This window comes from Streptomyces sp. NPDC052020 (genome assembly GCF_040680575.1).
Classification (GTDB): domain Bacteria; phylum Actinomycetota; class Actinomycetes; order Streptomycetales; family Streptomycetaceae; genus Streptomyces.
This window is the reverse complement of sequence record NZ_JBFAWY010000018.1, coordinates 1-57,671: the sequence shown is the minus strand read 5'-3', so window position 1 is coordinate 57,671 and position 57,671 is coordinate 1. Positions and strand designations below refer to the sequence as shown.

The following is a 57,671-nucleotide window of genomic DNA, read 5'->3' as shown; positions in this document are numbered from 1 at the left end:
GCTCGCGCTGGTGTGCACCAACGGCAAGCGCGACCGCTGCTGCGCGCTCCTCGGCCGCCCGCTGGCCGCCGAGCTCGCCGCCTCCGGCCTGGAGGGCGTCTGGGAGGTCACCCATCTGGGTGGTCACCGCTTCTCGCCCACGCTGCTGGTACTGCCGTACGGCTACGCGTACGGCCGAGTGGGGGCCCACGCCGTGAAGGAGATCCTGCACGGTGTGCGGGACGGGCGGATCGTCGTGGACGGCTGCCGCGGCAGCTCGGCGTGGGAGCGCCCGGGCCAGGCGGCCGAGCTGGCCGTGCGCGCGATGACGGGCGAACACGCGGCGGACGCGCTGAGCGTCGTACGGACGGACGGCGCCGCCCCGCGCTGGAAGGTGACCGTCGCCCACGCCGACGGGCGGCGCTGGCGGGTCGTCGTGGCGCAGGGCGCCTCCCTGCCGCCCCGCCCGGAGAGCTGCGGAACGCCGGTGCTGGGTTCGCCCGCCCGCATGGAGGTGCTGACGGTTCGCGAGCTGTCGATGGCGGCGGCGCTCGCCGGCTGACCGTGCCGGGGGTGCGCGCGACCCGGACGACCGGGCCCCGGGTGACCGGACCTCGCGGACCGGGTGACCGGGCTTCCCGGGACCGGACGGCCAAGCCCCGCGCAAGCGGACGATCGAACGGCCCGGGACCGGGTGACCGGGGGCCGCGTGGGACCCGGAACCCGAGCCCTCGCGGAGGCGCCCTCGGGCTCGGAGATCCGCGCCACACCCCCTACGGCTCCCCCCGGGCCGCCACGTACCGTCAGGGTATGCGTCCCACTCCCCCCGCACGCCGCCTGCGCCTCGGACTGCCTCGGCGGGTGTTCTCGCAGGTGCTGCTCATGCAGCTGGCGATCGCCGCCGGCGTCGCGGTGCTCGCCACCGGGCTGTTCCTCGCGCCCCTCGGTGACCAGCTGGACGACCAGGCGATGCGCCGGGCGCTCGCGATCGCGCAGACCACGGCACAGCAGCCGCAGATCGCCCGGGATCTGCGCGGCACCCGTCCGTCGCCGGACGGGCCGGTGCAGCGGGAGGCGGAGCGGATCCGGGAGGCCACCGGGGCGGAGTACGTCGTGGTCATGGACGCGCGGGGCGTGCGCTGGTCGCACACCGATCCCCGGCGGGTCGGCGGCGTCGTCTCCACCGACCCGGGCCAGGCCCTGGCCGGGCGGGAGGTCATGGAGATCGACGACGGCACCCTCGGCCGTTCCGCGCGCGGCAAGGTGCCGCTGCGCGACGGCAGCGGTGAGATCGTCGGGGCGGTCTCCGTCGGGATCGCGTACGACAGCGTCCGGGCCCGGCTGGTCCACGCGATCCCGGGGCTGTTCGCCTACGCCGGGGGCGCCCTGGCCGTCGGTGCGCTGGCCGCCTGGCTCATCTCGCGCCGAGTGCAGCGGCAGACCCGTGACCTGGCGTTCTCGGACATCGCGGCACTGCTCGCGGAGCGCGAGGCCATGCTGCACGGCATCCGCGAGGGCGTCGTCGCGCTGGACCGCACCGGCCGTATCCGCCTCCTCAACGACGAGGCGCAGCGCCTGCTCGGCATCGGCGGCGAGGCCGTGGGCCGCTCCCCCGGCGAGGCGCTCGGCGAGGGACGCACGGCCGACGTGCTGGCCGGCCGGGTCACCGGCACCGATCTGCTGACGGTGCGCGGTCAGCGCGTCCTGGTCGCCAACCGGATGCCCACCGGGGACGGCGGCGCCGTCGCCACCCTGCGCGACCGCACCGAACTGGAGCAGCTCGGCCGGGAGCTGGACACCACACGCGGCCTGATCGACGCGCTGCGGGCCCAGGACCACGAGCACGCCAACCGCATGCACACCCTGCTGGGGCTGCTGGAACTGGAGATGTACGACGACGCCGTCGAGTTCGTCGGCGAGGTGGTCGGCGACCACCGGGCCACCGCGGAACAGGTCACCGAGCGGATCCTCGACCCCCTGCTCGCCGCGCTGCTGGTCGGCAAGGCGACCGTGGCGGCGGAGCGCGGCGTCGCCCTGTGGGTCTCGGACCGGACCCGGTTCCCGGACCGCCTGGTCGACGCCAGGGGGCTCGTCACGATCGTGGGCAATCTGGTGGACAACGCGCTCGACGCCGTGGCGGGCGAGCGGCACGCGCGCGTGGAGGTCGAACTGCGCGCGGAGGGACGTACCGCGGTCCTCACGGTGCGCGACACCGGGCCCGGAATCCCGTCGGACCACCGGGAGCTGGTCTTCACGGAGGGGTGGTCCACCAAGGAGCCGCCCGCGCACCGGCAGCGCGGCATCGGGCTGTCCCTGGTGCGCCGGCTGGCCGAACGGCAGGGCGGCAGCGCGGTGGCCGGCGAGGCGCACGGCGGGGGCGCGGAGTTCACGGTCGTCCTGCCGGAAGCCCTGGCCGAGGCGGACCCGGTCCGGGCGCCCGCCCTGACCGCGGCCGCGGGCACCGCCGCCGAGGAGGAGTCACGATGATCGAGGTCCTGGTCGTGGACGACGACACGCGGGTCGCGCGGGTCAACGCCGCCTACGTCGAGAAGGTGCCGGGCTTCCACGTCGCCGGCGAGGCGCACAGCGCGGCGCAGGCGCTGCGCAGCCTGGAGACGCTGCCCCGCCTCGATCTGGTACTCCTGGACCACTACCTGCCCGACCGGACGGGGCTGGCGGTCGTCCAGGAGATGCGCCGGCGGGGCCACCAGGCCGACGTCATCATGGTGACGGCCGCGCGGGACGTGTCGACCGTGCGGGCGGCGATGCGGCACGGCGCGCTGCAATACCTGGTCAAGCCCTTCGCCTTCGCGGGGCTGCGCGCCAAGCTGGAGGCGTACGCGGAGCTGCGCCGCACCCTCGACGGCGGCGGTGAGGCGGAGCAGGCCGAGGTGGACCGGATCTTCGGCGCGCTGTCGGCGCCGTCGGAGCCCGGACTGCCCAAGGGGCACTCCCCCACCACCGCGGAGCTGGTCCGGCAGTCCCTGATGCGGGCCGAGGGCCCCCTGTCGGCCCAGGAGGTCGCCGAGCGGACCGGCGTCAGCCGCCAGACCGCCCAGCGCTACCTGAAGCTTCTGGAACGCACGGGACGGGCCCGGCTGACCCTGAAGTACGGCGAGGCGGGCCGCCCGGAACACCGGTACGTCTGGGCGACGCGCGGCTGAGACCGGGGTCCGCCCCCCTCTCCCCCGGCAGCGTCGCTGCCCGGTCCCGGGGGCCCTACGCGATCGGGGGCAGGGCCCGCCGGACACCACGGGGCGGCGGCGGCAGCCCGGGCCCCACGGCCGGAGCGCGGCCGCCGTGGACCGCCCGGACGGTTCGGGCCGGCCCCGGGACCGTTCCGTCCCGGGGCCGGCCCGAACCGCGCGGTGGGGGCTACGCGTCGATGCGGGAGCGGTCCAGCGTCGCCGCCGAGCTGGAGATGAACTCCTTGCGCGGCGCGACGTCGTTGCCCATGAGCAGGTCGAAGACCTGCTCGGCGGCCTCCAGGTCGGTGAGGTTGATCCGGCGCAGGGTGCGGCGGCGCGGGTCCATGGTCGTCTCGGCCAGCTGGTCGGCGTCCATCTCGCCGAGACCCTTGTACCGCTGGATGGAGTCCTTGTAGCGGACGCCCTTGCTCTGGAACTCCATGAGCTTGTCGCGCAGCTCGCGGTCCGAGTACGTGTAGACGTACTTGTCCTGGCCCTTCTTGGGCTGGACGAGCTCGATGCGGTGCAGCGGCGGCACCGCGGCGAAGACCCGGCCGGCCTCGACCATGGGCCGCATGTAGCGGTGGAACAGGGTCAGGAGCAGGGTGCGGATGTGGGAGCCGTCCACATCGGCGTCGGTCATCATGATGATCTTGCCGTAGCGGGCCGCGTCGATGTCGAAGGTCCGGCCGGACCCGGCTCCTATGACCTGGATGATCGCGCCGCACTCGGCGTTCTTCAGCATGTCCGTGACGGACGACTTCTGGACGTTGAGGATCTTGCCGCGGATCGGCAGCAGCGCCTGGAACTCGGAGTTCCGGGCGAGCTTGGCCGTGCCCAGCGCCGAGTCGCCCTCGACGATGAACAGCTCGCTGCGCTCGACGTCGTCACTGCGGCAGTCGGCGAGCTTGGCCGGCAGCGAGGAGGACTCCAGAGCCGTCTTGCGGCGCTGCGCGTCCTTGTGCTGGCGGGCGGCGATCCGGGTCCGGGCCGCGGCGACGGCCTTCTCCATGACGACGCGGGCCTGCTGGGCGGCGTCCCGCTTGGCGGAGGTCAGGAACGCCTTGAGTTCCTTGGAGACGACGTTGTTCACGATGCGGCGGGCCGCCGAGGTGCCGAGGACCTCCTTGGTCTGGCCCTCGAACTGCGGCTCGGCCAGGCGCACCGTGACGACCGCCGTCAGGCCCTCCAGGGCGTCGTCCTTGACGATGTCGTCCTCGGCGACGCGCAGCAGCTTCTTGGCGCGCAGCACCTCGTTCATCGTCTTGGTGAGGGCCTGCTCGAAACCGGCCACATGGGTGCCGCCCTTGGGGGTGGCGATGATGTTGACGAACGACCTGACCGTGCTGTCGTAGCCGGTCCCCCAGCGCAGCGCCACGTCGACACCGAGCTCACGCGTGACCTCGGTGGGCGTCATCTGGCCGTGGTCGTCCAGGACGGGGACCGTCTCCTTGAACGTGCCCTGCCCGGAGAAGCGGAGGACATCGCAGATCGGCCTGTCACTCGCCAGGAACTCGCAGAACTCGCTGATGCCGCCGTCGAAGCGGAAGGACTCCTCGCCCTTGCTGCCGCCCTCGCCGAGGCCGAACTCGTCGCGGACGACGATGGTGAGGCCGGGCACCAGGAACGCCGTCTGGCGGGCGCGCTGGTGCAGCGTCTCCAGGGAGAGCTTGGCGTCCTTGAGGAAGATCTGGCGGTCGGCCCAGTAGCGCACGCGCGTGCCGGTGCGCGTCTTGGGGATCTTCTTGGCCTTGCGCAGTCCGCTCTTGGCCTCGAACTTCGCGTCGGCCCCGAGGGCGGCGAAGGCGCCGGGGACACCGCGCCGGAAGCTGATGGCGTGGGTGTGGCCGCCGCGGTCCACCTCGACGTCGAGGCGGGCGGACAGGGCGTTGACCACCGAGGCGCCGACGCCGTGCAGACCGCCGGAGGCGGCGTAGGAGCCGCCGCCGAACTTGCCGCCGGCGTGCAGCTTGGTCATGACGACCTCGACGCCGGACAGGCCGGTCTTGGGCTCGACGTCGACCGGGATGCCCCGGCCGTTGTCCCGGACCTCCACCGAGCCGTCGTCGTGCAGGATCACCTCGATGTGGTCGCAGTACCCGCCCAGGGCCTCGTCGACGGAGTTGTCGATGATCTCCCACAGGCAGTGCATCAGACCACGGCTGTCGGTCGAGCCGATGTACATACCGGGGCGCTTGCGCACGGCCTCGAGCCCCTCGAGGACGAGCAGGTGCCGCGCGGTGTAGTTGGAACCGTCCCGGTCTGCTCCTGCCAGCAGCGCTGTGGACGGCACGGACGTCTCGGCGGTCACGCGGTTCGCTCCTCGCTGAATTTCAGATGGGGCCCTTCTGGGTAAGGGCGCGGCGTCAGTCACCGGTGAGAGCGTACCGATGCCTGGTAGAGCCGTTGTAACGCCACCCTCACCGGCAGCTCAGACTAGTCCACGATCGCATGCACGTTCGATCCCTCGTGGGAGTGAAGCACACATCACGTTCCCTTCGAGGCATGAACCATTTAGGCTCCGGGCACGTCCTCATGAACAACCGGCAATCCAGCCGGCGGGACCCGACCCTGACCGACCGCGCGAACCCGTACGACACGACAGACACGCACTACGGCACATTCGCCGCCAACCGGCAGCAGCCAGCCGTCTCGGAAACATTTTTCGAGGAAATGCCACGAGCGGGAACGTTTTGGGGCTGGTTGGATGTTGACCCTGGTACGACAGCTCGTCGAGCTAGAGAAGAGGCGACGTGACTACTGTTCTGACTTCCGCAAGCCCGCTGACGGCCGCTGATCGGTGCGACCGCTGCGGCGCCCAGGCATACCTGCGCGTCGTCCTGCTGAGCGGCGGAGAACTGCTCTTCTGCGCCCACCACGGGCGCAAGTTCGAGCCGGAACTCAAGAAGATCGCCGCTGAGATACAGGACGAGACCGAGCGCCTGACCTCCATCCCGGCATCCGCCTCCGACGAGGAGCGCTGACAACCTCGCGTTAGACGACGAGCCAGCCCGGCACAGGCCGGGGAGACGGGCGGCCGCCTCTGTGCCCCACAGAGGCGGCCGCCCGTGCTCATGGCCCGGCGGACGGGCCGGCTCCCGTCAGGAGCCGCCGCGCCGTCCCGCCGCGGGGGCGTCCCAGCCCAGCGCGCGCAGCACGGCCGACACCCGCGTGTAGACGCCGGGGCTGTCCGAGCGCCCGCATCCGTTCCCCCACGACACGAGCCCGATCAGCTTCCCGCGGGCCACCAGCGGCCCGCCACTGTCCCCCTGGCAGGCGTCCCGGCCACCGGACACCTCCCCGGCGCACATCATGCTGTCGGAACGGTAGGCGCCTTCGGCACTGTCCGGATACGCGCTCCGGCAGGCCGTATCCGGAAGCACGCGCACCTGTGCCGCCCGCAGGCTGTCCGCGTAGTCGCCGGTGCCCGAGGTGTCCCCCCACCCGTAGACGACGGCGTCGGTGCCGGGCTGGTACGCGGCGTCGCCGGCCGGGGCCATCGCCAGGGCCGACCCGGCGGGGAGGGGCTGGGCGAGGGTCAGCACGGCGAAGTCCCCGGCGTTGCTGACGTCGTCGTAGCGGGGATTCACCCACACCTCGCGGACGGCGATCTCGTACCCCCGGGTGGTGCCGAGGTCGGTGCGGCCCGCCACGACCTTCAGGTCCCGCACCTGCGCCACCGACGTCCCCAGGACCTTGCCGCCCAGGCAGTGGGCAGCGGTGAGCACCGTGGTGCGGCCCACGGCCGCTCCCCCGCAGAACTGGCCCGCCCGGGCTCCCCCGAACCGGTCACGGCTGGACAGCGCCACGACCCACGGGCTGTCGGACACATCGACGGGGAAGCCCCCGACGACGACGCCGTCGGCGGCCGCGGAAGCGGCCGATCCCAGCGGCAGGGCGGTCGCTGTGGCGGCCAGGACCAGCGCCCGGGCCAGCGTGCGGGCAACAGGGCGACGCATGCGGTCTCCTCACTCTGGGATAGACATAGAACACCAAGAGTGATCCAATTCGCCGTCTCCCGCATCCGCGGGACGGCCCCGCGCACAGCCCCAGCCTCGCCAGGCCAGCACGAAGGCCCGGTTCCCGCACGGGGAACCGGGCCTCGCCGGTCTCATACGGCGGCCAGGTGACCGCCGAGCGCCAGGTGCCTAGTCGAGGTAGTCGCGCAGCACCTGCGAACGCGACGGGTGACGCAGCTTCGACATGGTCTTGGACTCGATCTGGCGGATGCGCTCACGCGTCACGCCGTACACCTTGCCGATCTCGTCGAGGGTCTTCGGCTGACCGTCGGTGAGACCGAAGCGCATCGAGACGACGCCCGCCTCGCGCTCGGACAGGGTGTCGAGCACCGAGTGCAGCTGCTCCTGGAGCAGGGTGAAGCTGACCGCGTCGGCCGGGACGACCGCCTCGGAGTCCTCGATGAGGTCACCGAACTCGCTGTCACCGTCCTCGCCCAGCGGGGTGTGCAGCGAGATGGGCTCGCGGCCGTACTTCTGGACCTCGATGACCTTCTCCGGGGTCATGTCGAGCTCCTTGGCCAGCTCCTCCGGGGTGGGCTCGCGGCCCAGGTCCTGGAGCATCTGGCGCTGCACGCGCGCGAGCTTGTTGATGACCTCGACCATGTGCACCGGGATACGGATGGTGCGGGCCTGGTCGGCCATCGCGCGGGTGATCGCCTGACGGATCCACCAGGTGGCGTACGTGGAGAACTTGTAGCCCTTGGTGTAGTCGAACTTCTCGACCGCGCGGATCAGACCGAGGTTGCCCTCCTGGATGAGGTCCAGGAAGAGCATGCCGCGGCCGGTGTAGCGCTTGGCCAGCGAGACCACCAGACGGAGGTTGGCCTCCAGGAGGTGGTTCTTGGCACGGCGGCCGTCCTCGGCGATGATCTCCAGCTCGCGCTTGAGCTTCGGCGCCAGCTTGTCGGAGTTGGCCAGCTTGTCCTCGGCGAACAGACCCGCCTCGATGCGCTTGGCGAGCTCGACCTCCTGCTCGGCGTTGAGCAGGGGGACCTTGCCGATCTGCTTGAGGTAGTCCTTGACCGGGTCGGCGGTGGCGCCGGCCGCGGCGACCTGCTGCGCGGGCGCGTCGTCCTCGTCCTCGTCGGACAGGACGAAGCCCGCGTTCTCGGCGCCCTCCGGCTCCTCGGCGACCTTGGTGTCCTCGAGCACCTCGTCGTCGAGCAGCTCGACGTCGTCCTTCTTGGCGGTGGTCTTCTTGGCCACCGCCTTCTTGGCGGCGGTGGTCTTCTTGACCGCGGCCTTCTTGGCGGTGGTCTTCTTGGCTGCCGCCTTCTTCTGCGCCTCCTCACCGGTGGCGGGGTCACCGGCGGGCGCCGCCGGGCTGGCGGTCGCGGTGGCCTTCCGGGTGGTCACCGCCTTGGCCGCCACCGTCTTGGTGGCGGTGCGCTTGGCGGGACTCTTCGCTGCGACGCTCTTGCGGGTGCGCTTGGGCTCTGCGGCACTGACCATCAGCGTCACACCCTCTTCCTCGAGGATCTGATTGAGGCTGCGCAGTACGTTCTTCCACTGAGTGGCCGGAATCTGGTCGGCTTCGAAGGCCCGACGCACGTCATCGCCGGCGATCTGCCCCTCAGCCTTTCCCCGCTCAATGAGCGCCATGACAGAGACGGACTCGGCGATCTCCGGCGGGAGCGTACGGGATGTGCTGGCCGACACGAACAACCTCTCGGAACGTTGGAAAACGGCTTCCGGCCCCGTCCGGGCGGACAGGAGCCGACCGCCGGCCTGGGAATGGGCCGACGGCACGGGCGGGGGCCGGGAGATGCACAGCGCCGTGAACGGCGTCCGTATTCCTCCTCGGCTGTCACCTCTTAGGTCATCGCGTGGGTTCCACGAGCGTTACGCCCATTCCACGTGGCCCGAGTCACACCCCGTAAGCGTTCGAAAGCTGCCAGACACGAACAAATAGGGCATCACAGCGCTGGTCCGCCGCCGGAAACGATCCTCCGCCGCACCAGGCCACCGGGGCCCCGCAGAATCACGGGATTCTGCGGGGCCCAGCGGGCGACGGCGCACCGGCCGGCATCGCCAGAGGAGGGGGCTGGCGTTTCCGGCCGCGCCGCTGCGCGGAACGCGATCAGTGCTCGCGCGGGGCGGGCACCACGCGTTCCACCTCGGGGTGGACCGTGAGCAACTGGCGCATGGCCGCCTCGGCCGCCGCGCCGTCGCCGGCGGCGAGGGCGTCGACGATCCTGCCGTGCTGCGTCACCGACGCCTCGTTCGGCCGGTCACAGCCCGTGACCGGACCGCCGGAGACCTGGAGGGCGGCGGAGACGATTCCGGACAGGTGCTCCAGCATGCGGTTGCCCGCGATCTGGATGAGCAGGGTGTGGAACTCGGCATCGGCGCGGGAGAAGGTGAGCGCGTCACCCTGCCCCATGGCGTGCCCCATGATCCCCACCATGTCGGCCAGGCGCTGCTGGACGTCCTCGCGCCCGTGCCCGGCGGCGAGGCGGGCCGCGAGCGGCTCGATCGTCCAGCGCAGCTCGCTCAGCTCACGGCGCTGGTCGTCGCGCTGCGGCCCGAAGGCCCGCCACTCGATGATGTCCGGGTCGAGCAGATTCCAGTCGCTGACCGGGCGCACACGCGTGCCGACATTCGGGCGGGCGCTGACGAGGCCCTTGGCTTCCAGGACGCGGAGCGACTCACGGACGACGGTGCGGGACACCTCGAAACGCTGGCCGATCTCCTCGGGCACCAGCGGGCGGTCGGCACCCAGATCGCCCGAGACAATCATCTGACCCAGCTGCTGGACCAGTTGCCCGTGCAGTCCGCGCCCGCGGCTGCCCGCGGCGCGCCGGCTCACACGGCCGAGCTCGGGATCCACTCCTTCCCAGGCGGGAGCCCCGACGCGATCGACGGCGGTCGCGTCGGCGTAGGGGTAGCGGTCGAGTTCGCCCGGGCTCGCGAGGCCGGAGTCTGCGGAGCGGGCGGCGGTCATCATGGTGTGCGCAAGGGTACTCACGCATCCTTTGTCGGCGGTGTCTCCAACTCCCTTGAGGTCTTTGGTGAAAAGCACACGAAAGGGTGATCGCTCACCTCGTCGCAATTGACGCCTTATCGGAAAGAAATGGACTTTCCATGGGGAGTTGTGCACAGGGCCGGTTCCCGACGGGTTCGAAAGGCCGTCACCGGGCCCTGCCGCGCAGGGCCGTGAGCAGATAAGCGCAGAGCAGGACGGTCAGTGACAACGTGAGCGCGCCTCCGACGGGTTGGCCGAGCAGGCGCAGCACGGCGGCCAGATAGCGCTCTCCCCCAAAGGGCCACTGACTCAGGAACACCCCGCGCAGCCGCGTCGGGAGACCGGCCGCGGATCGCACGGATGATCCCTCCCAGACCTTTTGTACGAGCGGCAGGACGAGGATGGGCACGGCGACGACCCCGGCCAGTCCGGCCGTGGTGGAGCGGAAGACTCCGGCCGCCAGCACGCCGGCCCAGGCGCAACCGACCACCAGACCGATCCACCCCGCGCCGAGCGGCAGCCAGTCGGCCGGGACCCGGAGGAGTTCCCGTCCGTAGAACAGGTAGAGCAGTTCGGCGTCGCAGCCCACGGTGAGCACGGCCAGCGCCAGCGCGGAGGCCCCGGAGACGGCGAGCTTGGCGGCGAGCAGCCCCAGCCGGCGGGGCACGGTGCCCCGGTCCGCCGCCAGGGCGGGGTGGCGGAATTCGTCTCCGAAGGCCAGCGCGCCGAGCAGCCCCGCGCCGACCGCGGCGGGCGGCAGCGGCAGTTCCCGGGGCCACGCGGCGAGCAGGCGCGGCTGCGGGGTGTGCCCGACGCGGGCCAGGAGCACGGCGGTCACCGCGGACACCGCGAGCGCGGCGGCAGCGGTGAGGAAGCCGGTGCCGACGCCCGCGGCCCGGCGGATCTCGTAGCGGAGGGGGCGCAGGGGGCTGGGGGCGGACCGGACGGAGATGGGAGGAGGGAGCGGGGGCAGGGGGGAGGAGGGAGGGGCGGGGGCGGGCCCGGGTGCGGCGGGCTCGGCGGGCTTCGCGGAGACGGCGCCGGTGGGGGCGGAAGCCGTGCGCGCGGCAGTGGCGTCCGCTGGGGCGGGAGCAGCCCCGGGCTCGGCGTGGGCACGGGCGGGGGCGGGGGCGGAAGCAGCCCCGGGCGCGTCGGTCCCCGCGGGGTCGGATCCGGAAGCCGCTTCGGGTGCGGCGGGCTCGGCGGAGGCGGGTCCAGAAGCGGCCCCGGGCGCGGCGGGCTGCGCGGAGGCGGCGTCGGTGGGGACGGAAGCCGTGCGCGCGGCGGCGTCCGCGGGGACGGGGCCGGTGCCGGGAACTTCGGGTTCCGAGGGCTCGCGGGCCGGGGGCAGGGTGATACCCGGGGAGGCCGCGACCGGGCGCGCGGTGGCGGGCGCGGGATGCGCGGTGGCGGGCCGAGGGGTTCGCGCCGGGCCGGTGCCGGGACGCCGTTCGACTTCGCCGGGGGTGCCCCGCTCCTGGTTCGCCCGGCCGGACGGCGCCTTGGCGGCGTCGGCCGGCGCGGCGTCGGCCGGCGGTCGCCCGTGGGCTCCGTGCCCGGCCCGGATCTCGTCGGCGGGCGGTTCGGCGCGCCGATCCGCCGCGGGGCAGAGCCCCTGGCCGTCGCCAGGGCCGTCGGTCGCGTGGCCGTGGGTCGCGTGGCCGTCGTGAACGGCGGTCACCCGTGCCGGGGGCTCCGCTCCCGCGCCGGGGCCCATGTCGCCGATCTCGTCGGCGAGTTGGTGCACGAGGATGCCGTGCCGGAAGGCTGTCTCGCCGATGTCCGCGCAGGTACTGCCGTACACGGAGAGGCGGTTGCCGCCCTCGCGCACCACCTCGACGGAACGCCTCGCCGTCCGCGCCTCCTTGGCGAGGAGCGCGGCGAGCCGGGCGGCGTGCGGGCTGCGGACGGCGACGCGGGGACGCAGCCGGGTGCGGGCGAAGTCCGCGGCTTCCTGGTCGGCGACGAGCCTGCCCCGTTCCAGCGTGACGACGCGGTCGGCGGTGCGCGCGGCCTCCTTGGGGTCGGACGTGGTGAACAGGACCGTGCCGCCCTGGGCGGCGTAGGTGCGCAGGGCGTCGTGAAGCCAGCGGGCCTCGCGGGTGGAGAGGCCGTCGGCCGGGGCGTCGAGCACGAGGGTGTGCGGATCGGCGAGCAGGGCGCAGCCGAGGCCGAGCCGGCGGTCCATGCCGCGTGAGAGCGTGCCGAGGCGCTCGTCGCGCAGGCTCACGAGACCCACCGCCTCCAGGACTTCGTCGGCGCGCCGCGCGGGAACGCCGGCGGCGGCACACAGCATGCGCAGGTGGCCGCGGACCGTGCGGGCCGGGTGCCCCGGCACATCGCCCAGCAGGACGCCGACTTCGCGCGAGGGGTGGGCGATACGGTGCAGGGGGCGGCCCCTGAAGTACGTGACACCGCGGCCCTGTTGCAGTTCGAGCATGAGTCTGAGCGCCGTCGTCTTGCCGGCGCCCGGTGCTCCGAGCAGCGCGGTCACGCGGCCCGCGGTCGCCTCGAAGGAGACGTCGTCGACGGCGGGCGGAAGCTCTTTGCGGGGGTTGCTGGTCAGTCCGAGGGCCTGGATCACCGCAGCAAGATAGCGCGCTATATCCGATTTTTCGGGCACCCTGGGGCCTGTCTGGCATACAGCGGCCGATCGGGCCGGATCGCCGTCGGCTCCCCCTTCCGTCCCCTCGTCGTCCCCGGGACCCGGGATCACCGGGTGAACCGTGCCGCCGAGGACGGCGTCACGCCTCGGGACGCAGCATCGGAGGGTTGAGGAGGGTGGCTCCCCCGGCGCGGAAGAGCTGGGCCGGCCGGCCGCCCTGGCGTGTGGTCGTACCGCCGGTGGGGACGAGGAAGCCCGGTGTCCCGGTGACCTTGCGATGGAAGTTGCGTGGATCGAGGGCCACGCCCCACACCGCCTCGTAGACCCGGCGCAGCTCGCCGACGGTGAACTCGGGCGGGCAGAACGCCGTGGCGAGCGAGGAGTACTCGATCTTGGAGCGGGCCCGTTCCACCCCGTCGGCCAGGATCTGGGCGTGGTCGAAGGCGAGCGGCGCCACCGGTTCGCCGTCCCGGCCGCGGCCTCCCTGCTCCAGCAGTTCCTCGACCGGCGCCCAGCGCGCGTTGGCGGCGTCGCCGCCCGGTCGCGGTGCGGGAAGGTCGGGGGCGAGGGCGAGGTGGGCGACGCTGACCACGCGCATCCGCGGGTCGCGCTCGGGGTCTCCGTACGAGGCGAGCTGTTCCAGGTGGGCGCCGTTGTCCTCGAGCGGTGCCGCCGGGTCGTGGACGCGCAGTCCGGTCTCCTCGGCCAGCTCGCGCGCCGCCGCCTGGGCCAGGTCCTCGTCGGCCCGTACGAACCCGCCGGGCAGGGCCCAGCGCCCCTGGAACGGCGGCTCGCCCCTGCGCACCGCCAACGCGCACAGGGAATGACGTCGCACGGTCAGTACGACCAGGTCCACAGTGACGGCGAAGGGCGGGAACGCTGACGGGTCGTAGGGCATGCGGCGATCATAGTCGTCTGCCTGACGATAAACACTCCCTTCACCGACCGCTCCCGCGCCCGGCCCGCTCCGCCGCGGCACGCCTGTCACCGTCCGCCCGTCAGACGTGCGTGGTGTCGCGTCATACGAGGTCACGACCTCAGCAGGAGTCCGCCGGCCGCCTCTTCGACCATGGCCAGGCCGAGCCGGCTCACCCGTACGGAGAAGGGCGCGCCCGCGACCCGCAGTCCCGTGAGCCCGATCTCGCCCAGGGGCGCGCCGCGCACGGGGCACAGGGTGACCGTCCCGGCCGGGGCGTCGGGGCGGATGCCCGCGAGCGCGGTCAGCAGCAGTACGGCGGCGGCCGCGGACGTGGCCGCGGGACGGCAGGCCGCGGGATGGGGCAGCGGTGCGCCGCCGTCCGTGCGCTGCTCCCCCGCGTACATCTCCGGCAGCCGGTGGCCGAAGACGTCCGCCGCGGCCAGTACGCCCCGCAGCAGCGCACTCCCCTCTCGCTCATGACCGGCGGCGAACAGGCCCGCGACCGCGACCGCCGTCTCCTGGACGCGGACCGCCCCCGCCCGGTGGCCGAACGGGTTGTGACCCGGTTCCTTCGCGCCGAGGCCGCGCAGTCCCCAGCCCGTGTCCATCGCCGGGCCGCTCAGGAGCCGGGCGAGGCGGCCCGTCCGGGCCTTGTCGAGGAGGCCCGGCGCCTGCTCGCCACCGCCGAGCAGCCCGGTGTCCAGCAGATGGGCGGCTGCCGCGCCCAGGTGCGGCACGAGCCGTCCGTCCGGGGTCCGGGCCGCCGCCGGGCGGCCCCCCGAGGGGTCGTCGGTCCAGAAGTCCCGCCGGAACGCCGTCCGCAGGTGCTGGGCCCACTGCCGCAGCTCCTCCGCCCCGGGTCTGCCGCAGGAGTCGAGGAGATCGGCGCCGAGCAGGGCGGCGCGGTGGGCGTGGGCCTGTGTCTCACAGCGGACGGGGCCGTCGGGGCGCGGATCGGGTACGTACGGGCCGTCGCCCACGGTGGCCCGCAGCCAGTCCAGACAGCGCTCGGCCGCCGGAAGCAATTGCTCCGTCTCCGTCTCGGAGAGCCCCCAGCGCCGGGCCTCCGCGAGGACGACGGGGAAGAGCAGGGTCGCTTCGGTGCCGGAGCAGCCGGGTGGCAGATGCGGGCCGGCGTCCCGCCGAGGTCCGGGGATCACGCCGGACCGGGGCCCCGGAGCCGAGAGCTGGACGCGGGCGAGGATGCGCAGTGTGCCCGCGGCGAGGCGGGTGCCCAGGGGCAGCGTCATCCGGGCCGCGGCGAGCGCCTCCGCGGGGGCCAGTCCGCAGCGCCAGGGCGCCCCGGCCGCGAGGTGCAGGTCGGCCGGGTAGGCGGGATCGCGCAGCAGCAGGGCCTGGAGGTCGTCGAGGCTCGTCCGCAGGAGTGCGGGGACCCGGGCGTCGTCACCCGCCGCGGCGGCGGGTGACGGCCAGCCGGTCGCCGTGCGGCCCACCGCTCGCAGCGGCCCCGCGCCCTCCGGGCGCACGCGCAGTTCCAGGCTCGTGCTCCCGCCGGGGGGCAGTTCCACCTCCCACCGCAGCACTCCCGCGCAGGCCAGCGCGTCGGCCGGCGGCGGATCGGCCGTGACCACCGAGGTGCCGGCGCGGCCGGCCCACCGCAGCCCGGCGGCATGGACGTCGGCGGGCAGCTCGGGTCCCGCACGGCCCGAGGCGATCGCCCCGAGATCGGCCAGATCGGTGCCGAGGGCCACCTCGACCGGCAGGCGCAGCGGACGGGAGGCGCGGCTGTGCAGCGTGATCCGTTCCGTACCGTCCGCGTGCCGGATACGTTCGACCGTCAGGTCGGGGTCGGGCCCGGGCGGGGCCGATATGCGGAGCGTTCCCACGAAACGAGCGCGGTCGGCACCGGCCATCCGGGCCTGTACTTCGAGGGGTTCACGCCCGGCCACCCGGAGGAGGCACCGGGAGAGCAGGCGCCGTCCCCCGCGGTAGTACCCCTCCAGCCCCCGGCCGGTCAGCTGTCCCTGCCCCAGGGAGACGGCGAGGCCCGGCAGGGCGACGCAGACGAGGGCGGTGTGGGTGGGCGGCAGCTCGGCGAGCGGCCCGGGAGCCGGCGGCGTCGGCCCGTCCGGCGTCCGGGCGGGAGCCGGGACACCGCCCGGGGCGGCGGCCGGGCGCGGGCTCCGGCTCCTGCCGCCGGATGTCCCGGGCACCGGGGAGCGGGGCGGTTCCGTCACCGCGGCCGGGGGCGGGGCTCCGCGCCGGTCCGGAGCCCTGGGCGGCGTCGCGCCGATCCTGGGCGCGGACACGGCCGAGCTCTCGTGGGAGGGCGAACCGGGGGCAGGCGGGGAGGCCCGGCCCGAGTCGGGGCCGGCGTCGGTGGCGGAGGGCGGAGTCGGCTGGTGCATGGAGGGCTTCCTCTGCGCTTTGGTACGCCTCGGGTACGGCGCCGTACGGGAGTGGCGAGGTCGGCGGACGGGGCGGCGCGGCCTCATGGCGCGTCCGGGCCTTCCGCCTTTCAGGTGAACGGAACGGGCGTCCCCCGGGTCACGCCCGCGGTCCCGGCGGCGCCGCCGGGCGATCGCCCCGGCCCTCTCACCAAGGCCGAGGGCCGCGCCTCACCCGGCCCCGGGGATCGGCACCGCGCGGGGAAGCGGATCGGGAAGCGGACGCCCTGGCCGGCTTCGGGACGTCCCTCACTCCTTCCGCTCGGTGCCGCTGCCGTCCGCGCCCGCGTCACCCCGGCGCCTGTCCCGGCGCGGCCCTCCCGTCCCTCGCGGGCCTCCCGTCCCGGCCGTACGCGTACGCGCGGTCGTGGTCCGGGCGCCCCCCGGGCGGCGGCCGCCCGACGGGGTACGGGGACGCGCGCCGTCCGCCCCGGTGTCGCGGCCCCGCGCCCTCACCCGCCGCACGGTGCCGTCGGACGCGGCGGCCGAACGCGTACGACGCCGGCGCTCCGGCACTGCCTCCAGGGCGGGCACGGGGACCGTCACCGGCGTGGGGTCGGGGGCGGGGGCGAGGCCAAGGGCATCGGCGCGGTCGGGCCCAGGCGTGGGGTGGGTCACAGGCGTGGGCTCCGAGGCGGTGACGGGGTCGGGCGCGGACGCGAGGTTCGGCGCAGACACGGGTCCGGGCACGGGCGTGTGCTCCGGGGCAGGCGCGGGGTCGAGCACGGAGGCGGGGTCCTCGGGCGCGAGGGCCCCGGGCGCGGGTGCGTGGGCCTGCGCGGGCATGGGCGCGGGCATGGGCGCGGGTGCGAGGACATCGGGCGCGGGCACCCGGTCCGGCCCCGACTCGGGCTTGGGTTCGGGATCGGGACCGGACTCGGCGGCCTGGTGCTCCGCCGGCCTGCCGGTGTCCGCCCGCGATCGCGCGGCGCCGGCGGTGTCGCCGCGGTCGCCGCGCTCCGCGCGCAGGCAGCGCCGCACCGATTCCGGATCGAGGCCCTCGTTGCACGCCTGATGCAGTAGACGTGCGAACAGGTAGTCCGGGTCCGCGCCCAAGGCCATGGCCAACGCCTCCCGGGCCTCGATCTCGTCACCGGTGGACCACGCGACCCAGCCGGCCAGCGTGAGGGGCGCGGCGGCGTGCTCGCCGTACGACCCGACGCAGCGCCGGGCCAGCGCCCGCCACAGCCGGAGGGCGGGTCCCGCCTCGTCGCCCTCCATCCACTCGGCCGCGCGGTCGCGCGTCGTACGGTCTTGCAGGCCGAGGATCAGCCTGGCGGCCTCGTCATGGGCGAGCAGTTCGTCATCGCGGGCGTCCGCCGTGACCGCTCCGGTCACGGCCCGGGCCGCGGCCAGACGGCCCATGACCCGCGCCGCCAGCGCCAGTGTCTCCTCGGCCACGTCCGCGCGGCTCGCCTGGTCGAGCATCCTCGGGACCAGCGTCATGCCGGCCACGTCCAGGGCGGCCTCCTGGTCGAGGGCGGCGGAGTTCTCCCGGGGCAGCAGCCTGCCGCGCAGTTCGCTCAGTGATCCGCGCACCTGGATCCCGGCGTAGGTCGCGGCGGCGGCCAGCACCGACGTGCCCGGCAGGCCCATCGGGGTGCCCTCGACCGGGCAGCAGGCCCCGCCGACGCAGCAGTAGGACCAGAAGCGGCCGTCGGAGATGCACAGCGCCTCGATCACCGGGACGTCGAGGGCGCCGCACTCGACGCGCAGCTTCTGCACCAGTGGCCGCAGGCGTTCCATCACGTCGCGTCCCGACCGGCCCGGGGGCGGTTCCTGGCAGACGTAGGCGACCATCTGCCCCGGCCGGGCCCCTCGGCGTTCGCTGCCGGTGATCAGCCCGTGGACCAGCTGCCGGGCTGCGGACGGCCAGTCGTCCGGGCTCGCGGGAATGCCCAGCCGGGCCCTGCCGCCGAAGCGGCCGCGTCCGTCCCGGTCGTGCAGGGCGACCAGGACGATGCTGTCCTCCGGGCGGTACCCGAGCAGATAGGGCAGGGCATCCGCCAGTTCGGCCGGAGTGCGGAGGGTGACCTCGTGTTCGGCGCCGTGTCCGACGTACGCGGTGCACGCGACCTGATCCGCCCGGTGTGGCCCGGCGATGCCGTCGTTGTCGGAGGGGCCCGTCGTTTCGCTGTGGTTCGTCATGCGCCGACGATCTCGCGGATCGCCGGCTTCCGCTTTGACCTGTGGATAAGTCCGATCAGGGGCATGCCAACGCTGCGTCCGGTAGGACGCGGACGCGGATGCCCGCGGGATGTCACACCCGCCGTTGCCCGCAGGACACGGACGCCCGCCGTTCCCGGCCGCACGACCGCGCCCGGCCGGAGACCGCGCCCGCGGTCTCCGGTTGTCAGTCCCGTCCTGTTGTATGGAACGCATGGAGCACACGAGCAACGCGGACCTCCGGACCGCCGCCGACGCCGTCCTCGCCCGCCTCGTCGGGGACCCCTCGGGCGCGGCCCGACTGCGCGAGGACCAGTGGCGGGCGATCGAGGCGCTGGTCGCCGACCGGCGCCGGGCCCTGGTCGTGCAGCGCACGGGCTGGGGCAAGTCCGCGGTGTACTTCGTGGCGACGGCCCTGCTGCGCGCCCGGGGCGGCGGCCCGACCGTGATCGTCTCCCCGCTGCTCGCGCTGATGCGCAACCAGGTGGAGGCCGCGGCCCGCGCCGGGATCCACGCGCGGACCATCAACTCCTCCAACACCGAGGAGTGGGACACGGTGCAGAGCGAGATCGCGGCGGGCGAGGTCGATGTCCTCCTGGTGAGCCCGGAGCGGCTGAACAACCCGGACTTCCGCGACCAGGTGCTGCCCAAGCTCGCCGCCGCCACCGGACTGCTGGTGGTGGACGAGGCCCACTGCATCTCCGACTGGGGCCACGACTTCCGCCCGGACTACCGGCGGCTGCGGACGATGCTCGCCGACCTCCCGCCGGGCGTGCCGGTGCTCGCGACGACCGCCACCGCCAACGCGCGCGTCACGGCCGACGTGGCGGAGCAGCTCGGCACCGGGGGCACCTCGGACGCCTTGGTGCTGCGCGGCCCGCTGGACCGGGAGAGCCTCAGTCTGAACGTGCTGCGGCTGCCGGACGCCGCGCACCGGCTCGCCTGGCTCGCCGACCACCTCCACGACCTTCCGGGCTCCGGGATCGTCTACACGCTCACCGTGGCCGCCGCCGAGGAGGTCACGGCCTTTCTGCGGCAGCGCGGTCACACCGTGGCCTCCTACACCGGCAAGACGGAGAACGCCGACCGGCAGCAGGCCGAGGACGATCTGCTCGCCAACCGGGTCAAGGCCCTGGTCGCCACCTCCGCGCTCGGCATGGGATTCGACAAGCCCGATCTGGGCTTCGTCGTGCACCTCGGCTCGCCCTCCTCCCCCATCGCCTACTACCAGCAGGTGGGCCGCGCGGGACGCGGTGTCGAGCACGCCGAGGTGCTGCTCCTGCCCGGCCGGGAGGACGAGGCGATCTGGGAGTACTTCGCCTCCCTGGCCTTCCCGCCGGAGGAACTGGTGCGCCGCACGCTGGACGTCCTCGCGCGCGCGGAGGGCCCCATGTCGCTGCCCGCCCTGGAGCCCTTGGTGGAGCTGCGCCGCTCCCGCCTGGAAGCCATGCTCAAGGTGCTCGATGTGGACGGGGCGGTCAAGCGCGTCAGGGGCGGCTGGACCGCGACCGGCCGGCCCTGGACCTACGACGCCGAGCGGTACGACTGGGTCGCGCGGCAGCGGAAGGCGGAACAGCAGGCGATGCGCGAGTACGCGTCCACGACGGGCTGCCGCATGGAGTTCCTGCAACGCCAGCTCGACGACACGGCCGCCAGGCCCTGCGGCCGCTGCGACAACTGCGCCGGCCCGCGGTTCACCGCGGACACGTCCGCCGAGGCGCTGGACGCCGCCCGCGGCGATCTGGGCCGGGCCGGTGTCGAGGTGGAGCCGCGCCGCATGTGGCCGACCGGGCTCCCCGCGGTCGGTGTCGACCTCAAGGGACGTATCCCTGCCGGTGAGCAGGCGGCTCCGGGCCGGGCCCTGGGGCGGCTGTCCGACATCGGCTGGGGCAATCGGCTGCGGCCGATGCTGGCTCCCCAGGCTCCGGACGGGCCGGTGCCCGAGGATGTGGCGAAGGCCGTCGTGCATGTCCTGGCCGACTGGGCCAAGGGACCCGGCGGCTGGGCCTCCGGCGCGGCGGACGCGCCCCCGCGTCCCGTCGGCGTGGTGACCGTGGCCTCGCGCACCCGCCCGCGACTGGTCGGCTCACTCGGAGCGCACATCGCCGAGGTCGGCCGCCTGCCGCTGCTGGGCTGTGTCGAGTACACGGCTGACGCGCCCCGCGTGTCCCGCAGCAACAGCGCCCAGCGTCTCAAGGCCCTCACCGGAGCGCTGACGGTGCCGCCCGCGCTCGCCACCGCGCTCGCCGGCCTGCGGGGGCCGGTCCTCCTCGTGGACGACTTCACCGAGACCGGCTGGACCCTCGCCGTGGCGGCACGGATGCTCCGCCGCGCCGGCGCACCGGGGGTGCTGCCCCTGGTGCTGGCCGTACAGGGGTGAGTCCGCGACGGTCGCGTCCGGGGGCGCCCCCGGACGCGACTCCGTACCCGTACGCGCCCGGAGATCGCGTCCAGCACCCCGTACCACCCGCCGGTGACCCGTGCCCCGGGCAGCGCTCCCTCACCTCGCTCCCCCGCTTCATACATGCTTCGTACAGCGATGACCTGGGTAGGGATATATAACCTGCATCGCCCGATTCCGGTCGACGGTCCTAATTGCTCGTTGCCGCAACCCAGTTCGACAGGAAGAATCGAAGTCCGCTCCCCGCACGGCTCGTCCGTGATCAGGCAGGGCTTCACTGCGGTGCGCGCGCTCCCGAATCCGACCTCGCCCGCAGTGTGGGCGCGTAGCCGAAGGGAGGAACGTGACCTTCGGATTCGCTTCGTCCTCGACGGCATCGTTGTCGCCCCCAGCCGCTTCCGCGAACCGTGTGCTGGAACCCGCGGAGTGGGCTGCCGCCGGAATCCCCCTGTTGCGCAATCCCCGGGAGGTCGTCAGCGGACTGCACGCCCGGCACCACCCGAAGCCGGCCACCGCGATCGTGGCCGTGCTCGACCCGGACGAACGACTGCGCGCCAGCGCCTCGTTCGCCGCCCGCCCGGCCCCGGCCGACGGATGGATGCTGCGCAACGTGCTGCTCTCCCAGCTCCGCCGGGTCATCCCGCACGACTTGCGGCGCCGTACGCCCGTGCGCACCGCCGTACTGCTCTACTGCCGTGAGGGCGAGGGGCGTTGGACGGAGGAGGACGGCGCGTGGATGTGGGGCCTGCGAGACGCGTGCACGCTGCACGGGCTGCGCTGCGGGGCGTACATCACACTGACCGGGGAGGGCTGGCGGGTTCTCAGTGAGGGCCGCGGCGGCCGTCGCCCCAACGCGAGGTCCGCACCGGAGCCGCTCGCCCTGTCGACGGCACCGCCCCCGCCGCCGCGCGCCGGGGGCGCCTCGTCGGAGGTTCTGCGCGCCACCGCCCGCTGAGCCGTTCCGGCCGCGACTCGCCGGCGGGCGCACGGCGTCGGCCCTCGCAGACGAAGGACACGCGAGGCAGGCAAGGCAGGCAAGGCAGGCAAGGCAGGCAAGGCAAGCACGGTACACAAGACGCGCGCGAGACACGCCGGGTACGGCGGCCCGTACCGTCGGCGCCAGGCGTCCGTACCGCGACCGCCGGGAGACCGGCGCCTCGGCCCCGCCCGGAGAACCTCCGGGCGGCCGGGCACGCCCGGCGACGCCGGGCACCGCCCCCTGCGCGGCACGGGCCTGCGCACGCCCCGCCACCGGCCCGGCGCACACCGGGCGAACCCCCCTTCGGGTTCGCCCCGGCGTCACGCCGTACCGTCCTCCCGGACGCGGCGGAGCCGGCTCAGACGCCCGCGCCCAGCGCCGCGTTGATCCGCTGCGGATCACCGCAGACGATCAGCAGGCCGCCGGCCCGGGAGTGGGCCAACGACAGGGCGGTGGCGGCCGCGGCCTCGGAACCGCCGTTGAGCGCGACCACGACCACGGGCCGCGGGGCGGCTCGCTCCGCGACGGCGGCGTCCGCGTAGAAGACGTCGTCGCCGGCGTCGTGCTGCGCCCAGTAGGCGGCCTCGCCGAAGGACAGTTCGTGAGCGGCCCACGGGTGCGGTTCACCGGTGGTGATCACCAGTACGTCACCGGGGGCACGGCCGGACTCCAGGAGCAGATCCACGGCCTCTTCGGCCGCGTCCAGGGCACCCGCGGCCGTGGCCGGGACCAACTGGATCTGCGGGGTGGTGGAGGCGGCGGGTGCGGCCGGACCCGATGGTCCGGGCTTGGCCGCCGCATCGCGCGGCGTACGTTGCACCGGCGGCGTGGGCCGGACGGGCCCGGGACGACCGGGACGCGACGGAGCCGCGGGACGGGGGCCGGGAACGGGGCGGGGGGTCGGCGCGACGCGGCCGCTGGCCGGAGTGGCGCGGGGACCCTGGGCACTCTCGTGAATCTGAGGCTCCTCGGGAATGAGAGGCATAAGCTGATGTTTATCAAACGCTGGTGCGGCTCGCGTCAGCGGGTGGCACATACGTACGAGCGGAATCGTCAGAAATCGAAACCGAGCTGGCCCTCGATTTCCGGAACGTTTCCCTCCGCCCAGCTGCGGGCCTTCTTGAGGTGCCGCCACTGGGGCAGCCCATCAAGATACGCCCACGACAACCGGTGGTACGGGGTGGGTCCCCGCTCCGCCAGTGCGGCCTTGTGCACGGGCGACGGATACCCGGCATTGTCCGCGAAACCGAAGTCTGCATGGTCGGCACCCAGTTCGGCCATCATTTTGTCGCGCTGGACCTTGGCGATCACCGAAGCCGCCGCGACCGCCACACACGACCGGTCGCCCTTGATCACCGTACGGACCTTCCAGGGCGTACCGAGATAGTCGTGCTTGCCGTCGAGGATGACCGCGTCGGGGCGGACGGGCAGCGCCTCCAGGGCACGCACGGCCGCCAGGCGCAGCGCGGCCGTCATCCCCAGATCGTCGATCTCCTCCGGGGAGGCGTGCCCCAGCGCGTACGACGTCACCCACTTCCGCAGCTCCTCGGCGAGCGCGGTGCGCCGCTTGACGGTGAGGAGCTTGGAGTCGGTGAGACCCTCCGGGGGACGGCGCAGTCCGGTGACCGCCGCGCAGACGGTGACGGGACCGGCCCACGCGCCGCGCCCCACCTCGTCGACACCGGCAATGACCTTCGCTCCGGTCGTGGCGCGCAGGGAGCGCTCGACGGTGTGAGTAGGTGGTTCGTACGGCATGGCGCCCCTAGGTTACGCCGCCCTGGTCGCCCTTCGACACCCCGGTTCCCCCAGCGCCTTCGCGGGGCTCCGGCGCGGGGTTCGGACACCGTCGCGCCGCAGCGCCGGAATCATCGGCCGGTCGATCATTCCTTCCGGCCCGACATCCGATCATTCGCAATCGCTAATTTACGATTGGTGCGTAATCACACCGGGAATCGCGTCGCGGACGTTACGGATCAGTCGCGTCCGGCCGGACCTCTCCCCGCCAATTCCGGGAGCAATGGGCTACCGGAGCATCCCGGCCGCCAGCTCCGCCACCCCTTCCAAGATCGCGGCATGGAAGCGCTCCACGTACTCGCTGTCGCGGTCGTGAATGATGGATCGCACGACGAGCGAACCAGGGTCAGGCAGAACATCGCCTCACGCGCCCAGAGTGCCCGACGCGGACGGAGAGCCCCGCAAGGCCGCTGTCAGGCCGAGGCCGCCGCCGGCACCCAGTCCGGGAGTCCCTCCGTCCGCTCCGCCCACGCGGCGGGCGGCGCTGCGGCCTGCGCGGAGGCGAGGATCCCGCCGACGATGGCGCACGTGGTGTCCACGTCCCCGCCTGCCTGCGCGGTCGTCCAGAACGCCCGCTCGTAGTCGCCGAGGGCGCGGGCGGCCGACCACAGGGCGAAGGGGACGGTGTCGTGGGCGGTCGTACGGCGTCCGCAGCCCAGTACGGCCGCGACCGTGGTGGCGTCCCCGTAGTCGAGCATGTCGCGAGCGCGTCTGAGTCCCGCGCCCACCGCGCTCTTCCTCGGCACCAGCGCGATCACGCCGTCCAGGAGCGCCTCGGAGCGGGGCGGGCCGTCGGGCGCGGCGGCCAGCGCGGCGGCCGCGGCGACGGCCATGGCGCCGACCACGGCCTCCCGGTGCTGGTGGGTGGGGTAGGCGGAGATCTCCGCCTGGTGGGTCGCCTGCTCGGGATCGTCCGCGTACCAGGCGCCCAGCGGCGCGACGCGCATCGCGGCACCGTTGCCCCAGGAGCCCTGGCCGTTGAAGAGCGCCGCGGAGAGCCGACGCCAGTCGCCGCCCTCGCGCACCAGCCGGAGCAGGCGGTTGACCGCGCGTCCGTAGCCCCGGTCGAGGTCGTGGTGAGCGGCGAAGGACTGGGCCAGCGCGTCCTGGTCGACGCGGTGGTGGGCGGCCAGCACGGCCACCACCGAGCAGGCCATCTCGGTGTCGTCCGTCCACCGCCAGGGCCCCGGCGGCAGCTCGCGGCGCCGCAGCAGCGGGTAGTTCACCGGCGCGAAGAACTGGGAGCCGAGCGCGTCGCCCACCGACAGCCCGCGCAGGCTCGCCAGGGCGCGCTCCAGGCGCCCGGCGGAGAAGGAGTCAGCGGTCATCGCTCTGCCACTCTATCCGGTGATTCCGTACGGTTCCGGATCCCCGCGCCGCGCGAAGGGCCGGTCGAGGGCGTACTTGCCGTCCTCGCCGAGAACGAGCATCCGGAACTCTCCGTTCCCCGGGTTCACCAGGGACTCGAATTCCGCGACCGTCCAGTGGAACCAGCGCATGCAGAACAGCCGCATGGCCAGCCCGTGCGTCACCAGCAGGACGTTCGGCGGGTGGTCGGGGGCCTCGAAGCTGCGCCACAGGCTTTCCAGGAAGCCACCGACCCGGTCGTACACATCGGCGCCGGACTCGCCCTGGGAGAAGCGGTAGAAGAAGTGGCCGTAGGCGTCCCGGTACGCCTGCTCCAGGCGCACGTCCTCGCGTTTCTGCCAGTTGCCCCAGTCCTGCTCGCGCAGCCTCGGCTCCTCGCGGACCCGTATGAGGGCGGGATCGAGGCGGAAGGCGCGCAGCGTCTCGTGCGTCCGGCGGTAGGGGGAGACGTACACGCTGACCCGCTCCCGGCCGAAGATCCCGCGCAGCGTCCTGCCCGCCTCCTCGGCCTGCCGCCGGCCCCGCTCGGTCAGGGCCAGCGCGTGGTCGGGTTCGCGTTCGTACACGGAGGCGTCGGCGTTGCCCGTCGACTCGCCGTGCCGGACAAGGACGATGCGCCGTGGTCGTGCCATGCGGAAACCCTAGACCGGTCGGGGGACGAACGAGCGGGCGAACGAGCCGGTGCGGCGCGGGTCACTCGGTTGCCGGGTGCGGGGCCCTGCCGCGGGCGGCGGCCCTACCGGGCCCGGCCGCCCGCCGGCGTCAGACCGTCCAGGAGGGCTCCAGCTCCACGATGTCGCCCGTCAGGGCGGCGACGTCGGCCTCCGTCTGCGCCCGCAGCGCGAGCCGCTCCACGCGTTCGGTGCGGTACTTGCCGTGCTCGGCGGCCGACCGCCACATCGACAGCACCAGGTACTCGTTCCCCGGCGCCTCGCCGAACAGGCCCCGGACCATGCCGGGCGAACCGGCCATCGCCGGGTTCCAGACCTTCTCCTGCATCAGCACGAAGTGCTCGGCCCGCGCCTCGTGCACGCGGCACAGCGCCACCCGCAGCAGGTCGGCGTCGGAGAAACGCGGCTGGAAGCCGGTCTTCACGTCGAAACGGTGGTCGAACAGCCTGGTCTGGGCGGCCTTGAAGGTCCCCGACTGCGCCGCCGCCAGCCGGTCGTGGGAGCGCGCCATGAAGGAGTCGTAGAAGGCGCGGCTCTCCCAGAAGGAGAAGATGTGCGCCACGTCGGGACGCCCCCGGCTCCAGCCTCCGCCCTGTCCCCGGAACCCCGGCTCCCCCAGAAGCCCCGCCCACTTCCGCTGCCCCCGCTCGAAACCCCGGCGGTCCACCACGGTGCAGCGAATCCACTTGACCAGCACCGCGCCATGGTAAGGCCCCGGCGGGTGGCACAGGTCACGCTCCGGCGGACCGCTCCCGCGCGGGCCCGGGCGTGGCAGGATGGACGACCGGCCGTGGCTGTCCGGCAGTTGGGGTGGACCGGCAGGGCGGGACCGGGGAAGGGGAAAGGTCTGTGAACGGCCTCAGCAAGGGCATCGGCAAGGTCGAGATCGCGCTGAAGTGGGACCCGAGTCCCGCGGGGCAGCCGCCCGTCGATCTGGACATCGTCGCCGCGACCTACCCGGCGGGCGAGCCGTACGGCGATCCCGCTTATGTGGTGCACTTCGACAGCCGCTCCCCCGACGGCACGATCTACCTCGACCGTGACAGCAGGGACGGCAAGGGCTTCGGCTTCGACGAGGTCATGACGCTGGAGCTGAACCGGCTCGACGCCCGCTACGCGCGCGTGGTGGCCGGCGTCGTCATCCAGCAGCGCCCCGGACGGCGTACGTTCGCCGACGTGCCCCGTCCCGGACTCCGCATCCGTGAGGGCTACACCGAGCTGGCCCAGGACGACTTCGCGGGGGTCCTCGGGGCGACGGCGGCCTCGGTGGCGGAGTTCGTGCGCGACGCCACCGGTGTATGGGAGTTCCGCGGCGGCGTCCACGGTTTCGACGGCGACCCCGCCACGTTCACCGGCACCATGGGCACCGTGCGGCGGTCCTGACGGCGGGCCCGCCCGGGCGTACCGCGACAGCGCGAAGGGCGCCGGTTACCGCCGGCGCCCTTCGTCTTACCGTGCGTCACCCGCCGGTCCGGCCGCCCGGGGCATCCACGCCCCCGGGCGGCCGTCCGGGGTCAGCTGCACCCGCTGGTCGAGCCGCAGCCCTCGCAGATGTAGCAGGAACCGGCCCGCTGCATCTTGGTACCGCAGGAGAAGCACAGCGGGGCGTCGGCCTGGATGCCCAGCTGCATCTCCACCAGTTCCGCGCTGGTGTGGGCCTGCTTCGGCGCGGGCTTGACCACCTCGGACTCGGTCTTCGGCGTGGCGACGGCCTTCAGCTCCTGGGCGCGCGGCGCCGACTGGGCCAGGCCCTCGACGTCCATCTCGTCGTCCGCCGGCTCGTACGAGCCGGTCTCCAGGTGGCGCTGACGCTCCTCGGCGGAGTGGATGCCGAGCGCCGAACGCGTCTCGAACGGCAGGAAGTCCAGCGCCAGGCGGCGGAAGATGTAGTCGACGATCGACTGCGCCATCCGCACGTCCGGGTCGTCCGTCATACCGGCCGGCTCGAAGCGCATGTTGGTGAACTTCGAGACGTACGTCTCCAGCGGCACGCCGTACTGAAGGCCGACGGAGACCGCGATGGAGAAGGCGTCCATCATGCCCGCGAGGGTCGAACCCTGCTTGGACATCTTCAGGAAGACCTCGCCCAGACCGTCGTCCGGGTAGGAGTTGGCGGTCATGTAACCCTCGGCACCGCCGACGGTGAAGGACGTGGTGATGCCGGGACGTCCCTTCGGGAGGCGCTTGCGGACCGGGCGGTACTCGACGACCTTCTCGACCTTGGGCTCGGCGGCCGCGGGCTGCTCGTCGGCCTTCTTCTCCTCCGCGACGTCCTTCTTCTTCGCGGAGAGCGGCTGGCCCACCTTGCAGTTGTCGCGGTAGATGGCGAGCGCCTTGACGCCCAGCTTCCAGGCCTCGAAGTAGATCTCCTCGACCTCCTCGACGGTCGCCGTCTCCGGCATGTTGACCGTCTTGGAGATGGCGCCGGAGATCCACGGCTGGATCGCGGCCATCATGCGGACGTGGCCCATCGGGGAGATGGCGCGCTCGCCCATGGCGCAGTCGAACACCTCGTAGTGCTCCTGCTTGAGGCCGGGGGCGTCGATCACGTTGCCGTGCTCGGCGATGTGGGCGACGATCGCCTCGATCTGCTCCTCCTGGTAGCCCAGGCGGCGCAGGGCCTGCGGGACGGTGCCGTTGACGATCTGCATCGAGCCGCCGCCGACCAGCTTCTTGAACTTGACCAGCGCGAGGTCGGGCTCGACACCGGTGGTGTCGCAGGACATCGCCAGGCCGATGGTGCCGGTCGGGGCGAGCACGGACGCCTGGGAATTGCGGAAGCCGTTCTTCTCGCCCAGGCGCAGCACGTCCTGCCATGCCTCGGTGGCGGCGGCCCACACCGGGGTGTCCAGGTCGTCCATGCGGACGGCCGTGCCGTTGGCGTCGGCGTGCTGCTTCATGACGCGCTGGTGGGCGTCGGCGTTGCGGGCGTAGCCGTCGTACGGGCCGACGACCGCAGCGAGCTCGGCGGAGCGGCGGTAGGCCGTGCCGGTCATCAGGGAGGTGATGGCGCCGGCCAGGGCGCGGCCGCCGTCGGAGTCGTAGGCGTGGCCGGTGGCCATCAGCAGGGCGCCGAGGTTGGCGTAGCCGATGCCGAGCTGGCGGAAGGCGCGGGTGTTCTCGCCGATCTTCTGGGTCGGGAAGTCCGCGAAGCAGATCGAGATGTCCATCGCGGTGATGACCAGCTCGACGACCTTCTGGAAGCGCTCGGTCTCGAAGGACTGGTTGCCCTTGCCGTCGTCCTTCAGGAACTTCATCAGGTTCAGCGAGGCCAGGTTGCAGGACGTGTTGTCCAGGTGCATGTACTCGCTGCACGGGTTCGACGCGGTGATCCGGCCGGACTCGGGGCAGGTGTGCCAGTTGTTGATGGTGTCGTCGTACTGGATGCCCGGGTCGGCGCAGGCCCAGGCGGCCTCCGCGATCTTGCGGAAGAGCTGCTTGGCGTCGACCTCCTCGATGACCTCGCCGGTCATGCGGGCGCGCAGGCCGAACTTGCCGCCCTCCTCGACCGCCTTCATGAACTCGTCGTTCACGCGGACCGAGTTGTTGGCGTTCTGGTACTGGACGGACGTGATGTCGTCGCCGCCCAGGTCCATGTCGAAGCCCGCGTCGCGCAGGACGCGGATCTTCTCCTCTTCCTTGACCTTGGTCTCGATGAAGTCCTCGATGTCCGGGTGGTCCACGTCGAGGACGACCATCTTGGCGGCCCGGCGGGTGGCGCCACCGGACTTGATCGTTCCGGCGGAGGCGTCGGCGCCCCGCATGAAGGACACCGGGCCGGAGGCGTTGCCGCCGGAGGACAGCAGCTCCTTGGAGGAGCGGATCCGGGAGAGGTTCAGGCCGGCACCGGAGCCGCCCTTGAAGATCATGCCCTCTTCCTTGTACCAGTCGAGGATCGACTCCATGGAGTCATCGACGGACAGGATGAAGCAGGCGGAGACCTGCTGGGGCTGCTTGGTGCCCACGTTGAACCAGACGGGGCTGTTGAAGCTGAAGATCTGGTGCAGGAGGGCGTAGGCCAGCTCGTGCTCGAAGATCTCCGCGTCGGCGGGCGAGGCGAAGTACTTGTGGTCCTCACCGGCCTTCCGGTACGTCTTCACGATGCGGTCGATCAGCTGCCGAAGGCTGGTCTCGCGCTGCGGGGTGCCGACGGCGCCCCGGAAGTACTTGCTGGTGACGATGTTGACCGCGTTCACCGACCAGAAGTCGGGGAACTCCACGCCGCGCTGCTCGAAGTTGACCGAGCCGTCGCGCCAGTTGGTCATGACGACGTCACGGCGCTCCCAGGCCACCTCGTCGTAGGGGTGGACCCCAGGGGTGGTGTGGATGCGCTCGATACGCAGTCCCTTGCCCGCCTTGGGGCTCTTGGCTCGGGAACTCCGTGCCGGACCGCTCGCCGTCTCTGTCATGCCGCCTCCCATGTACGGGCGAAAACGCCCTGAAGTGCCCCGTTTGTTCCGTGGCACGGTGTTCTGTCTGGTGCCGCGGGCGTCTCTCGCTCGCCCGCGACAGGTCTTCTTCTCGCCGCCGCCCGGCCGGGCCCGCCTCCTCGTACGGTCCCGGCCCGCCGGTCAGTCGGCGGCGCCTGCGGGCTCGGGGACCTGCCCGGTCCCCGTCGGCCCGCGGCCGTCTTCCTGGCTCCCCGCGCCGGCGTCCTTGCCGTCCCCGCCGGGGCGTTCCGCCCGTTCCCTGAGTTCCGCGATCGCGGCCTCGAAGTCCTCCAGCGAGTCGAACGCCCGGTAGACGGACGCGAACCGCAGATAGGCGACGAGGTCCAGCTCCTTCAGCGGGCCGAGTATGGCCAGGCCCACGTCGTGGGTGGTCAGCTCGGCACTGCCGGTGGCCCGCACCGCCTCCTCGACCCGCTGGCCGAGCAGGGCGAGCGCGTCCTCGGTGACGGGCCGCCCCTGACACGCCTTGCGCACCCCGTTGATGATCTTGGTGCGGCTGAAGGGCTCGGTGACCCCGGACCGCTTGATCACCATGAGCGAGCAGGTCTCCACGGTCGTGAAACGACGGGAGCAGTCAGGGCACTGACGGCGCCTGCGGATCGACGTGCCGTCGTCGGTCGTACGGCTGTCGACGACACGGCTGTCGGGGTGCCTGCAGAAGGGGCAGTGCATGAACTCCCAACCCTCCTCACAGCAGACTCAATAGCCCCGATAGACCTCACGGGCCCCTCGAAGCAGCCCCAAGCATAGGCGATCCTCACCGGCCCGAAGACCGGGGGCACCACAACTTCTGGGCCGCAGCGCAAATCCAACCACTAGATGTGGGGATTGGCTCATACATCCGCGTCGTGCGCGCGTGTCGCGTCGGACCGCGTCCGCGCGGTCACGCAGCGCGGCCCTCCCCGCCCGCGGCGGGCGGCCCCGATCCGGCCGGGCCGCCTCGCGCACCCGCCCGCGCGGGCAGGCGGGCACCCCGCGCAGGCGGTGCCGAACACGTCCGGGCGAGCGCGCGCCCACCCCCGGACGCGACCCACGTCACACCGGACACGACCGCCCCGGACCCGACCGGCGCCGGACAGCGGCGCCACTCACGCCGCGCCACCGGACCGGCACGCGACCGGATCCCGGCGTTCCCCCGCCGACGGCCACGGCGCGTCGCCGCCGACGCGTGCGAAGACGGCGTGGGCGCCGCGGGGAGGGAGCGTAGGACTCCCGCAGAGATGGAGGCCGGTACCCGCCCGACGGGGCTCCGGATGGCAGACTGAGGCACACCGCGAAGTGGTCACCCCGGCGGTGAAGAGTACAGCAATGGGTCCTTTTGCCCGCCGGGCACCCGCGGAAGCCATACACCCAGAAACGTGATCACGTCACGCAATCCGCGAATTTTCACTCGAACGTGTGTTTGGCGCAACCTTTCGAAAGCAACTACCGTTGTGCAGCAGGGAGACCATCGAGAGGGGCCGACGTGACCACCACCGCAGACAGCGCCACCATCACTGCCCAGGACCGCTCCCAGGGCCGACTGGAGCCGGTGCACGCGATGAGCGACGCCACGAATCCCGAGGGGCACAAGCGCTCCCTGCCGGGCCGACCTCCAGGCATCCGGGCGGACAGTTCCGGACTCACCGACCGCCAGCGCCGAGTGATCGAAGTCATCAGGGACTCGGTGCAGCGGCGGGGTTACCCGCCGTCGATGCGGGAAATCGGACAGGCGGTCGGTCTCTCCAGCACCTCCTCGGTGGCACACCAGCTGATGGCCCTCGAACGCAAGGGCTTCCTGCGCCGTGACCCGCACCGCCCGCGCGCCTACGAGGTTCGGGGCTCGGACCAGGCCGCCACCGTGCAGCCCACGGACACCGCGGGCAAGCCCGCCGCGTCGTACGTGCCGCTGGTCGGCCGCATCGCCGCCGGTGGCCCGATCCTCGCGGAGGAGTCGGTCGAGGACGTCTTCCCCCTGCCCCGGCAGCTGGTCGGCGACGGCGAGCTGTTCGTCCTGAAGGTGGTCGGCGACTCGATGATCGAGGCCGCCATCTGCGACGGCGACTGGGTCACGGTCCGCCGCCAGCCGGTCGCCGAGAACGGCGACATCGTCGCCGCGATGCTCGACGGCGAGGCCACCGTCAAGCGCTTCAAGCGCGAGGACGGGCATGTCTGGCTCCTGCCGCACAACTCGGCCTACGAGCCGATCCCCGGCGACGACGCGACGATCCTCGGCAAGGTGGTGGCCGTTCTGCGCCGCGTCTGAGCACCGCCGCGGGCGGGCCGCCCCCTCCCGCCGCCCTGACCGGGCCCCGGAACCTCTGCGCCGGTTCCGGGGCCCTGTGCTGTCCGGCCCCGGCCCATGCCCAGATGGCAGGGGCCTGGAGACTCCCGGACCCCGGGCCCCGGATTCACCAGCCCCAGAAGCTCAGCAGCTCACGAGGTTTCGGCCTGCCGCGCCGCCGCGTCGATCGCGGCCAGCGACTTGCGGACCTGGTTACGGTCGGTCGTGTACCAGAAGTCGGGCAGTGACGCCTTCAGGAAACCTCCGTAGCGGGCCGTCGCCAGCCGCGGGTCCAGTACGGCGACCACGCCGCGGTCCCCCGACGCCCGTACGAGCCGGCCGGCGCCCTGCGCCATCAGCAGGGCCGCGTGCGTGGCGGCGACCGCCATGAAGCCGTTGCCGCCGGCGTCCTCCACCGCCTTCTGGCGGGCGCTCATCAACGGATCGTCCGGACGCGGGAACGGGATCTTATCCATGACGACCAGCTGGCAGCTGGGCCCGGGCACGTCCACGCCCTGCCACAGCGAGAGCGTGCCGAACAGACAGGTCCGCGGATCGGCCGCGAAGTTCTTGATCAGCTCGCCCAGCGTCTCCTCGCCCTGGAGGAGGATCGGGAACTCGGGAACGCGGGAGCGCAGCTCCTCCGCGGCCAGCTGGGCCGCCCGCATGGAGGAGAACAGACCCAGTGTGCGGCCGCCGGCCGCCTGGATCAGCTCCGTGAGCTCGTCCAGCATGTCCGCCCGGTCACCGTCCCGGGCGGGCCGCGCCAGATGCTTCGCGACGTACAGGATGCCCTGCCTGCGGTAGTCGAAGGGCGAGCCGACGTCCACGCCCTTCCACTGCGGAACGTCCTCCCCCTCGGTGCCCTCGGGAGCGAGGCCCAGCGAGGCGCCCACGCCGTTGAAGTCGCCGCCCAGCTTCAGCGTCGCGGAGGTCAGGACGACGGAACGGTCCGCGAAGAGCTTCTCGCGCAGCAGGCCCGAGACGGACATGGGGGCGACGCGCAGCGAGGCGCCGAAGCGGTCGTGCCGCTCGTACCAGACGACGTCCCATTCGGAGCCGTTCACGATCCGCTCCGCCACATCGTGCACGTTCTCCACGGAGGCGAGCGCCTGCTTGCGGACCGCGTCCTCGTCCTGGACGGACTTGTCCCGGGTCGCGCCGATCGCGGAGATCACCGTACGGCAGGCGTCGCGCAGCGCCATCAGGGCGTACCCGAGGTCCTCCGGGATCTCCTCCAGGCGGCCGGGCAGGGCCAGCTCCATCAGCCGTTCGAAGCCCTCGGCGGCGGTCTGGAGCTGGTCGGCCGCCTTCTCGTTGACGAGCTTGGCGGCGCGGCGCACGGCGCGGTTGACCTGGCCGGGGGTGAGCTCGCCGGTGGCGACGCCGGTGACGCGGGAGACCAGCTCGTGCGCCTCGTCGACGATCAGCACCTCGTGCTGCGGGAGGACCGGGGCGCCCTCGATGGCGTCGATCGCGAGCAGCGCGTGGTTGGTCACGACGACCTCGGCGAGTTTGGCGCGCTCGCGGGCCGTCTCGGCGAAGCACTCGGCGCCGTACGCGCACTTCGAGGCGCCCAGGCACTCCCGCGACGACACCGACACCTGGGACCAGGCCCGGTCCGAGACGCCCGGGGTGAGATCGTCGCGGTCGCCGCTCTCCGTCTCGTCCGCCCAGTCGCGCAGCCGCAGCAGGTCCTGGCCCAGCTTGCTGGTGGGGGCGGCGGCCTCGAACTGGTTGAAGAGGCCCTCCTCCTCGTCCTGCGGAACGCCCTCGTGGAGGCGGTGCAGGCACAGGTAGTTGGACCGGCCCTTGAGCATCGCGAACTCCGGGCGGCGGCGCAGCAGCGGGTGCAGGGCCTCCACCGTGCGCGGCAGGTCGCGTTCGACCAGCTGGCGCTGGAGGGCGAGGGTGGCGGTCGCCACCACGACCCGGTCCCCGTGGGCCAGCGCGGGCACGAGGTAGCCCAGCGACTTGCCGGTGCCGGTGCCGGCCTGGACCAGCAGATGGGAGCCGTCGTCGATCGCCGCCGCGACGGCTTCGGCCATGGCCACCTGGCCGGGGCGCTCCGCGCCGCCGACGGCGGCGACGGCGGCGTGCAGGAGTTCGGGGAGGGAGGGCTTCGTCATAGCGCGACCACCCTACGGCCCGGGACTGACAAGCGGGGCGCCGAGGCGGCGGTGCGGGACGGGATCACGATGAGGGCTCCTGGGTGATGGGGGGCCTGGGGCGCGGCCGGCACGGCGCCACCCCCCCTCGCGCCGGCGGGGACCGGACGGCGCGAGCGGTGTGCCGCCGCGGACGGCGCCGTGTTTCCGCGGTTTCCGCGCTACAGCAGACCGCGCAGGTGACGGTCCCGGACCAGCAGCGCGGCACGCTTGGCGGGCAGGTCGACCTCGGCGCAGAGCCGGAAGCCGGCGCTGAGGAAGGCGGCGACGGAAGGGGTGTTGCGCAGGTCGGGTTCGGCGACGACACGCGCACACCGGGGCCGCTGGTCGAGCACGAGGTCGGCGACGGCTCTGAGCAGGACGCCGCCCAGCCCGCGCCCGCGGTCGGCGGCCTCGCCGAGGAGGAGATGGATTCCCGTGTCGTGCGGCCGGGCGGGATAGTGCCGGGCCAGCGGGTCGAGATCGGCCCGGTAGATCTCCCAGTAACTCATCGGTGTGCCCTTCAGCACGCCCACGCACGGAACGCTGCGTCCGTCGCCGTCGAGCTGGGCCCGCAGATGGCCTTCGGTCACGCCGCGCGGTCCGGACAGCTGCCAGAAGGCGGCGACGGCGGGATCGTTCATCCAGCGGGTGATCAGTGGCAGGTCCCGTTCGATCCGGACGGGGACGAGGTGGAACACGCCCGCGGAGGTGACGGCCGGGCCCCAGGCGGCCACCCGGTCGAGCAGGTCGTCCCCCGTCGCCGGCCGCGCGGTGGTGGGGGCCTGCGCGGCCGGCTCCGCGAAGGGTTCCAGGAACGCGTCGGGCAGGCGCAGGTCCAGGGTGTCCTCGTTGTCCGCGCCCCGGCGGGGGCCCGTGCCGGCGCCGGGGCCGCCGTCGGTGGCCGGGACGGTACCCGCGTCGGTGCGCGCGTCGGTGGGAGGCACGGCATCGCTCCTGTCTGGAGACGGGATCGGGAGACGGGACCCGGAGACGGGACCGGGAGACGGGACCGGGCGTGGTTCCCGGAAGCGTCAGCGGTGAAGGGGGTTGGGGACGGTGACGTAGACGGACTGGGTGTCGACCGGGCCGACGAGTTCGTCCAGGCCGTAGGCGCGGGTCAGCAGATTGGCCTTGCAGCGCAGGACGGGTGAGTCCAGCAGCAGGGCGGGCAGCGGGCCGCGCACCGGCCGCGGTCCCGAGACGGCGTCGCGGAGGAACGCGCGGAAGGCGGCGAGCAGCAGCCGCTCGTCGGCCAGGCGCTGGGATCCGAAGGCTCCGATCAGCCCGAACACGTTGTTGATCCCGAGGTAGTACGCGAAGCGCTCGTCGGCGATCTCGTCGGGGACGAAGGTGTCGCTGGCCACGCCGATGCCGGGCAGCCGGGCGTCGAGTTCCGCGCGCCGGGAGGCACGGAAGTAGTAGCCCTGGTTGTCGCGGTAACGGCCGCCCGCGGGCCAGCCGTCGGCGTCCAGCAGGAGCAGCGTGTTCTGCTGGTGCGCCTCCAGGGCGATCCCCGCCTCCCCGTCCAGCCACAGCACGGGCCGTACGACGTGTTCGAGATAGCGCAGGAACCACTCGGCGGCCACGGCGCCCTGCGGGCGGCCGGTCCGCCGGGCGAGCCGGGCCACCACCCGGGCCAGCCGGGACCGGGGTGCGGCGTCGTGTGCCTGCCCGCCGGCCGCCGGGTCGCCCACCCAGGACAGGGGCTGGGGCGCGACCAGGGCGGCGACGCAGGACACGTCGTCCGCGGGGCGGAACGGATTGTGCCGGATCACCACGTCGAGTCCGGGCACGGGCTCCCCCCGCTGGCCGTCGACCCCGATCCAGGCCGGATCGCGGACGATGTCGAAGCCCGGGTGCGCGGCGCGCCAGAGCCGCCCCAGTCCGGTGCGCAGCAGGCGGTGCACTTCGACGCCCCGGTGGAGTTCCTTGCGGAGGTTCTCCCGGCGCGAGTTGGTGATGTCCACCCCCAGCGACAGCTTGAGCATGGCGGGGGCGCCGGTCCGGTGGACGGTCCGCACGGAGGACGTGGGGCACCAGGGGGCGCCCTGGACACCGAGGTCCCGGAGCAGTCCGGCGTCCAGCAGCGCCGCCGGCTCCGGGCGGTCGCGGATCTCGCGGAGCTGCCAGGGATGCACGGGCAGGGCCGCGTACCCCTCGGGGAGCTCCAGGCCGGGTCCGGCGAGACGGGCGGTGAGGTGCGGCGCGGCGACCGGGCGGCCGCGCTCGGTCCAGGCCGAGTCGGCGGCGAGGACGGAGGGCGCGACGGCCAGCCAGTGCAAGGGGAAGGAGCCGCGCGTCTCGGGCGAGTACCGGCCCGCCTCGCTCTCGGAGAACCCCTCGCGGCTTTTCGGGGCCGGGTGCAGCGGGTGCCCGAGGACAAGGGCCTGTTCGGCGGCGAGGAAGCGGTCGGGCGGGTCGGCGGGGCGCTGCCGGCGGTCGCGGATGAAGGCGCTGGTGCGGCGGACCGAGTCGGCGACGCGTGCCACGAGGTCGGCACCCGCGGCGCCGGCCGCGGCGGCCGTGGCGGGGCCCGCGGCGCCGGTTGCGGCCGGCCCGGCGACCTGTCCGGCCAGCAGTGCGGCGACCGTGACCGCGTCGGCGGGCGGGACCGGTCCGGCGGCGTCGGCCGGGTACGGCGGCCCGAAGCGGTGCCAGCCCGTCGGCGACCAGTAGCGCACGGGGACGAGCAGGGCCGTTCCGCCGGCGGGCAGCGGAATGCGGAGGACGCCGTCGCCGGGTGCGGGCAGACCGGCCTCGCGGACCCAGCAGCGGAGAAGGTTCTCGACGGCGGCGGCCTGGGCGGCGACGGCCGGGTCCGGGTGCTCCAGGAGGTCGCCCGCGGCTCCCCCCGGCCGCTCGGCGTCCAGCGCGCCGTCTCGCCGGGGAACCCGCCCGGCCGCGGGCGGGGTCGGCGGCCGTTCACCGGGAACGTCCGCGCTCGGCTGGCCCGTCATCGGGGACGGGCCCGCCTCGGGAGTGGTCGGCGTCTGGGGGGAGATGCGGTGGGCGGGGGGTGCGGTGGTGTTCACGCTGGTCCTCTTGGCGGGCTGTGACGCGCGGGGCGCGTTCGGGGGGTGCGGGCGGAGAGGCCCGCGCGCGGGGGGCGCCGGTCGCGGGGACGCCGGGGGCAGCCGTTGGTGCGGGCCCGGCGAGCGCGGCCGGCTCGGCGGTGCGGGGGCGCGGTGGGCGACAACGGCGGGACCGGGCGTATGGCGGCGGATGCCCGCCGCCGCGGCGCGCCGCCCACCGCGCACGGAAGACGCGGCAGGCCGATCCGCCGGGACTCCCGCGGGCGCGGTCCCGCGGGGCGACGGCTCAGTCCCGCGGGCACGGCGGGAGCCCGGATGCGCGGCCGGTGTGGTGGCGGGCCACGGCGTCCACCGCCTCCACCGCGTCGGCCAGTCGGTCCAGGACCGCCTCCGCCTGTTCCGCGGTGATGGTCAGCGGCGGGAGCAGCCGCAGGACACCCGGGTGCCGGGCGCCGAGGCCCACGATCAGGCCGCGTCGCAGGCACTCGCGCTGGAGGGCGGCGGCGAGTCCGGCCGCGGCGGGGCACGGGCGGCGGGCGCAGCCGTACGGTGCGCCCGCCGGCGCCCCGGACGGGCCGGTGCCGGCCTCCCCGTCCAGGTCCGGGGCCACCGGCTCGACGCCGATCATCAGCCCGCGCCCGCGCACATCGCCGACCCAGGGGAACCGCCCCGCCAGCTCGCGGAGCCGGGTCAGTATCCGCGCCCCCAGGCCGGCCGCGTGCCGGGCGAGCCGGTTCTGGCGGATGTGGGCGAGGGTGGCGGCGCCCGCGGCCATGGCGAGCTGGTTGCCGCGGAAGGTGCTGCGGTCGGCGTCGCGGGGAAGCACGTCCAGGTCGTCGCGGTGGACGACGACGGCCAGGGGCAGGCTGCCGCCGACGGCCTGGGAGAGGACCATCACGTCGGGGGTGACGCCGCTGTGCTCCACCGCCCAGAAGGCGCCGGTCCGCCCGACCCCGGTGTGGCTCTCGTCGGCGATCAGCGGAATAGACCGGTCCGCGGTGGTCCGCCGCACCCGCCGGGCCCAGCCGTCGGGGACGACGACCACCGCTTCCTCGTCCTGCACGGCTTCCAGGACGACCCCGGCGGGCCGCCCCACGCCGGGCACCCGGCCGTCGAGGACGGACTCGGCCCACCGCGCCGCGCCCTCGGCCTCCCGTTCACCGCCGCCGAAGGGGCAGCGGCGGCCCTCCGGACACGGCAGACGGGTGACCGGCGCCGCGTCACCGGGTCCGCCGTGCGGGCAGGGGCCGGCGGGCGTGTCGTGGCAGGCGGCGGTGAACGCCACCACACCGGTGCGTCCGGTCGCGGCGCGCGCGAGCCCGGCGGCCGCCGTCAGCGCCTCCGAGTCGGCCGGTCCGCAGAAGCGCACGCGCGCGCGGCCGGCGAGCCCGGGCGGCAGGGTGCGCAGGAGTTCGGCGACGAACGCGTCCCTGACGGGCGTCGCGAGGTCGAGGACCTGGAGCGGGGCGCCGGAGTCGAGGACCTTGCGGACCGCCTCCAGTACGACCGGATGGTTGTGGCCGAGCGCCAGGGTTCCGCCGCCGGACAGGCAGTCCAGATAGCGGCGGCCGTCCGCGCCCTCGACGGTCAGCCCCCGCGCGCGGACCGGCACGACCGGAAGGGTACGGGCAGGGGTGCGCGCCGCCGGCTCGCAAGCCGTCCGGCGCCTCGGGCGCGCCGCGTCCGCGCCGCCGAGGGCCGCGGCAGGCGACGTTCGCCCGTCGTGGAGCGGCGTCCGCCCGCCCCCGGCCTCCGCGGACGTACGTGCCCCACCGCCTGCCTCGGATACGAACCCCCCATACGCGGATTCCGCCACGGTTCCCTGTCCTCCCGCCGTCCACAGGCGCGCCGGCACGTCGCGTCGCCGTCCGCGCGGGGGACGGCGCCCAGGCATCCGGCCCCCCACCGCTTCAACACCGGGGAGTTCACCGGGTTACGGGTCGCCCCGAGATCGGCGCCGTGACGCAACCGTTGCCGTACCGCCGGAACTCCCCCGCGGCGACCGCCTAATGTGTGGTGCCGTTCCCGGCGCCGTGACGCCGGCGTGGAGCCGCGCGGGCGGCGGCGCCGCGGCCGCGGCGCCGCGTTCTTGTCAGCAGGGGGAGTCGAGGAAACCATGCGATCCATACGGCCGTCGTCCGTCACCCGCCGACGCGGGGCCCGGCCCCGCGGAGCCTTCCCCGTCCCGGCCGCCGTCGCTGTCGCCTCGGCGCTCCTCCTGACCGCCACCGCCTGCGAGCCGGGGGGCGCCGGGGCCGGTGGGGAGCCCGCGGCCTCCGCGTCGGCCGCGGACGACGGCCACGGCGGCATCCGGATCCCGGACCACATCAAGGACAGGCTCGCAGAGCACGGGATCGACGTCGGCAAGTGGCGCGACGGCGCCTGGAGGAACTGGAAGAGGGACGACTGGCTGCGCGAGGCGCAGGACTTCGTCAACCCGATCATCGAGGACCTGTGGAACCCGGGCCGGATGCGGGACGCCGAGGAGCCCGGCCGGGAGGTCGACGCCGGCGACCTCTCCGGCGACCGGGGGGTGAGCGATCCGGAGCCCGCGCCGGTCCGGGCGCGGCCCGTGCCGCCCGCCTACCACGAGAACGCCGCCACGGCCGGCAAGGTGTTCTTCGACTCGCCCGGGGGCTCCAAGGTCTGCTCGGCCACCGTCGTGCGGGACCCGGCCCGTCCCGGCCGGTCCAACCTGGTGTGGACGGCGGGCCACTGCGTGCACGCGGGCAGGAAGGGCGGCTGGTACCGCAACATCGCGTTCGTGCCCTCGTACAACGACGCCGCCCGGCCGGGCGGGGAACTGCGCGGCGCCACCGAGGAGCAGATCGCCCCCTACGGCGTCTGGTGGGGTGACTGGGCGCAGACCTCGGCCCAGTGGATCGAGCAGGGCGGCGCGACGGGCGGGGAGGGTGCCCCGTACGACTTCGCCGTCCTCCACGTGACACCGGAGGAGGGCGCGGGCGGCAGGTCGCTGGAGGAGACGGTCGGCGCCGCACTGCCGGTGGACTTCGCCGCCCCGGCCGTGCGGCGGATGAGGAGCGTGACGGTGACCGGCTACCCGGCGGCGGCGCCGTACGACGGGCAGACGATGTACCGGTGCCAGGGCAGGCCGGGCCGGCTGTCGCTCCGTGCCTCGGATCCGACGATGTACCGCGTCGGCTGCACCATGACCGGCGGTTCCTCGGGCGGCGGATGGGTCGCGACCGGTTCCGGCGGCCGGCCCGCGCTGGTCTCCAACACCTCGATCGGCCCGGAGGCGGCGGGCTGGCTGGCCGGTCCGCGGCTGGGCGAGGAGGCCGAGAGCGTGTACCGGGCGGTCAGCGAGAAGTTCGCCGGGCGGTGAGCCGGCGCCCTGGCCGGGCGGAGGCGCGACGCCCGGTGCGCGCGTGCCCGAGGGCCCGTCCCCTTCCGTAGGGGGACGGGCCCTCGGGCACGGCTCAGGGCATCCGGCCGGCGGTCGCGGCGGTCGCGGCGTCAGGCCGCCGACGTCGGAACGTACGGCGTCAGTTCCGCCGCCAGTTCCTCGTGCACCCGCACCTTGAGCAGGGTGCCCTCCGCGGTGTGTTCCTCGGAGATCACCTCGCCCTCGTCGTGGGCGCGCGCGACCAGCTTGCCGTGCGTGTACGGCACGAGCGCCTCGATCTCGACGGACGGCCGCGGCAGCTCGGTGTCGATCAGCGCGAGCAGTTCGTCGATGTTCTGGCCGGTGCGGGCGGAGACGGCGATGGAGCGCTTCTCGACCCGCAGCAGCCGCTGGAGCACCAGCGGGTCGGCCAGGTCGGCCTTGTTGACCACGACGATCTCCGGTACGCCGGTGGCGCCGACGTCCCTGATCACCTCGCGCACGGCGGCCAGCTGCTCCTCCGGGTTCGGGTGCGAACCGTCCACCACGTGCAGGATCAGGTCGGAGTCGCCGACCTCCTCCATCGTGGAGCGGAACGCCTCGACCAGGTGGTGCGGCAGATGCCGGACGAACCCGACGGTGTCGGCGAGCGTGTACAGCCGCCCGCTCGGGGTCTCGGCCCGGCGCACGGTCGGGTCGAGGGTGGCGAACAGGGCGTTCTCCACCAGCACGCCCGCGCCGGTGAGGCGGTTGAGCAGCGAGGACTTGCCCGCGTTGGTGTAGCCCGCGATGGCGACGGAGGGCACCTTGTGGCGCTTGCGCTCCTGGCGCTTGATATCGCGGCCGGTCTTCATCTCCGCGATCTCCCGGCGCATCTTCGCCATCTTCTCGCGGATCCGCCGCCGGTCCGTCTCGATCTTGGTCTCACCGGGGCCGCGGGTGGCGAGGCCGCCGCCCCCGCCGCCGCCCATCTGCCGGGACAGGGACTGGCCCCAGCCGCGCAGCCTCGGCAGCATGTACTGCATCTGCGCGAGCGCGACCTGTGCCTTGCCCTCCCGGGACTTGGCGTGCTGGGCGAAGATGTCCAGGATCAGGGCCGTACGGTCGATGACCTTGACCTTGACGACGTCCTCGAGGTGGATGAGCTGGCCCGGGCTGAGCTCACCGTCGCAGATGACGGTGTCCGCGCCCGTCTCCAGCACGATCTCCCGCAGCTCGTTGGCCTTGCCGGAGCCGATGTAGGTGGCGGCGTCGGGCTTGTCGCGGCGCTGGACCACGCCGTCGAGTACGAGGGCGCCCGCGGTCTCCGCGAGGGCGGCGAGCTCCGCGAGGGAGTTCTCCGCGTCCTGCACGGTTCCCGAGGTCCAGACTCCGACGAGGACGACCCGCTCCAGACGGAGCTGGCGGTACTCGACCTCGGTGACGTCTTCGAGCTCGGTGGAGAGGCCCGCCACACGGCGCAGAGCCGCGCGCTCGGAGCGGTCGAGCTGGTCGCCGTCCCACTCGGAGTCGATCTCGTGGCTCCAGGCGACGTCCTCTTCCATCAGGGCATCGGCCCGAAGACCCTCGGGGTAGGCGTAGGCGAGGCGCTTGGTGTCCTGGGAAGGGGAAGAAGAGGAGGTCATTGGATCCTTACGTAGCTGGGGAAACCGTCTGCGGCGACGGAACGGGGCCCGGGCGTCGGAGCGGGTCCGTCACCGTGAACAACGCACGAGTACCCCGGGTGATTCCCGTATCCCCCGCGCTCCCGTGCCGCGCCGTCGCCACGATGGTCGCACGGCACGGGGCGTCTCGTCACCGGCTTATTCACCCGCGGATTCCGCGGTGGTCACCCGGTCGGCGGCCGTCGGCTTCCAGTCCGGGTGACCCGGCATGGGCGGGGTCTTCCCGCCGTACAGCCAGGCGCGGAGGAAGCCGTCCAGGTCGCGTCCGGCGATCTCGGAGGCGAGCCGGACGAAGTCCGCGGTCGAGGCCGTGCCGTCCCGGTGCCGCGTCACCCAGGCCCGCTCGAGGCGTTCGAAGGCCGGGCGGCCGATCTCCTGGCGCAGGGCGTAGAGCACGAGCGCGGCGCCCTCGTAGACGTTCTGCCGGAAGATGCCCGTCTTCCCGCCGGTGTCCGGGACCTTCGGCGCGGCCGGCGGGCCCCCCACCGCGCGCCAGCTGTCGGAGGCGGCGTAGGCGTCCTTCATCCGTTCCCGCAGCGACTTGCCCGCCTTCTCCTCGGCGTAGAGGGCCTCGTACCAGGTGGCGTGCCCCTCGTTGAGCCACAGGTCGGACCAGGTGCGCGGGCTGACGCTGTCGCCGAACCACTGGTGGGCCAGCTCGTGCACCATGATCGACTCGACGTACCACTCCTGGTAGGCGGGCTCGGTGAACAGTCCCGTGCCGAAGAGGGAGAGCGTCTGGGTCTCGAGCGCGAAGCCGAGGGGGGCGTCGGCCACGAGCAGCCCGTACGTCTCGAGCGGGTAGCGTCCGATCTTGCTCTCCATCCAGGAGATGTGCGCCGGGGTCCTGGCCGCCCACGGTTCGGCGGCGGCGCGGTGTCTGATGGGCACGACGTCCCGCAGCGGCAGTCCGTGCGGGCCGGTGCGGCGCAGCACCGTGGAACGGCCGATGGAGACCTGGGCGAGCTCGGTGGCCATGGGGTGCCGGGTCCGGTACGTCCAGGTCGCCGACCCGCTCGTCCGCTCCACCCCGGCGGCCAGGCCGTTCGCGACGGCGGTGTGGCCGTCGGGCGCGGTGACCCGGATGGTGAACAGGGCCTTGTCGGAGGGGTGGTCGTTGCACGGGAACACCAGGTGGGCGGCGTCGGCCTGGTTGGCCAGGGCGAGCCCGTCCGCGGTGCGCACCCAGCCGCCCTCCCGTCCCTTCGGGGACGCGGGGTCGCTGGTGTGCCGCACGGTGATCCGCGTCCGCTCGCCCGCGGGCAGCGGCTTCCCGGGTGTGATCACGAGGTCCTCGCCGGCGCTGGTGAACGTCGCGGGCTCGCCGTCGACCTCGACCGCGCCGACCTCGCCGTGCGCGAAGTCGAGGTTGATCCGGTCCAGGCGGGCCGTCGTCCTCGCGTCGATCGTGGTGACGGCCCGCAGCGGCTCGCTGTTCTTGCCGGAGTAGGTGAAGGACAGGTCGTACGACGCCACGTCGTATCCGGGGTTGCCGAGGTGGGGGAAGAGGCGGTCGCCGACGCCCAGCGGGACGGCGGGGGCGCTCGCGGCGACGAGGCTGACCGAGACGGCCGAGGCGAGCAGCGCCGCCGCCCGGCACCGGCGCGGCCCCCTGGCGCGTCTGCGCCCGGCAGGGGTACGGGCGGCGGGGGTGTGGGGGGTGTGCAGCATGCCCCACGGCTATCAGCGCGGGCGCGCGGTCCGGCGGCGGCGCGCGCCCGGCGCACCCGAACGGGTATGGCCATGCCGCGCGCCCGGCGCACACCGAGGCGCGTACCGCGCGGCGTGGTGTTCGCCGGTCAGGCGCCCGGCGGCTGCGGCTGCGCCCGGCTCACGTCGAAGACGCCGGCCACGTCGCGCATCGCGCGCATCAGGGCGGGCAGACGCGCGGCGTCCGGCAGCTGGACGGTGTAAGTGTGGCGGACGCGCTGCCGGTCCGGGGGCTCGACGGTGGCGGAGACGATCTCGGCGCCCTCCACCGCCATGGCCTCGGTCAGGTCCGCCAGGAGATGCGGACGGACGAACGATTCCGCGAGCAGGGTGACCCGGCACTCGGTGGTGTCGCCCCAGCGCACGCCCACCTCCGGGCGCCCCGCGCTCTTCATGCGCGCGGCCCCGGCGCACCCCACGCGGTGCACGGTGACCACTCCGCCGCGGACGGCGAACCCGGTGACCTCGTCGGGCGGCACGGGGGTGCAGCAGCCGGCCAGCCGCACCGAGGCTCCCGGGCGGTCGACGAGGACGTCGGCGGCGCGGCGGGCGGCGCCCGGGCCGGTGGCGGGCGCCTCGGCGCCGGCGGGGCGCGGGACCACCGCGGGCTTCCCGGCGTGCGCCGCCGCCTCGGGGACGCCGTGGTCCGGGTGCGCCGCCAGCCACCGCTGGATGGCGATCCGGGCGGCGGGCGTGTGCGCGTGCTCCAGCCATGCGCTGGAGGGTTCGGAGGCCGGGTCCTGGCCCATGAGCAGCTGGACGGTGTCGCCGTCTCGCAGGACGGTGCTCAGCGTGGCCAGGCGCCCGTTGACGCGGGCGCCGATGCACGCGTGCGCGTCGTCGCCGTACTGGGCGTACGCCGCGTCCACGCAGCTCGCGCCCTCGGGCAGGCTCAGGGCGCCGCCGTCGGGCCGGAAGACGGTGATCTCCCGGTCCTGGGCCAGGTCCTCGCGGAGGGTGGACCAGAAGGTGTCGGGATCGGAGGCGCCGCGCTGCCATTCCAGGAGGCGGGAGAGCCAGCCGGGACGGGTGGGGTCGGCGCGCTCGCCGTCCGCGGGGTCGTCGGACGCCGGGGCGTACGGGTTTCCGAGCGCGACGACCCCGGCCTCGGCGACCTTGTGCATCTGGTGGGTGCGGATGAGGACTTCGACCACCTGGCCGTCGGCGGCGGTGACCGCGGTGTGCAGCGACTGGTACAGGTTGAACTTGGGTACGGCGATGAAGTCCTTGAACTCCGAGACGACCGGCGTCATACAGGTGTGGAGCTCACCGAGGACGGCGTAGCAGTCGGCGTCCTCGTTCACCAGCACGAGCAGGCGGCCGAAGTCGGCGCCGCGCAGCGGGCCGCGTTTGCGCGCCACGCGGTGCACGGAGACGAAGTGGCGGGGCCGGATGAGGACGTCGGCCGGGATGTCGGCCTCGCGCAGGACGGCGCGTACGGCGTCGGCGGTCCCGGCGAGCGGGTCGTCGGCGCGGGCGGCGTTCTCGGCGATCAGCTCGCGCGTGTGCTCGTACTCCGGGGGGTGCAGGACCGCGAAGACGAGGTCTTCCAGCTCCGTCTTCAGGGCCTGGACGCCGAGCCGTTCGGCGAGCGGGATGAGGACGTCCCGGGTCACCTTGGCGATGCGTTCCTGTTTCTCCCGGCGCATGACGCCGAGGGTGCGCATGTTGTGCAGCCGGTCGGCGAGTTTGATCGACATCACGCGGACGTCGTTGCCGGTGGCGACGAGCATCTTGCGGAAGGTCTCCGGTTCGGCGGCGGCGCCGTAGTCGACCTTCTCCAGCTTGGTGACGCCGTCGACGAGGTAGCGGACCTCCTCGCCGAACTCCGCTCCGACCTGGTCGAGGGTCACCTCCGTGTCCTCCACGGTGTCGTGGAGGAGGGAGGCGGTCAAGGTCGTCGTCTCCGCGCCGAGTTCGGCGAGGATCAGCGTCACGGCGAGCGGGTGGGTGATGTAGGGCTCGCCGCTCTTGCGCATCTGGCCGCGGTGCGAGGACTCGGCCAGCAGGTAGGCGCGGCGCAGCGGCTCGATGTCGGCGTCGGGGTGGTGGGCGCGGTGGGCCTCGACGACGTGGCCGATGGCGTCGGGCAGCCGGCCGCGGGCGGCGGGGCCGAGGAGCGCGGCACGGCCGAGACGGCGCAGGTCCAGCCGGGGGCGGGCCTTTCTGCGGGGCACGGTCGCGGCGCCGGTGACCGTGGGCATCACCGGGCCAGGGGTCGCAGGATTCGTGGCCTCCGCGTTCATGGGCACCTCCGGCTGCGTGAACCGGCGGACGGGGCGCCCCAGGGCGGACACGGCTCAGGGGACGGTATCGGTCCCCCGTCCGGGCCGGTGCTTGATGCTATCGAGCCCATCACGTGCGGCCGACCGCCTCTCGCCGAGCGTGAAACGGATCACCCATTCGAGCGACGCTCGGCGGGTTTGCGTTTTCGCGCCGCGGGCGTGGGCCCGGGGCGCGGCGGCCGGGCACCGGGTCAGCCCCTGCGGCGGACGGCTTCGGCCAGCCACTCGGGGGCGATCTCACCCTCCGCGACGATCACCGCGGGGCCGGTCATCTCGATCTCGCCGTCGGGCCGCTCGGTGATCACCAGCGTGCCGCCGGGCACGTCGACGGTGTACGTGGCGGGGGCGCCGGTGACGGACGGGTCGGCGCCGTCCCGGCGGGCGGCGGCCACGGCGACGGCGCACGCGCCCGTGCCGCACGAGCGGGTCTCGCCGGAGCCGCGCTCGTGCACCCGCATCGCCACGTGCCCGGGGCCGCGGTCGACCACGAACTCCACGTTCACCCCGTCCGGGTAGGCGGTGGCCGGCGCGTACGGCGGCGGGGAGAGGAGATCGCCGGCGTGGGCGAGGTCGTCCACGAAGGCGACCGCGTGCGGGTTGCCCATGTTCACGTTGCGGGCGGGCCAGCTGCGCTCGCCCACGCTCACGGTCACGTCTCCCTCGGGCAGGACCGCCCGGCCCATGCCGACGGTGACGTCGCCGTCCTTGGCGATGTGCACGGTCTTCACGCCCCCGCGCGTGGCGACCGCGAGGCCGCCCTCGGCCACGTGTCCGGCGTGCTGGAGGTAGCGGGCGAAGACCCGCACGCCGTTGCCGCACATCTCGGCGACGGAGCCGTCGCCGTTGCGGTAGTCCATGAACCACTCCGCCTCGGCCGCCAGGTGCGCGGCCTCGGGGTGCGCGGCGGACCGCACCACGTGCAGCACCCCGTCACCGCCGATGCCCGCGCGGCGGTCGCACAGGGCGGCGACGGCGGCCGGGGACAGGTCGATGGCGTTCTCCGGGTCCGGAACGATCACGAAGTCGTTCTCGGTGCCGTGCCCCTTGAGGAAGGCGATCCGCGTGCTCATCCCTCGATCGTACGGGGTGGGCACGGCAGTACGGGTACGGCACCGGCCCGGCGGTCCCGGCGCCCGGCGGCGGCGCCGGGGCGGCGGCCGGGCGGCCGGATGCGGTGGTCAGCCGCGCAGCCGGGCCACCCGCCACACGGCCAGCACGACGACGGCGGCGACCACGACGACGTACGCGAGGATCACCCGCCAGTCCGGGCGGCGCCCGGAGCCCCGCTGGGGCAGGCCGGGCCAGGTGTAGCCGACCCGGCGGGCGGCCGTCATGCCCCAGCCGGCCGCGCAGGAGCAGATGAGCAGGCCCAGCATCGCGATCACGGCCCCGCTGTCACCGAAGTCGAACGCCAGCGGGAAGGCGAACATCAGCGAGCCGACCGCACCCAGGCTCACGATGGGCGCGAGCTGCCAGATGCGCAGTTTGCGCTGCGGGCGCAGCTCGACCTCGACCTCTTCCCCGCCCGCGTACATCTCCTCGGGCTCGGGACCGTCGGCCGTGACGCCGCCCTGCGGCTCCTCGGGCCCGTCGGGGCTCAGCGGCGCCCCGGTCGGTTCCGCATCGCCGCGCTCGGCGCTGCCGTCTTCGGTGCTTCGTGCGGTGTCGCGAGGGCCGGCCTCCATCGCCACGCGCCCTCCCAACTCGGACTCCACTTGGTCGATCGAAGCTTGATGATGGCACGGCGCCGGAGGCCGCGCTGACGGCCGGGGCCTCCCGATGCCATGACGTGATCAGGCTGTAACCGGTCGTTCGACCAACGACAGAGCGAGCCGCGGAAGTTCCGCGAGATCCTCCGCGGCCCCGCTCAGCCAGTGCACCCGCGGGTCGCGCCGGAACCAGGAATCCTGACGGCGCGCGAAGCGTTTGGTGGCACGCACGGTCTCGGCGCGTGCCTCGTCGAGCGTGCACGCGCCGGCGAGCGCGGCGAGGATCTGCTGGTAGCCGAGCGCGCGCGACGCCGTACGCCCCTCGCGCAGGCCCCGCGCCTCCAGTGCGCGCACCTCGTCGACGAGGCCCGCCGCCCACATCCGGTCGACGCGGCGCGCGATGCGCTCGTCCAGCTCGGGGCGGGAGACCTCGACGCCGATCTGGAGGGTGTCGTAGACCGAGTCGTGGCCGGGGAGGTTGGCCGTGAAGGGCCGGCCGGTGATCTCGATCACCTCCAGGGCGCGGACGATGCGGCGGCCGTTGCCGGGCAGGATCGCCCGCGCGGCCTCCGGGTCGGCGGCGGCCAGACGGGCGTGCAGCGCGCCGGGGCCGCGCAGCGCGAGTTCCGCCTCCAGCCGGGCCCTGACCTCCGGGTCGGTGCCGGGGAACTCCAGGTTGTCGACGGCCCCGCGGACGTAGAGGCCGGAGCCGCCGACCAGGATGGGCCAGCGTCCGGCGGCGAGCAGCGCGTCGATGCGCTCGCGGGCCAGCCGCTGGTACTCGGCGACGGAGGCCGTGACCGTCACGTCCCAGACGTCCAGCAGGTGGTGGGGGACGCCGCCGCGCTCCTCGGGCGTCAGCTTGGCGGTACCGATGTCCATCCCACGGTAGAGCTGCATGGAGTCGGCGTTGACGACCTCGCCGCCGAGCCGCTGGGCCAGAAAGACGCCCAGATCGGACTTTCCGGCCGCTGTGGGTCCGATGACGGCGATGACGCGGGGGGCGGGGGGTGCACTGCTCACCGCCCCAGTCTCGCAAACCTCCCGACCGCCTCTCGAACGAGTTACGTGACGGTGCGCCTCCGGGGTCGTTGCCCGTTGCGAGGTTCCCGTCACCGGATCACGGGGGCGGCGGCCCGGGCCGCGCAAACGGACGCACCGGGCAACGCGGGCTTTCGCCCGCACGAGTAACGTATGGAGTTGATATGGGCGTTTTTGCACGACTTCTCCGGAGGTCGAAGACCACAGGGGAGGCGCCGGCCGCCGAGGCACAGCCCGGAGCGCCGGCCCCCGCGCAGCCGGAGGAGGCGGCGCAGCGGCCCGATGACACCGGGCCGGGACAGACGGCCGAGCCGGCGGCCGCGGACGCCGCCGAGGAGACCGGATCCGAGAGCGTGGACATCCCCAAGCAGCAGTCCGCCGGGGAGGCGGCCGACAACGAGGCCGGCGAGGGCGCCCGCACGTAACAGCCCCGCGACGGAAGGTGAACCATGGGTCTACTGGACCACGTGAAGGCCAGACTGGGACCGGCGAAGGGCAAGGTCACGGACCTCGCGCAGCAGCACGGGGACAAGATCCAGCACGGTCTCGACCGGGCGGCCAAGGCCGTCGACGAGAAGACCAAGGGCAAGTACGGCGACCGGATCCGGACGGGCACGGACAAGGCCAAGGGCGCCATGGACCGCCTCGCGCACAAGGACGGCACCGCGGCGGACACGGGCGGCGGCACGCCGGGCACCACACCGCCGGCCGGACCGCCGCCGACCTCCTGACCGGCGCACCGGCGTCAACGGCGGGCGCCCGCGCATCGGCGGACGGCCGGGGCACGACAGCTCCCGGCCGTCCGCCCTCTCGCGCGCTCGCCGGCGTGCGGAGCGGCCGGGCGCGCTACGACCAGGCGGCCGCGAGGTATCCCACGCCGTAGGGCGCGTCCTCGTACAGCAGCGCGCCGCCGAGGGCGGTTCCCTCGGCCGCGCCCGCCAGGACTTGCCAGGGGGCCCGCCCGGATACCTTCAGTTCGCGGGCGAGTTCCGCGTCCAGCGCGGTGAGGGCGGCGCCGTCCGCCGCGCCCAGCGCACGGGCGGCCTCCGCGTCGAAGGGCGCCGCCCGCTCGTCCAGATAGCCGGGCGCCTTGACGGTGCGGCAGGCGCTGCCGTCCCCCATCACCAGCAGGGCCACCCGCCCGGCCCGCGCCGCGAGCTCCCGGCCGACGGCGGCGCAGCGCGCGGCCGGCAGCCCCTGGCCGACCGTGATGCCCTCGATCGGCGCGTCGGACCACCCCGTCCGCTCCAGCAGCCGGGCGGCCACCGCGAGCGCGTACGGCAGCTCGCCCCCGGCCGCCGCTTCCCCGCCGGGCCCCAGCCGTACGTCCAGGTCCACGCCGAAGCCGCGGAAGGATCCCGGCGTGCCCTCCGGGTACGCCGTCACGTCGTCGCGCTCGCCGGGTCCGACGACCACGAGCCGGTCGGGCCGGGCGGCGGCCAGCACGCCCAGCGCGTCCGTGCACGCGGCGCGCGCGGCGTCCAGTTCGGGTGCGGCGCCCGCGGCGACTTCGGGCACGAGGAGGGGCGGGCAGGGGCAGACTGCGGCGGCGACAAGCATGATCGGCAGCGTAACGCCGGATGGCCGCCGGCGGGGCGCGCCGGGCACTGCCGACCGTGGCCGGCGGTGCCCTCCTTCCCGCCGCGCCCGCCGGTCAGTCGCAGCCGCAGCCGCTCGCGGCGACCGGCAGCGGCTCGGGCACGCCGATCTTGGGCAGCCCCAGCATCACGCCCGCCGGCTTGGCCCGCTCGGCGGCGTTGCGCTTCTCCCAGGCGTCGCCCGCGCGGGTGCGGCGCACGCTCAGCACCGGGCCCTCGGCGAGGAGGTGGTGCGGAGCGGCGTAGGTGACCTCCACGGTGACCACGTCGCCGGGGCGGACCTCCTGCCGCGGCTTGGTGAAGTGCACCAGGCGGTTGTCGGGGGCCCGGCCGGACAGGCGGTGGGTGGTGCCGTCCTTGCGGCCCTCGCCCTCGGCGACCATCAGCTCCAGGGTGCGGCCGACCTGCTTCTTGTTCTCCTCCCAGGAGATCTCCTCCTGGAGGGCGACCAGCCGCTCGTAGCGCTCCTGGACGACCTCCTTGGGGATCTGGCCGTCCATCTCGGCGGCCGGGGTGCCGGGGCGCTTGGAGTACTGGAAGGTGAACGCCTGCGCGAACCGGGCCTCGCGCACCACGTGCAGCGTCTGCTGGAAGTCCTCCTCGGTCTCGCCGGGGAAGCCCACGATGATGTCGGTGGTGATCGCCGCGTGCGGGATGGCCTCGCGGACCTTGCGGATGATGTTCAGGTACCGCTCCTGGCGGTAGGAGCGGCGCATCGCCTTCAGGACCGGGTCCGAACCGGACTGGAGCGGCATGTGCAGCTGCGGCATCACGTTCGGCGTCTCGGCCATGGCGGCGATGACGTCGTCGGTGAAGTCGCGCGGGTGCGGGGAGGTGAAGCGGACGCGCTCCAGGCCCTCGATCTTCCCGCAGGCGCGCAGCAGCTTGCTGAACGCCTCGCGGTCACCGATGTCGGAGCCGTAGGCGTTCACGTTCTGCCCGAGCAGGGTGATCTCGCAGACACCCTCGCCGACCAGGGCCTCGATCTCGGCGAGGATGTCGCCGGGCCGGCGGTCCTTCTCCTTGCCGCGCAGGGCGGGGACGATGCAGAAGGTGCAGGTGTTGTTGCAGCCGACGGAGATGGACACCCAGGCCGCGTACGCGCTCTCGCGCCGCGTCGGCAGGGTGGAGGGGAAGGCCTCCAGCGACTCGGCGATCTCGACCTGGGCCTCTTCCCGCACCCGGGCGCGCTCCAGCAGCACCGGCAGCTTGCCGATGTTGTGCGTGCCGAAGACGACGTCGACCCAGGGCGCCCGCTTGACGATGGTGTCCCGGTCCTTCTGCGCCAGGCAGCCGCCGACCGCGATCTGCATGCCGGGGCGGCGGGCCTTCTTCGGGGCGAGGTGGCCGAGGTTGCCGTACAGCTTGTTGTCGGCGTTCTCGCGGACCGCGCAGGTGTTGAAGACGACGACGTCGGCGTCGCCGTCGGAGCCCTCGGGGGCGCGGACGTAGCCCGCGTCCTCCAGCAGCCCGGCCAATCGCTCGGAGTCGTGGACGTTCATCTGGCACCCGTAGGTGCGGACCTCGTATGTGCGCTTGGCGTCCACGGGCTGGCTCCGGTCGATGCTGCTCATGCCATAAGGGTAGGCGGTCCCTCGGACAGCTCCGGCCGCCGCCGGTGCGCCCGGGGGTCCGGCCGGGTGCCGCCAGGGTGGGCCCGGGCGGTTCGCGCCGGGCCGGAGCGGCTGAACTCGCCCGGGGTCCGCGCGGCCGTCCGCGGTCTCACTCCAGCCCTATGTGCAGGCGCAGCACGAGCCCCTGGGCCGCCGCCCGGATCTCGACCAGGTCGCAGAGCTGGTGCATGATCCACACGCCTCGGCCCCCGGTCGGCGCGCGGGGGTCGGGGCGTCGGCGGCCGGTGAGCGGATCGTCCAGCCGGCCTCGGTCGCTGATCTCCGCGACGAGCTCCCGGCCGGTCCGCCACATGCGCAGGGTCCCGCGGCCACCGCCGTGGCGCACCGAGTTGCCGGTCGCCTCGCTGACGGCGAGGAGCCAGTCGGGGCGGCGCGCCGGGGGCAGGCCGGCGGCCGCCGCCCAGCGTTCGGCCTCGTCACGCGTGCGCGCCAGCTCCCGCTCGCCGAACGGGACGACGACCGCGTCCGCCGGTTCCGGCAGCGGAACGTCGCAGTCACGGCAGACCTCGCGCGGATCGGCGTACCGGGGACTGGCGCGGTAGGCGCCCGGGCGGCCGACGACGGGGTGGGTGCGGTGCGCCTGGGCCAGCACCTCCTCGGGCAGCGCGGTGTCGTAGGGGCACAGGATGCCGGCCGGCCGCCCCGCGAACGCGAGGTTGATCAGCGCCTCGTGGCGCGTGGCCTCCCACGCCTCCGCCGGTGTACGCCCGACCCAGATCGGCTCGCCGACGATCGACACCGGCGCGGAGGCGTCCTGGTGGCGGTCGGCGAAGTCCTGGAGCGTCGACAGGATGCGGCCCGGATTGCGGCCCTCCCGGGCCATGTCCACCCAGGTGATCTGCTCGTGGGCGTCGCCCAGGGTGTCGCGGAGCAAGGAAAGCCGCCGGCCGGGCACGGCGACCAGCAGGCGACGGCCGTCCTCCAGGGCGTCTCGCACGAACGCCCCCACGCCGTCGGTGTACTCGTCGTCGGTGCCGTAGAACAGGGCGGGGTGGAAGAACGCGCCGTGGCCGCCGGCCGGGCGGGGTGCGCGCGGGTGGGCGGTCATCGTTTCACGGCCTCCCGCGCGGAGCCGGGCCCGGACGCGCACAGGTGCTCCGCCCGTTGCCGGCCGTGGGAGAAGACCGCGCCGCGGTGGCGTCGCGGCCCCGGTCCCCCCGCGGGGGCTGCGGCCGTCTCCGGCACCCTGGCCACGCTGCTCGTCCCTCGTTCGTGCGCTCCGCTTGCCGTCCCATGGAAACACACGCGGCGGGGTGCTCCCGGGCGGGCCCGCACCGGCCGGCGGCCGCCCCGCGCGCGGCCCCGGGCCCGAGCCCCGGGCCCGGGGCTCGGGCCCGGGGCCGTGGCTCGGTCTCAGGGCCCCGGCTCGGGTCAGGGCTCGATGAGACCCGCGCGGATCGCGTAGCGGGTGAGCTCCAGGCGGTCGCGCATGCCGAGCTTCTGGAGGAGGTTGGCGCGGTGGCGTTCGACGGTCTTGGCACTGATGAAGAGCAGCTCGCCGATCTCCTTGGAGGTGTGCCCCTCGGCGACGAGTTTGAGGATCTCCTCCTCGCGCTCGGTGATCGGCCGCTGGGGCAGGCCGTCCCCGCGCTGCAGACGGTCCAGGTAGGAACGGACGAGGGCGCGTTCGGCGCCGGGGTAGATGAACGGCTCGTCGCGGACCGCCGCGCGGCACGCCTCGACCAGATCGCGGTCGGCGACGGACTTCAGGACGTAGCCGCAGGCCCCCGCCTTGAGCGCCTCGAAGAAGTACTGCTCGTTGTCGTACATGGTCAGGATGAGGATGCGCAGGCCGGGCAGGCGGCGGGAGAGTTCGCGGGCTGCCTGGAGGCCGGTCGTGCGGGGCATGGCCACGTCGAGGACGGCCAGGTCGACCTCGGTGGCGCGGGCCGCGGCGACCGCCTCTGCGCCGTCACCGGCCTCGGCGACGACCGTCAGGTCGGGCTCGTTGTCGAGGATGAGGCGCACTCCGCGGCGGACCAGGGTGTGGTCGTCGGCGAGCAGGACGCGTATGGGGGGCGGTGCGGACATCAGCGTTCTCCGGAGGTGGCCGGTGCGTGCGGGGGGTCGTCGCCTCCGGGGGCGGCGGGCGGGGCGTCCGGGGCGGGGGCCGGTAGGGGCGGGCGGGGGGCGTCGCCGGGGACGGCCCGTACGGGTGCGGGGACGGCCTCGCGGGGAAGGGCGGGTTCCGGCGCGAGGACGGCCTCGCGGGGAAGGGCCGGTACCGGTGCGGCGGGGGCTTCTCCCGGCGCGGCCGGTCCGGATGGGCGGGCGGCGTCCGGAGTGAGTGCCGGTACCCGCAGGCGTACGTCGGTTCCCCGCTCGGGGGCGGGTCCCACGTGCAGTGTGGCTCCCGCCAGGAGGGCCCGTTCGCGCATGCCGCGGATGCCGGCGCCCTCCGTGGCGTCGCCGAGGCCGGTGCCGTTGTCGCGGACGAGGAGTTCGACGCCGCCGGGCAGCAGACTCAGGCGGAGCTCGGCGCGGTCGGCGGCGGAGTGGCGCGCGGTGTTGGTCAGCCCTTCCTGGGCCACCCGGTAGATCACGAGTTCGGCTTCCGCGGTGAGCGGGGGCAGCTCGGCGGCGACCCGGTGGCGCACGGTCAGTCCGTCGTGGGTGAACTCGCCGGCCAGCGAGCGCAGCGCGCTGGCCAGGCCGAGCTCCTCCAGGACGCCGGGCCGCAGCCGGCGGGCGATACGGCGGATCTCGTCCAGGCCGGCCCGGGTGGCCTCCTGGACCTGGGTGACGTCCTCGCGCAGGTCACCGGGTGCCCGGTCGGCGACCCGCTTGAGCTGGAGCAGGACGGCGGTGAGGGTCTGGCCGACCTCGTCGTGCAGCTCGCGGGCGATGCGGTGGCGCTCGCGTTCCTGGGCCTGGAGCGCGCGGGCGGCACCGGCGGCACGCTCGGCCTGGAGCCGGTCCAGCATGGTGTTGTACGTCGCGATGAGCTCGGCCGCCTCGGCCGGGCCCGCGACCGCCGGCCGGGCTCCGGGACGCAGCAGGTCGGCGGTGGCCATGGCACGGCTCAGCCGTTGCAGGGGGGCGAGCCCGATCCGCAGCACGGCCGCGTTGCCGGCCAGCAGCGCGGTGAGGCCCGCGAGCAGGAGCAGCGCCTCGCCGGGCAGGACGGGAGTCGACACGGTCACCGGGCCCAGCAGCAGTGCCGTGGCGATGACCAGGCCCGTGGCGTTGAGCGAGAAGATCCGCCAGAACAGCGACACGGTCTTCTTCCCACTCCTCCCGGTCTTCGCGCACGGTCCCGCCGCAACCAGCCTCGCCGTCCGCGCCCTGCGGCGTATATCCGTCACGACACCCATATCGCCACCGTACGTGCGGATGGCAGCATGGCGGCGCGCCGGGAGCGCGTCACGGACGTGCGGCGAGCGCGGCAAGACCGGCAAGAGGACGAAGGGGAAAGACGTGTCCGCTCCACGCCTGAGGGCGACGCCGCTGCCGGGTATCGGGATGCAGTACGACCTGATGACCCGGGAGCACCGCCACCTGTCGGTGGTGGCCCACCGCGACGGCGCCCGCACGGTGAGCGTGTACCGGGCCGACGACCCCGACTCCTGCGCCCAGTCGCTGCGGCTGACGGGTGCGGAGGCGGGCGCGCTGATCGACGCGCTCAAGCCGTCCCACCACAGCGCCAGCCTGCTGTACACCACGGACCTGGGGCTGGTCGCCGAGCGGATCGAGGTGTCGGCGACCTCTCGCTGGAACGGGCGGGTGCTGGGCGACACGCGGATGCGGACGGACACGGGCGCGTCGGTCGTCGCCGTGCTGCGGCGGGCGGAGGCGATCCCCTCGCCGGCGCCGGACTTCCGGCTGGTCGGCGGGGACACGCTGATCGTCATCGGCACGCGCGAGGGCGTCGACGCCGCCGCGACGATACTCGGGCGGGAGTGAGGGAGCCGGTGCACTCCGCGGTCCTGCTGATCGAGTTCGGTTCCATCATTCTCTGCCTCGGCCTTCTCGGCCGGTTCGCCGCCCGCTTCCGCCTCTCCCCCATACCGCTGTACCTGCTGGCCGGGCTGGCCTTCGGAGAGGGCGGGCTGCTGCCGCTGGGCGCGAGCGAGGAGTTCGTGGCCACCGGCGCCGAGATCGGCGTCATCCTGCTGCTGCTCATGCTGGGCCTGGAGTACACGGCCGGTGATCTGGTCACCAATCTGAAATCCCACTACCCGGCGGGCCTGGTCGACGGGGCGCTCAACGCCCTGCCGGGCGCGGCGATGGCGCTGCTGCTCGGCTGGGGCCCGGTGGCCGCGGTCGTCCTGGCCGGGGTGACGTGGATCTCGTCGTCGGGCGTGATCGCGAAGGTGCTCGGCGATCTGGGCCGGGTCGGCAACCGCGAGACGCCCGTGATCCTCAGCGTGCTGGTGCTGGAGGACCTGGCGATGGCGGTGTACCTGCCCATCGTCACGGCCCTGGTGGCCGGGGCCGGGCTGCTGGCCGGGAGCGTGACGCTGGCGATCGCGCTGGGCGCGGCGGGGCTCGTGCTGTTCGTGGCGGTGCGCTACGGCCGGGTGATCTCCCGGTTCGTCTCCAGCGACGACCCGGAGAAGCTGCTGCTGGTGGTGCTGGGCCTGACCATCCTGGTCGCCGGTGTGGCGCAGCAGCTCCAGGTGTCCGCGGCGGTCGGGGCGTTCCTGGTGGGCATCGCCCTGTCCGGGGAGGCCGCGGAGGGCGCGCACACGCTGCTGAGCCCGCTGCGCGACCTGTTCGCCGCGGTCTTCTTCGTCTTCTTCGGGCTGCACACCGACCCGGCCAGCATTCCGCCGGTGCTGCTGCCGGCCCTGGGGCTGGCCGTCGTCACCGCCCTGACCAAGATCGCGACCGGTTACTGGGCGGCGCGGCGGGCCGGCATCTCCGTCAGGGGCCGCTGGCGCGCGGGCGGCGCGCTGGTGGCGCGCGGCGAGTTCTCGATCGTCATCGCGGGGCTCGCGGTCTCGGCCGGCATCGAGCCGTCGCTGGGCCCGCTGGCCACGGCGTACGTCCTGATCCTGGTCATCCTCGGCCCGCTCACCGCCCGCTACACCGAGCCCTTGGCCACCCGTCTGACCCGCCGCCGCGCCACCGCCCACCGGGACACCGGCGCGGACCTCACCCCGCGCCCGGCGGAAGCGGAAGCCGGAGCGGAGACACCGGTGGGCGACTGAGGGGCGGTGCCGGCACGCGGCTCCCCGGCACGCGGCGCCCCGCGCGGCGCGTTGCTCCCCCCGTCCGCGCGGGGGGCCGCCCCGGCGGCAGGGGTGGGAGCCGGTCCGAGTGACTACGTCCAGTTCGTGCTGCCGGGCATCCTCGTGATGTCGGTCGTGATGATCACCATGTA

Annotated in this window: 43 protein-coding genes (1 of these 43 running past the window's edge); 13 read left to right on the top strand and 30 right to left on the bottom strand. The window is 73.9% G+C overall.

Annotated features, from left to right (window positions below; genetic code table 11):
* The 3 genes from AB0L74_RS19950 to AB0L74_RS19940 all read left to right on the top strand — a co-directional run.
* Positions 1–541, top strand: the 3' portion of a protein-coding gene (locus AB0L74_RS19950) for a sucrase ferredoxin (RefSeq protein ID WP_365653657.1). Its footprint begins 404 nt before the window's first position; only the last 541 of its 945 coding nucleotides appear in the window; its start codon lies beyond the left edge, outside the window; its stop codon occupies positions 539–541.
* A 248-nt stretch (positions 542–789) separates the two neighbouring features.
* Positions 790–2,466 carry a sensor histidine kinase gene (locus AB0L74_RS19945; protein WP_365653654.1) on the top strand — a complete coding sequence of 559 codons (1,677 nt, stop codon included), beginning with the start codon at positions 790–792 and terminating at the stop codon, positions 2,464–2,466.
* Positions 2,463–3,143 carry a response regulator gene (locus AB0L74_RS19940; protein ID WP_365653651.1) on the top strand — a complete coding sequence of 227 codons (681 nt, stop codon included), beginning with the start codon at positions 2,463–2,465 and terminating at the stop codon, positions 3,141–3,143. Before AB0L74_RS19945 ends, AB0L74_RS19940 begins: the two co-directional genes overlap by 4 nt.
* Before the next feature lie 211 nt (positions 3,144–3,354).
* On the opposite strand, the gene AB0L74_RS19935 is transcribed toward AB0L74_RS19940, so the two are convergent.
* Positions 3,355–5,478 (bottom strand): DNA topoisomerase IV subunit B, encoded by a 2,124-nt coding sequence (locus tag AB0L74_RS19935; protein ID WP_365653648.1) that lies wholly within the window; start codon positions 5,476–5,478, stop codon positions 3,355–3,357.
* A gap of 442 nt (positions 5,479–5,920) precedes the next feature.
* On the opposite strand from AB0L74_RS19935, the gene AB0L74_RS19930 reads away from it, so the two are divergent.
* On the top strand, positions 5,921–6,151 hold the full coding sequence (locus AB0L74_RS19930) for a hypothetical protein (protein WP_365653645.1): 231 nt from the start codon (positions 5,921–5,923) through the stop codon (positions 6,149–6,151).
* Positions 6,152–6,268: 117 nt separating this feature from the next.
* On the opposite strand, the gene AB0L74_RS19925 is transcribed toward AB0L74_RS19930, so the two are convergent.
* The 7 genes from AB0L74_RS19925 to AB0L74_RS19895 all read right to left on the bottom strand — a co-directional run bounded on the left by AB0L74_RS19925 (position 6,269) and on the right by AB0L74_RS19895 (position 18,231).
* The gene (locus AB0L74_RS19925; RefSeq protein WP_365653642.1) at positions 6,269–7,126 is read right to left on the bottom strand and encodes a serine protease; all 858 of its coding nucleotides are present in this window, start codon (positions 7,124–7,126) and stop codon (positions 6,269–6,271) included.
* 189 nt (positions 7,127–7,315) lie between these two features.
* On the bottom strand, positions 7,316–8,845 hold the full coding sequence (locus AB0L74_RS19920; protein WP_365653638.1) for an RNA polymerase sigma factor: 1,530 nt from the start codon (positions 8,843–8,845) through the stop codon (positions 7,316–7,318).
* Positions 8,846–9,266: 421 nt separating this feature from the next.
* Positions 9,267–10,154 (bottom strand): FCD domain-containing protein, encoded by an 888-nt coding sequence (locus AB0L74_RS19915; protein WP_365653635.1) that lies wholly within the window; start codon positions 10,152–10,154, stop codon positions 9,267–9,269.
* A 163-nt stretch (positions 10,155–10,317) separates the two neighbouring features.
* Positions 10,318–12,735, bottom strand: coding sequence for an ABC transporter ATP-binding protein (locus tag AB0L74_RS19910; protein ID WP_365653632.1), 2,418 nt, complete (start codon positions 12,733–12,735; stop codon positions 10,318–10,320).
* A gap of 160 nt (positions 12,736–12,895) precedes the next feature.
* Positions 12,896–13,654 carry an NUDIX hydrolase gene (locus AB0L74_RS19905; protein ID WP_365653628.1) on the bottom strand — a complete coding sequence of 253 codons (759 nt, stop codon included), beginning with the start codon at positions 13,652–13,654 and terminating at the stop codon, positions 12,896–12,898.
* Positions 13,655–13,785: 131 nt separating this feature from the next.
* Positions 13,786–16,044, bottom strand: coding sequence for a glycogen debranching N-terminal domain-containing protein (locus AB0L74_RS19900; RefSeq protein ID WP_365653625.1), 2,259 nt, complete (start codon positions 16,042–16,044; stop codon positions 13,786–13,788).
* Between the two features lie 288 nt (positions 16,045–16,332).
* Positions 16,333–18,231, bottom strand: a complete 1,899-nt coding sequence (locus tag AB0L74_RS19895) for a DUF4192 family protein (RefSeq protein WP_365653623.1) — start codon at positions 18,229–18,231, stop codon at positions 16,333–16,335.
* Between the two features lie 232 nt (positions 18,232–18,463).
* Between AB0L74_RS19895 and AB0L74_RS19890 the strand changes: the two genes are divergently transcribed.
* Both AB0L74_RS19890 and AB0L74_RS19885 read left to right on the top strand, forming a co-directional pair.
* Positions 18,464–20,629, top strand: coding sequence for a RecQ family ATP-dependent DNA helicase (locus AB0L74_RS19890; RefSeq protein WP_365653620.1), 2,166 nt, complete (start codon positions 18,464–18,466; stop codon positions 20,627–20,629).
* Positions 20,630–20,993: 364 nt separating this feature from the next.
* Complete coding sequence (locus AB0L74_RS19885) at positions 20,994–21,605, top strand: hypothetical protein (RefSeq protein ID WP_365653617.1); 612 nt, start codon at positions 20,994–20,996, stop codon at positions 21,603–21,605.
* 382 nt (positions 21,606–21,987) lie between these two features.
* On the opposite strand, the gene AB0L74_RS19880 is transcribed toward AB0L74_RS19885, so the two are convergent.
* The 5 genes from AB0L74_RS19880 to AB0L74_RS19860 form a co-directional block, all read right to left on the bottom strand.
* The gene (locus tag AB0L74_RS19880; protein WP_365653614.1) at positions 21,988–22,614 is read right to left on the bottom strand and encodes a hypothetical protein; all 627 of its coding nucleotides are present in this window, start codon (positions 22,612–22,614) and stop codon (positions 21,988–21,990) included.
* A 68-nt stretch (positions 22,615–22,682) separates the two neighbouring features.
* Positions 22,683–23,384 carry a ribonuclease HII gene (locus AB0L74_RS19875; protein ID WP_365653611.1) on the bottom strand — a complete coding sequence of 234 codons (702 nt, stop codon included), beginning with the start codon at positions 23,382–23,384 and terminating at the stop codon, positions 22,683–22,685.
* Between the two features lie 452 nt (positions 23,385–23,836).
* A complete protein-coding gene (locus AB0L74_RS19870) occupies positions 23,837–24,751 on the bottom strand; it encodes an ADP-ribosylglycohydrolase family protein (protein ID WP_365653608.1) in 915 nt (304 codons plus the stop codon).
* Positions 24,752–24,763: 12 nt separating this feature from the next.
* Complete coding sequence (locus AB0L74_RS19865; RefSeq protein ID WP_365653606.1) at positions 24,764–25,423, bottom strand: histidine phosphatase family protein; 660 nt, start codon at positions 25,421–25,423, stop codon at positions 24,764–24,766.
* A 130-nt stretch (positions 25,424–25,553) separates the two neighbouring features.
* Complete coding sequence (locus tag AB0L74_RS19860; protein ID WP_365653603.1) at positions 25,554–26,159, bottom strand: YdbC family protein; 606 nt, start codon at positions 26,157–26,159, stop codon at positions 25,554–25,556.
* 152 nt (positions 26,160–26,311) lie between these two features.
* Here AB0L74_RS19860 and AB0L74_RS19855 point away from each other — a divergent pair, with 152 nt between their 5' ends.
* The gene (locus tag AB0L74_RS19855) at positions 26,312–26,845 is read left to right on the top strand and encodes a TerD family protein (protein WP_365653600.1); all 534 of its coding nucleotides are present in this window, start codon (positions 26,312–26,314) and stop codon (positions 26,843–26,845) included.
* 131 nt (positions 26,846–26,976) lie between these two features.
* Here the strand turns inward: AB0L74_RS19855 and AB0L74_RS19850 are convergent, their stop codons facing one another.
* A complete protein-coding gene (locus tag AB0L74_RS19850; protein ID WP_365653597.1) occupies positions 26,977–29,871 on the bottom strand; it encodes a vitamin B12-dependent ribonucleotide reductase in 2,895 nt (964 codons plus the stop codon).
* Positions 29,872–30,033: 162 nt separating this feature from the next.
* Positions 30,034–30,585 carry a transcriptional regulator NrdR gene (gene nrdR / locus AB0L74_RS19845; protein WP_365653594.1) on the bottom strand — a complete coding sequence of 184 codons (552 nt, stop codon included), beginning with the start codon at positions 30,583–30,585 and terminating at the stop codon, positions 30,034–30,036.
* A 793-nt stretch (positions 30,586–31,378) separates the two neighbouring features.
* Here nrdR and lexA point away from each other — a divergent pair.
* Positions 31,379–32,158, top strand: coding sequence for a transcriptional repressor LexA (gene lexA, locus AB0L74_RS19840; protein WP_365653591.1), 780 nt, complete (start codon positions 31,379–31,381; stop codon positions 32,156–32,158).
* Between the two features lie 170 nt (positions 32,159–32,328).
* Here the strand turns inward: lexA and AB0L74_RS19835 are convergent, their stop codons facing one another.
* The 4 genes from AB0L74_RS19835 to AB0L74_RS19820 form a co-directional block, all read right to left on the bottom strand.
* Positions 32,329–34,305 carry an ATP-dependent DNA helicase gene (locus AB0L74_RS19835; protein ID WP_365653588.1) on the bottom strand — a complete coding sequence of 659 codons (1,977 nt, stop codon included), beginning with the start codon at positions 34,303–34,305 and terminating at the stop codon, positions 32,329–32,331.
* Positions 34,306–34,505: 200 nt separating this feature from the next.
* On the bottom strand, positions 34,506–35,270 hold the full coding sequence (locus tag AB0L74_RS19830) for a GNAT family N-acetyltransferase (RefSeq protein ID WP_365653585.1): 765 nt from the start codon (positions 35,268–35,270) through the stop codon (positions 34,506–34,508).
* An 87-nt stretch (positions 35,271–35,357) separates the two neighbouring features.
* Complete coding sequence (locus AB0L74_RS19825; protein WP_365653582.1) at positions 35,358–37,358, bottom strand: IucA/IucC family protein; 2,001 nt, start codon at positions 37,356–37,358, stop codon at positions 35,358–35,360.
* 286 nt (positions 37,359–37,644) lie between these two features.
* On the bottom strand, positions 37,645–38,970 hold the full coding sequence (locus tag AB0L74_RS19820; protein WP_365653579.1) for an aminotransferase class III-fold pyridoxal phosphate-dependent enzyme: 1,326 nt from the start codon (positions 38,968–38,970) through the stop codon (positions 37,645–37,647).
* 504 nt (positions 38,971–39,474) lie between these two features.
* On the opposite strand from AB0L74_RS19820, the gene AB0L74_RS19815 reads away from it, so the two are divergent.
* Positions 39,475–40,704 carry a hypothetical protein gene (locus AB0L74_RS19815; protein WP_365653576.1) on the top strand — a complete coding sequence of 410 codons (1,230 nt, stop codon included), beginning with the start codon at positions 39,475–39,477 and terminating at the stop codon, positions 40,702–40,704.
* Positions 40,705–40,835: 131 nt separating this feature from the next.
* Here AB0L74_RS19815 and hflX read toward each other — a convergent pair whose 3' ends face one another.
* The 6 genes from hflX to miaA form a co-directional block, all read right to left on the bottom strand.
* Complete coding sequence (gene hflX, locus AB0L74_RS19810) at positions 40,836–42,329, bottom strand: GTPase HflX (RefSeq protein WP_365653573.1); 1,494 nt, start codon at positions 42,327–42,329, stop codon at positions 40,836–40,838.
* 177 nt (positions 42,330–42,506) lie between these two features.
* Positions 42,507–44,039, bottom strand: a complete 1,533-nt coding sequence (locus tag AB0L74_RS19805; RefSeq protein WP_365653569.1) for a M1 family metallopeptidase — start codon at positions 44,037–44,039, stop codon at positions 42,507–42,509.
* Between the two features lie 128 nt (positions 44,040–44,167).
* Positions 44,168–46,324 (bottom strand): HD domain-containing protein, encoded by a 2,157-nt coding sequence (locus tag AB0L74_RS19800; protein ID WP_365653923.1) that lies wholly within the window; start codon positions 46,322–46,324, stop codon positions 44,168–44,170.
* A gap of 230 nt (positions 46,325–46,554) precedes the next feature.
* A complete protein-coding gene (gene dapF, locus AB0L74_RS19795) occupies positions 46,555–47,433 on the bottom strand; it encodes a diaminopimelate epimerase (protein ID WP_365653567.1) in 879 nt (292 codons plus the stop codon).
* 108 nt (positions 47,434–47,541) lie between these two features.
* Positions 47,542–48,048, bottom strand: a complete 507-nt coding sequence (locus tag AB0L74_RS19790; protein ID WP_365653919.1) for a hypothetical protein — start codon at positions 48,046–48,048, stop codon at positions 47,542–47,544.
* A gap of 108 nt (positions 48,049–48,156) precedes the next feature.
* A complete protein-coding gene (miaA, locus tag AB0L74_RS19785) occupies positions 48,157–49,095 on the bottom strand; it encodes a tRNA (adenosine(37)-N6)-dimethylallyltransferase MiaA (RefSeq protein WP_365653564.1) in 939 nt (312 codons plus the stop codon).
* Positions 49,096–49,277: 182 nt separating this feature from the next.
* Here miaA and AB0L74_RS19780 point away from each other — a divergent pair, with 182 nt between their 5' ends.
* Together AB0L74_RS19780 and AB0L74_RS19775 are read left to right on the top strand one after the other, a co-directional pair.
* Positions 49,278–49,538, top strand: a complete 261-nt coding sequence (locus tag AB0L74_RS19780) for a hypothetical protein (protein ID WP_365653561.1) — start codon at positions 49,278–49,280, stop codon at positions 49,536–49,538.
* A 24-nt stretch (positions 49,539–49,562) separates the two neighbouring features.
* Entirely contained in the window at positions 49,563–49,844 is a 282-nt protein-coding gene (locus AB0L74_RS19775; RefSeq protein ID WP_365653558.1) for an antitoxin, read from the top strand.
* Positions 49,845–49,959: 115 nt separating this feature from the next.
* On the opposite strand, the gene AB0L74_RS19770 is transcribed toward AB0L74_RS19775, so the two are convergent.
* The 5 genes from AB0L74_RS19770 to AB0L74_RS19750 form a co-directional block, all read right to left on the bottom strand.
* Positions 49,960–50,673: a class III extradiol dioxygenase subunit B-like domain-containing protein gene (locus tag AB0L74_RS19770; protein ID WP_365653555.1), complete on the bottom strand. Its 714-nt coding sequence runs from the start codon at positions 50,671–50,673 to the stop codon at positions 49,960–49,962.
* 94 nt (positions 50,674–50,767) lie between these two features.
* Positions 50,768–52,285: a tRNA (N6-isopentenyl adenosine(37)-C2)-methylthiotransferase MiaB gene (gene miaB, locus AB0L74_RS19765; protein ID WP_365653551.1), complete on the bottom strand. Its 1,518-nt coding sequence runs from the start codon at positions 52,283–52,285 to the stop codon at positions 50,768–50,770.
* A gap of 148 nt (positions 52,286–52,433) precedes the next feature.
* Positions 52,434–53,393, bottom strand: coding sequence for a sensor histidine kinase (locus tag AB0L74_RS19760; RefSeq protein WP_365653548.1), 960 nt, complete (start codon positions 53,391–53,393; stop codon positions 52,434–52,436).
* Between the two features lie 323 nt (positions 53,394–53,716).
* Entirely contained in the window at positions 53,717–54,376 is a 660-nt protein-coding gene (locus AB0L74_RS19755; protein ID WP_365653545.1) for a response regulator transcription factor, read from the bottom strand.
* Entirely contained in the window at positions 54,376–55,659 is a 1,284-nt protein-coding gene (locus AB0L74_RS19750; protein ID WP_365653542.1) for a HAMP domain-containing sensor histidine kinase, read from the bottom strand. The genes AB0L74_RS19755 and AB0L74_RS19750 overlap by 1 nt, the downstream gene beginning before the upstream one ends.
* A gap of 103 nt (positions 55,660–55,762) precedes the next feature.
* Between AB0L74_RS19750 and AB0L74_RS19745 the strand changes: the two genes are divergently transcribed.
* The gene (locus AB0L74_RS19745) at positions 55,763–56,248 is read left to right on the top strand and encodes a TrkA C-terminal domain-containing protein (RefSeq protein WP_365653538.1); all 486 of its coding nucleotides are present in this window, start codon (positions 55,763–55,765) and stop codon (positions 56,246–56,248) included.
* An 8-nt stretch (positions 56,249–56,256) separates the two neighbouring features.
* Positions 56,257–57,498 (top strand): cation:proton antiporter, encoded by a 1,242-nt coding sequence (locus AB0L74_RS19740; RefSeq protein WP_365653534.1) that lies wholly within the window; start codon positions 56,257–56,259, stop codon positions 57,496–57,498.
* Positions 57,499–57,671: the final 173 nt, after the last annotated feature.

Bases quoted from the DNA above. Each gene is read 5' to 3' on its own strand.
- AB0L74_RS19770 (WP_365653555.1), bottom strand. From the start codon at position 50,673: ATGCTTGTCGCCGCCGCAGTCTGCCCCTGCCCGCCCCTCCTCGTGCCC.
- AB0L74_RS19940 (WP_365653651.1), top strand. From the start codon at position 2,463: ATGATCGAGGTCCTGGTCGTGGACGACGACACGCGGGTCGCGCGGGTC.
- AB0L74_RS19780 (WP_365653561.1), top strand. From the start codon at position 49,278: ATGGGCGTTTTTGCACGACTTCTCCGGAGGTCGAAGACCACAGGGGAG.
- AB0L74_RS19755 (WP_365653545.1), bottom strand. From the start codon at position 54,376: ATGTCCGCACCGCCCCCCATACGCGTCCTGCTCGCCGACGACCACACC.
- nrdR (WP_365653594.1), bottom strand. From the start codon at position 30,585: ATGCACTGCCCCTTCTGCAGGCACCCCGACAGCCGTGTCGTCGACAGC.
- AB0L74_RS19890 (WP_365653620.1), top strand. From the start codon at position 18,464: ATGGAGCACACGAGCAACGCGGACCTCCGGACCGCCGCCGACGCCGTC.
- miaB (WP_365653551.1), bottom strand. From the start codon at position 52,285: ATGAGCAGCATCGACCGGAGCCAGCCCGTGGACGCCAAGCGCACATAC.
- AB0L74_RS19815 (WP_365653576.1), top strand. From the start codon at position 39,475: ATGCGATCCATACGGCCGTCGTCCGTCACCCGCCGACGCGGGGCCCGG.
- AB0L74_RS19880 (WP_365653614.1), bottom strand. From the start codon at position 22,614: ATGCCTCTCATTCCCGAGGAGCCTCAGATTCACGAGAGTGCCCAGGGT.
- AB0L74_RS19760 (WP_365653548.1), bottom strand. From the start codon at position 53,393: ATGACCGCCCACCCGCGCGCACCCCGCCCGGCCGGCGGCCACGGCGCG.
- AB0L74_RS19750 (WP_365653542.1), bottom strand. From the start codon at position 55,659: ATGGGTGTCGTGACGGATATACGCCGCAGGGCGCGGACGGCGAGGCTG.
- AB0L74_RS19925 (WP_365653642.1), bottom strand. From the start codon at position 7,126: ATGCGTCGCCCTGTTGCCCGCACGCTGGCCCGGGCGCTGGTCCTGGCC.
- AB0L74_RS19945 (WP_365653654.1), top strand. From the start codon at position 790: ATGCGTCCCACTCCCCCCGCACGCCGCCTGCGCCTCGGACTGCCTCGG.
- AB0L74_RS19900 (WP_365653625.1), bottom strand. From the start codon at position 16,044: ATGCACCAGCCGACTCCGCCCTCCGCCACCGACGCCGGCCCCGACTCG.
- AB0L74_RS19790 (WP_365653919.1), bottom strand. From the start codon at position 48,048: ATGGAGGCCGGCCCTCGCGACACCGCACGAAGCACCGAAGACGGCAGC.
- AB0L74_RS19905 (WP_365653628.1), bottom strand. From the start codon at position 13,654: ATGCCCTACGACCCGTCAGCGTTCCCGCCCTTCGCCGTCACTGTGGAC.
- AB0L74_RS19775 (WP_365653558.1), top strand. From the start codon at position 49,563: ATGGGTCTACTGGACCACGTGAAGGCCAGACTGGGACCGGCGAAGGGC.
- hflX (WP_365653573.1), bottom strand. From the start codon at position 42,329: ATGACCTCCTCTTCTTCCCCTTCCCAGGACACCAAGCGCCTCGCCTAC.
- dapF (WP_365653567.1), bottom strand. From the start codon at position 47,433: ATGAGCACGCGGATCGCCTTCCTCAAGGGGCACGGCACCGAGAACGAC.
- AB0L74_RS19870 (WP_365653608.1), bottom strand. From the start codon at position 24,751: ATGACCGCTGACTCCTTCTCCGCCGGGCGCCTGGAGCGCGCCCTGGCG.
- AB0L74_RS19835 (WP_365653588.1), bottom strand. From the start codon at position 34,305: ATGACGAAGCCCTCCCTCCCCGAACTCCTGCACGCCGCCGTCGCCGCC.
- AB0L74_RS19865 (WP_365653606.1), bottom strand. From the start codon at position 25,423: ATGGCACGACCACGGCGCATCGTCCTTGTCCGGCACGGCGAGTCGACG.
- AB0L74_RS19895 (WP_365653623.1), bottom strand. From the start codon at position 18,231: ATGACGAACCACAGCGAAACGACGGGCCCCTCCGACAACGACGGCATC.
- AB0L74_RS19850 (WP_365653597.1), bottom strand. From the start codon at position 29,871: ATGACAGAGACGGCGAGCGGTCCGGCACGGAGTTCCCGAGCCAAGAGC.
- AB0L74_RS19875 (WP_365653611.1), bottom strand. From the start codon at position 23,384: ATGCCGTACGAACCACCTACTCACACCGTCGAGCGCTCCCTGCGCGCC.
- AB0L74_RS19800 (WP_365653923.1), bottom strand. From the start codon at position 46,324: ATGAACGCGGAGGCCACGAATCCTGCGACCCCTGGCCCGGTGATGCCC.
- AB0L74_RS19805 (WP_365653569.1), bottom strand. From the start codon at position 44,039: ATGCTGCACACCCCCCACACCCCCGCCGCCCGTACCCCTGCCGGGCGC.